The following is a 55168-nucleotide window of genomic DNA, read 5'->3' as shown; positions in this document are numbered from 1 at the left end:
CAATAATTATCTCCGCACGCGGCACAATTGGCGCGGCCAAAATCCCGAGGTTCGAGAGATTTGTCAGCACACAGACAACGATAGCCGCAACTCCAGCAACCGAATTGGACACCAAGTATGTTGCCTTTCAATTGTCTTGCGTGGACTGGACCAAATACACTTCAACAACTGCGATCCCGATGCTGACCATATCGGCATTGTCCAAACTGCCAATTATTCTCGCCCCCATCAACGAACAGCGCCGCATCGTCGAGAAGATCGAGACGCTGTTCGCCCGGCTGGACAAGGGCGAAGAGGCTCTGCGCGACGTGCAGAAACTTCTCGCCCGCTATCGCCAGTCCGTCCTGAAGGCCGCCGTCACCGGCCAGCTCACCGCCGACTGGCGCGCCGAGAACGCCCACCGCCTGGAGCACGGACGCGACCTGCTCGCCCGCATCCTGCAAACCCGCCGCGAAACTTGGGACGGCCGGGGCAAATACCAGGAACCCGCCGCCCCCGAGACCACGGAGCTGCCAGAACTGCCGAAAGGTTGGGTTTGGGCTTCGGTGGAGCAGTTAGCGAATGTCATGGGCGGCGTAACGAAGAACAAAAAACGGCAAGAAATGCCGCTTCGTAAGCCGATGCTTCGGGTCGCTAACGTCTATCAAAACCGGCTTGAACTCGAAGACATTCATCAAACTAGCATCACAGAAGCCGAAAGCGCTCGCGTCCTCTTGGAAGAATTGGACCTTCTGGTGGTTGAGGGCAACGGCAGCAAGGATCAAATCGGCCGCATGGCGGTCTGGAGAAATGAAATCCCCGACGCGGTCCATCAGAACCACTTAATCAAGGTTCGAATGATCGAAAAAGGGCTCGTCGAGTTTGCTCTGTGGTGGTTTCAATCTCCTAATGGTCGCCAGAACATCGAGAAAGTCGCTTCTTCAACCTCCGGTCTCTATACGTTGAGTATCAGCAAGATTGAGGCGTTGGTCGTCCCAGTGCCGAGTCTGTCTGAGATCGACGAGATCAATGAGTTGGTTGACGAGGCATTTTCAAAGATTTCTCATCTCGAAATCTGGTGCCAAACCGAACTTGCCCGCTCCACCGCCCTGCGCCAGTCCATCCTGAAGGACGCCTTCGCAGGCCGCCTCGTCCCTCAGGATCCCGCCGACGAACCCGCCGCCGCCCTACTCGCGCGGATCAAGGAAACCCACGCCGCCGCGGCGGGAAGAACAAGACGAAGGATCCGCACATGAGCAACGAACAGCTTGTCTCCAAGGTCTGGAACTATGCCCATGTTCTGCGTGACCAAGGGGTGTCCTATGGCGACTATATTGAGCAGATCACCTACCTCCTGTTCCTGAAGATGGACCAGGAGCGCGAAGACCTGCTAGGCGAGACATCGGCCATCCCGCCGCACTGGAGCTGGGCGCAGATCGCAAACCAGGACGGCGACGCGCTGGAGCTGCAGTATCGTCACACGCTGGAGGCGCTGGGCCGCGAAGGCGGGCTGATCGGCACGATCTTCCGCAAGGCACAGAACAAGCTGTCCGACCCGGCGAAGCTGAAGCGCGTCGTCAGCCTGATCGACAAGGAAGGCCCTTGGATCGGGCTGCAGGTCGATGTGAAGGGCGAGATCTACGAAGGACTTCTGGAGCGCAACGCCTCCGAGGTGAAGTCGGGTGCCGGGCAGTATTTCACCCCGCGCCCGGTGATCGAAGCCATCGTCAAATGCGTCGACCCCCAGATCGGCGAGACGGTCTGTGACCCGGCGTGCGGCACGGGGGGGTTCCTGCTCGCGGCCTATGACCACATGAAGACCCAGACCCAGGACCGCGAGAAGCTGCGCGCCCTGCGCCATACCTCATTCACGGGCGTGGATATCGTGGACGAGGTGGTCCGCCTTTGCGCGATGAACCTCTATCTTCACGGCATCGGCAACGGAGGAAGCCCCGTGGTGCAAGGCGACGCGCTGGCGAACGATGGCGGAGGCCGCTTCAAGGTCGTGCTGACGAACCCGCCGTTCGGCAAGAAGTCGAGTTACAAGGTGGTCGGCGAGGACGGCACGGTCTCGACCGAGCGCGAGAACTACGAGCGCGAGGACTACGAGCGCGAGGACTTCAAGTTCACCACCTCGAACAAGCAGTTCAACTTCCTCCAGCACATCATGACGATCCTGGAGGCGAACGGCCGCGCAGGCGTCGTGTTGCCCGATAACGTGCTGTTCGAGGCTGGGCGGGCCGGTGAGGGCATCCGCAAGCGGCTTTTGGAAGGGTTCAACTTCCACACCCTTCTGCGCCTGCCGACGGGCATCTGGTATAGCCCCGGCGTGAAGGCGAACGTCCTGTTCTTCGACAAGCGCCCCGCCTCGCGCGAGGCCCAGACGAAGGCGCTCTGGGTCTATGACTATCGGACGAACGTCCATAAGACGTTGAAGACGAAGCGGCTGACCAACACCGACTTCGACGACTTCGTCCGCTGCTATTATGAACGCAAGGAAACCGAACGCTTCCGGCGCTTCAGCTACGAAGAACTCGCCCAACGGGACAAACTGAACCTGGACATCTTCTGGCTGAAGGACGACAGCCTCGAGGACATCGACAGCCTGCCGGCACCGGATGTGCTTTCGGCGGAGATCGTCGAAAACCTGGAGGCAGCCCTAGAGCAGTTCCGAAGCGTGAGTCAGGAGCTGGCAGGCGAGCAGGATTGATCTCCGCATCGCGGGTTCTCTTGTCCGTCACCGAACACACCACCACTCTTCACCATCCGGCAAGGTCCGGGGCAAGACCTTTATCGATCAGCATCTGACTGGCGGTGGTGTTGCCGATATGGAAGCGTGCCAATGTCCGCCGGCGCGAGGGGTTGTCGTAGCCGGGGCGCTCGATCGTCCAGTTGTAGGTGTTGAGACTCTCCATCAGCCGATCGCTCGCCCGGTGCGCCAGCTCGACCTCGGCACGGCCGCCAAAGATACTGGTCTGCGGCTCTGGCGTGTCACTGCCCTTGAGGCGGATCATCTCTCCGTCGACCCACAACGTGTCTCCGTCGACGATGCAGGTCTCCATCGCGCTCCGCTTCTGCCCAGGCACGCACTTCTCGAGCACAGGTTGCTGGGCGACAGCTGTGCTCGCGGTCAGTGCCCAGAGCACGAGCGGAACGATGGCGGTCTTTATGGATTTTCCTGATCGCTGGCAGGGTTGTCGGCGAAACCCTTGGCAGCAAGTGACCAAGGATTTATATTGCTTTATGGAGTGGGGACCGGACTTTCGCCCGACCTCCTTTTCCTAGCTGTTGAATATGACCCGGAGGGTGAGGCGCCAACCGCCCCTCCGGGTAATTCTTCATGGCAAGGCGAACCTGGATTATCGTCGGAGAACGTTGGGCAACGTCTTAGGCGCCAGCCTCGTCATCGTGGTCCGACCCCCTGGTCCTAAAGCGATCTGAAAAAAGCTGGCGCAACCGTTGTGTGCGCCACAAGGTGGGCGCAGGGTCGGAGTATCCTGAGGACATCCTGATTACGTCGAGCCAGAACATCTCGTTGGGGCTCAGGAGAACAGGTCCCAATGTTCGCGACTGACGGCTCATTTTCCAAAGATCCCTAAAATGGCCGTGCGTCCCCGGCGCGTGAGCGGCGGGTCTAAATGATCAGACGCTACACGAATGGCCTCGATCCAACCCAGCTCATTGTGCGTGACGATGGGTCCGAAGACCTCAAGAAGTGCCCGAGCGGTCGTGTCACCGACTGCTTGCTCGAGGGCGAGTTGAAGCAGACGCGCGGGATCCACGTCTAGAGCCTTCGCAAGGGCCGGAACGCGATCCAGCGGGAGCTTGGCATCGCCGAGCTTGATCATCGCCAGCATATTGGGGCTGGTAAAGCCTGCAGCGGCAGCGATCTCCGCCTGGGTCTTTACAGGCTTTAACTCCAAAATGCGTCTCTCCAGAAACTGCGTAAGGGGCGTGTCGGCGAACTTCTTCACGGCCATCCGGGTCTCGCTTTCATCGATTTGTTGATCACGCTTGATCTATAGCGAGACGTAATTGGGGACACGTCGTGCATCCCCCCGGCGTCAACGTCTTCTGACGACCCCACCTCAGCACCACGGCACAGCGTTTGAGGGACGACCCTCCTGCAAGCGTTTGCGAGAGCGCTATAATAGAGACGCAGGAGAACTCGCACCTATGATCATCGAACTCATTCATGCCCTCCCGACTTCAGAACGCCGCGTATTGAACCGCAAGGAAGCCGCGAGCTACGTCGGCGTTAGCGTGGCGTATTTTAGCCAGCTGGTGCGCGATAAACAGCTACCAGCATCGCTACCCCTTGGAAGTGTTCAGCGCTGGGACCGTGCTGCGCTGGACGCCGCGATCGACCAGCTTAGTGGGTTAGATGTCAAAGAAGAGACTCCTCGGAGCGCATACGATATTTGGAGGCAGAAGCGCGGTGAGAACTAGACTTCGTGGGATCAATACAGTTCGCAAGACGCTAAGTGACGGCTCAACCGCCACCTACTATTATCACCGCGCAACCGGGCGGAGGATTCAGGGCGAGCCAGCAACTCCTGCATTTCTATTATCCTACGCAGAAGCAGAAAAGCTCTCGCGGGAACGCCTCAATGGGACCTTCAATGGTCTCATCCGGGCCTATACCCTTTCGCCGGAATTCGCCAAGCGTGCGTCCAGCACGCAGAAGGAATATCGTCGCATGTTGACCAAAGCCGAGGCGGCGTTCGGTGACATGCCTATCGCGGCACTCGAGGACCCCCGTGTCCGCCAAGATTTTTTGAGTTGGCGCGCCAAGGTTGCGCGAGACTCCGGCGAGCGTGAAGCGGATAACCGCCTGACGGTCATCTCGGCGATGCTCAGTTGGGCGATAGAAAACGGACGAATTTTCCGCAACAATGTCTCGGGCTTCAAGCGACTCCACAAGAGCAATCGATCGGACATGATTTGGCTGCCCGAGCACGTCGCTGCATTCATGAAAGTTGCGCCGATCGAGATGCAACGCGCTCTGATCCTGGCACTCCATACCGGTCAGCGCCAAGGAGATCTACTGCGCCTGACCTGGCCCAACTATGACGGCCAGTTTGTCACCCTGAAACAAGGGAAGGGAGGGCGGCAAGTCAGCATCCCCTGCACCGCGGCGCTACGAGGGATGCTCGACAACATGGATCGCTCCTCTGTGGTCATCTTGAGCACCAAAACCGGGCTCTCTTACAAGTCGGACTACTTCAAAGCGAGGTGGGCCGATGCCAGCAAGGCCGCAGGGATTGAGGGCCTCCATTTCCATGACCTTCGGGGCACCGCCGTTACCATGCTGGCTGAGGCTGGCTGCACACATATGGAGATCGCCTCCATCACCGGGCATTCGCTAAAATCGGTGGCAACCATTCTCGATCGCTACCTGGCTCGAACGAGAACACTGGCCACCGGGGCGATGACCAAATTCGAGAACGCAAAGAGCACAGAATTTGCAAACCGCCTGCAAACCGAAGACCGTCCGGCGCCACGTGCGAACAAAAAGGTCTAAAAATTTCAGTAAGTTGAATGGCGCGCCCGAAAGGATTCGAACCTCTGACCCCCAGATTCGTAGTCTGGTGCTCTATCCAGCTGAGCTACGGGCGCGCGGCCGGGTGGGACCCGGCGGGGCTTGCGGAGGGCCCGTGGGGCGCTCTCTGCAGGCGGGGGAAGCCATACATGGGCTTGCCGGCCATTGCAAGCGCCGACCGGCCTGCACCGCGCAAAAGATGATGGTTTTGTGAAGCTTGCAGCATGGGCTTCCTGCTTCACGCGGGCTGGGGCAGCGAGACCTCGAAACGCGTGCCCGGTTCGAGCGGGATATAGGCGAGTTTGCCGCCATGCCCCTCGGCGAGTTCACGGGCGATCGCGAGCCCGAGCCCCGTGCCGCCCGCTCGCGCCGACCCCTCGAACGCGACGAAAAGGTTCTCCCGCGCGCGCGGAGGCAGGCCGGGGCCGTTATCGACCACTCCGATCACCGCCATATTGCCTTCGAGCGCGAAATCGACGCTGACGCGCGGCGCTTCGACCCGGCCGGCTGCCGCCTCCATCGCCTCGCGCGCATTCTTGAGCAGGTTGAGGAAGATGCGCGCAGCCTGGTCCGGATCGGCGCTGATCGTCGTCGTGTCGGGCACGCCATTGGAAAACGCGATGCCCGGATGCCCCACGAGGCCGGCATCGAATGCGGCGTCCTCGATCAGGGTCCGCAGCGGCAGGGGCGCAAGCCGCGGGGGCGCCACGGACTGGCGGCCATAATCGAGCACGGACTGGGCAAAGCCGATCGCCTTGTCGATGGAGAGGACCAGCCTCGGCGCGAGCCGCTGCACCTTCGGATCGTCGAGCGTCGCCACCTGGTCCGAAAGCAGCTGCGCGGAGGTCAGCGTATTGCGCAGATCGTGGTTGATCTTGGCCACGGCGAGCCCGAGATCGGCAAGGTGGCGGCGCTGGCGCAGCATGGAAAAAAGATCGGTCTCCATCGCCGCCAGTTCCTGCTCCATCACCCCGATCTCGTCGCGGCGGCGCGCCTGCGGAGAAATGATCAGGCTTGCATTCTCGGGCGCCTGGCGAAAGGCGATCATGTTGTTGGTCAGCCGCCGTACCGGCGAGATGAAGATGACGCTGACGAAGACGTAGAGGACGATCGCTGTCATCAGGGCGACGATCAGCGAGAGAATCAGGATGTTGCGCGAATAGATGAGGAGCTCGGCGCGCAGGGGGGCCTCAGGCATCAGGACCTCGACCTGACTGACCTCGGCCCCCTCGACATTCTCGCCGACGATCCGCAGGGTCCGCTCGCCGCCGAACAGGAGGGTGTCGAGCGCGCCCCCGATCAGCGTCAGGGGATCACGCTGGCGCATGTCGGCGGTCACCGCCTCGCGCGGCACCGGTGCGTCAGCCAGTTCGATCAGCTGGCTCTGGCCTTCGCGCCGATAGACGATGGCGGTTGCGCCGGCGGAATTCAGCAGCCGGTCCGTGAGCGTGCGCGGAAGCGCCATCACGTCGGGCACCGCGTCGAGCACCCGCGCCGCGACCACGCCCACCCGCAGCCGGTCATCGAGCCAGGAGGCGCGGAAATTGGCGACGGAGGGGAGATAGATCGCGATTTCGACCAGAAGAATGACGACGACAATCGTCGTCATCAGTTTTGCCGACAGGCCCGAAAGGGGCCGGGCCGCGGGGCGATCGGTTTGCATGGTCATCGCCCATACCCTAGCGCAGTTCGCCGGGGATGCGCCACTGCTGCGCTGGAGGACGCCCTGTCGCAGCAATGCTCCCCGGAACGGGTGATCGACGCCGGCCCCATGCGGGCCGAAGGATTTCCTGCCGGCTCCGCGAGGAGCGGTCCAGCCCGGAGATCATCGTGAAGCTGCCCCCTGCCCTCCGCCCTCTCCTTGTGGCCTCTATCATCGCTATCGCCGGGCCGGCGGCGGCTGCGCCCGAAGATGACTACGTCACTTTCAAGACCGCGATGGCGATCGACGATGCGTGCGCCGCGCTCAAATATGTCGAGCGGTACGAAGTGCGCCGCGCCGCCTTCGAAGCGCTGGATGGCACGACGCAGCATCGGCTCAACGGCGATGGCCGCCTGCCTGACGACGAGTACGAAGCCTGGCTGGCAGGTCTCGATGCGCGCGCCGCTGCGCAGGCCCAGCAGGTGGGGTGCACCCAGGCCGCCCATCTTTTCATCGCCGCGGCCAAGGGGCGCGCCAATGAAAAGATCTTCCAGGGCCTGCTCTATGCCTTCCATTTCGCATCGCTTGATCCGAACGATCTCGACCATGTCGCGATGACGCCCGACCAGGTGGAGGCTGCGCAGCGCTACGATATCTACCTCCAGCAGCTTTATGGCGAGAATTTCCAGACCTTCGCCGCGCGGCAACGCGAATACGCCGCAAGCGAAATCCCCGATACCGGGCTTCTGGGCTCCGATTCCGATTTCGCGTTCGGATTTACCATGCTCGGATTGACGGAGCCCAACGTGATGAACGTCATCTTCGGGCTCCAGAGCACCGGGCGCTCCACCGTGAGCGCGGTGCAGTTCGAAGTGCTTGCGGAAACCCATGGCTATTTCGTGCGGCCCCTGGTGCTGCAGAACGACTGGCTGACGTCCCAGCTCACCCCGGCAAGCGGGGGTCCATCACTGCCAGTCATCGATGGACCCATCTGGCGTTCGCTGGAAGGACACGGCACCCTTCACTATGCCCTCGCCATTGGCCCCGAGGGCCGATTGCGGCTGATGACGTTTGGCCAGACTGCGCAGAGCGCGCTGGGCGATCCGACCGTGCGGCTCTACGTTCCCGATGCCCCCGCGGCCGAAGGCATGGCCTGGACCCGGTTCGACCAGCCCGACTGGCGCGACCAGACGACGGCTTTCGAGGCCACGCGCCTCTCCGAACCCTGCGTCGGCGGGCCCTGCTTCGAATTCCCCGCAGACGCGCTCTCGGCGTTCGTCGCATTGAGCGAAAACGAAGCGGCCGAGCTCTATATTTCAACGACGCCCAATAGCGAACCGCCCGCAATCGATGGCAGCTACCGGCCGCGCGTCATGAACAGCCTTGCATGGCAGCTTCTCAATGGTGGGCAATGACATGTCTTTCGCGCGGCGGGTTCTGGCGATCGGATTTGCGGGTCTCTGGACGTTGGCGGCGAGCAACGCGCCAACCCTCGCGCAGAGCGCGGTCGATGACTATGCGCGGCTCCGTGCGATCGAAGTCCATGACAATCATTGCCTCCTGATGCGCGCGACCGAACGCCGGGCGCTCGAGATCCTCGTCGACGATGCATACCGGCGCGCCGACGAGGAGGCCGGCTATTTCGAGGACGAAGCCGACATCATCGCCGATGGCGACGACGAGGACTGGGCCCTCGCCTATTTCGGCCATCTCGACGCGCTGCAGGCCCAGGCCGATGCGCTCGTGCCCGCCAGTTGCGAAGCCGATCCCTCCGGGCTCTACCAGAACGCGCAGATCGTTTCGGCCCGTCTCGCCTTCGGGCTCTTTCTCATCGCCAGCCATCGCGACGGCCTGCCGCCATCAGACCCTCTCTACAAACCTGTGCACGAAGAGGCACGGATCGCGATGGAAACCTATCTCGCCATTCTCCAACAGGTGTTCGGGCCCGAGAATTTCGCAATCCTGCAAAGGGAAGCGACCGAGCTTGCCGAGGGCGTGCTGCTCGATCATGCGACCGCCCAGCTCCCCCATGAGCGGTTCGAAAGCTGGCAGGAGAGCCTCGTCTCCGCAATTGCCCTCGAACGCGACATCGAGCTCGCGGGGTTCAGGGCCCGGGCGATCAACTATTATGGCGAAACCAAGCTCGTCCTGACCGACACGGCGGGCAAGATCCTCGGGCTCGGGCTCGAATGGCCGCGCCCCTATCTCATGGCTGACGGCAATGCGATCACCGGCTGGCTTGCGGCGACGCCCGACAAGCGCGTGATCCTGCATCTGCTCGATGCCGCGCTCCTCGACAACCCGCCCGTGCCGCATATCCTGCGGCAGGAAGAAAGGCTCCCCCCGGAGCTTCCGGCGGGCCTTGCGATGACGAGCGGACAATGGCGGGAAACGACACGCCTCTTCCCCGTGCGCCGGCTCGAGGTGACAGAATGCCTCATCGGCCCCTGCTTCGCGCTCGATCCGGAGATGATCGAGACGCTCGATCCCGCCGGAGCCTATGAGGTGGCGCTGGCTACCCCGGACGCCCCCGAGACGATCGGCGCGCCCGATCCGGCCAATCTGCGCTATCTCGGCATCATCCGCACGGCCCTAGAGACCATGCTGCCGCGCTATCAGTGATTGGCGAGCCGGTGAATTTCGGTCCGCAGCTGGTCGATGCCGGCGCCCGTTTCCGATGAGGTGACGAGAACCTCCGGATGCGCCGCCGGCCGCTTGGAAATGGCGGCTCGCGCCGCGGCAATCGCCTTTTCGAGGTCGCGCAGCGGCGGTTTGTCGGCCTTGGTGAGGACGATCTGGTAGCTGACCGCGGCGCCATCGAGCTCGTTCATAACAGTGAGGTCGTTCGCCTTCGGGCCATGCCGGGAATCAACGAGCACATAGACCCGGCGCAGCGTCGCGCGGCCGGTGAGGTAGGCATGAATGAGGCGCGTCCACGCCTCCACCTTGGGCTTTGGCGCCTGTGCGAAGCCGTAGCCGGGCATGTCGACGACCCTGAGCGGCGCGTCGGTCGCCTCAAAGATGTTGAGCTCCTGGGTGCGCCCGGGCGTGTTCGAGGTCCGGGCCAGGCGGGTCGCCCCGACCAGTGCGTTGATGAGCGAGGATTTCCCCACATTGGATCGGCCTGCAAAGGCGATTTCCACCCGGTCCATCGGGGGCAGATCGTCGATGCGCACGCAGCCCTTGATGAAGCTCCAGGGCCGCGCAAAGAGCAGCCGTGCCGCTTCGGGCAGTGCCGGGGTCTCGGGGGTGTTTTCGGTCTTGTCGCTCATCGGGCCTGCCCCACAAAGAAGAGGGGCCGGTTGCCCGGCCCCATGTCGCGTCCTATTCGGCTGCCTTGGGCTTGCGCTTGAAGCTCGAAAGGATGTTGCCGAAGAGGTTCACCTCCACCCCGTGCCGCTTCATGATCACCCATTGCTGGCAGATCGAGAGGAAGTTGTTCCACGCCCAGTAGATCACGAGGCCCGCCGGGAAAGTGCCGAGCATGAAGGTGAACAGCACCGGCATCAGCGAGAAGATCATCGCCTGGGTCGGATCGGGCGGCGGCGGGTTCAGCTTCATCTGCACCCACATGGTGATGCCCATGATGACCGGCCAGATGCCGATGGCGAGGAACGGCCCGATGACCGGCACCACGGTCGGATCGTAGGGCAGGAGCCCGAACAGGTTGAAGATATAGAGCGGATCGGGCGCCGCCAGATCCTGGATCCAACCGAAGAACGGCGCGTGCCGCATCTCGATGGTGACGAAGAGCACCTTGTAGAGCGCAAAGAAGACCGGGATCTGCACGAGGATGGGCCAGCACCCCGAGAGCGGATTGATCTTTTCCTTCTTGTAGAGCTCCATCATGGCCTGCTGCTGGGCCATGCGGTCGTCCTTGTGCCGCTCCTGGATCGCCTTCATCTCCGGGGCCACGCGCCGCATGGCGGCCATCGAAGCGTAGGAGCGATTGGCGAGCGGGAAGAACACGCCCTTGATGATCACGGTGACCGCAAGGATGGCGAGGCCGAAATTGCCCAGCACATCGTAGAGGATGCGGATCAGGTAGAACATCGGCTTGGTGATGAAGTGGAACCAGCCCCAGTCGATGAGCAGCTCCATGCGGTCAAAGCCGTAGCCCTGCTCGTAATTGTCGATGATCGCCTCGACCTTGGCGCCGGCGAAGACGTAGCTCAGATGCTCGCCCGTCGCGCCGGGGGCCACCACCACCGGATCGCGCCCGACGAAGCTCGACTGGTAGACCTCGAGACTGCCGGGGCGGGTATAGGAGAAGCGCGCGCTGATCGGCGCGCCGGGCTCGGGAAGGATCGCCGCGGCCCAGTATTTGTCGGTAAAGCCGAGCCAGCCGCCCGTGCTCTCGACATCGACCTGCTGGTCGTTGGCGAGGTCCGAATAGCTCATCTCGATGAGGTTGCGCGATCCGAGGACGCCGAGCGGCCCTTCATGGAGAATGAAGAAGTTCGCCACCGGCGGCGTGCCGTGGCGGGCAACGCGCGAATAGGGAAAGAGCGCGACGTCGCCCGTGCCCTGGTTCTCGACGGACTGGGTGACGGTGAAGAGATAGTTCTCGTCGATCGCGAAGGTGCGCCGGAAGACGAGGCCCTCGCCATTGTCGAAGGCAATGGTCACGGGCGTCGCTTCGGTCAGGGTCTGGTTGGCGCCCTCGACGGTCCACACCGACTGGGCATCGGGCACGCTCAGCTGCGTGCCTGCGGGCACCCAGCCCTGCTCGACGAAATAGGCGGCAGGCGCACCGGCCGGGGTCAGCAGCGAGATGATGGGGCTGCTGTCGTCGACCGTCTCGTGGTAGCGCTTCAGTTCGAGATCGTCGAGCCGGCCGCCGGTCAGGTTGATCGAGCCCAGAAGCCCGGTGCTGTCGATGCGCACCCGCGGGCCAGCGGCAATCGCCGCGTCGCGGTCGGCAAAGCTCGCCGCTGCACTCGGAACCTCGGGCGTCACCGCCCCGGGGGTCGTGCCGAGCGCCGGGGTCGGCAGACCGGCATCGGGCTGCTCCTCGAGCTGGCGGGCGATCTCGGCCTGCTGCTGGGCGCGCTCGATCTGTGGACCCGCAACGAAGAACTGCCACCCGAAGAGCACCGCGAGGCTCAGGACGATGGCCAGGATCATATTGCGGTTGTCGGTCATTGTGTCTCGTTCCGATTGCCCGGGGGCCGTTGCGATTGCGCCTTGCCGGCATGAACCCGGGCAATGGCGCCGGAGAGCCCCTCGACCAGTGCCTCGAAGGGCACCGTCAGCGCCTCTCGGCGCCCGATGAGCACGTAATCATGATGCGGCCGGAACTGGCTGGAGCAGGCCTCCGACGCGGCGCGCAGCCGGCGCTTGATGCGGCTGCGCTCGGGCGAGTTCCCCGTCTTTCTGGTGACGGTGAACCCCAGCCCCGGGACTTCGGCGGCGCCGGCGATCGCCTGCAGCGAAAAACCAGCGCGCCCGGCGCGACTGCCCCGGGCGGCTCTGAGAAACTCGCGGCGCTTCAGGAGCCGCCGCAACCGTTTCGGGGTGTCGCCCGTGGCCGTCACCGGCCTGCCTTTAGGCCGAGAGCTTCTTGCGGCCCTGGCGACGACGCGAGTTGATGATCGCGCGGCCGCTCTTGGTCGCCATGCGGGCACGGAAACCGTGGCGACGCGTGCGGACGAGCTTGCTCGGCTGATATGTACGTTTCATGGCATCAGACCACGCCGGGCGCGGTTCCTCTAATTCGGTGCTTGCGCTAGATAGGCGCCATCGCCCCCGGGCGCGCAACGAGACGCTTCCGGGATCGCGGCAGTTGGGCGGGCTTATAGGGAATTGACGGTGCCAAGTCAACGCGAAGCGGCCGCGACAGCTTGACCTTGGGGGCTGTCAACTTGCAGTGAGCCGGAGGAGACTTCGCCCCCGCGCCGGGCTAATCGAAACGGACCATGCAAGAACCGCCGGAAGACGACATCGGGGAGGACAAGGCGACCGTCCCGGGCTGGCGGCGCTGGCTGCCGATCGGCCTTCTGTTAGCTGCTCTTGCGCTTGCCATCATCTTCAGGGTCGACCGGCTGCTCGATTTCGATGCGCTGTCGCTGCGCTATGCCGGGCTCGAGCGCTTCGTCGCCGACGAGCCTATGCTCGCCATTGCGCTCGGGCTCGGGCTTTATGCACTGGTTACGGCCCTCTCCATACCGGGCGCCTGGATTCTTTCGGTCCTCATGGGGCTCGTTTTCGGCTGGCTGACGGCCAGCATCGTCGTCGTTATCGGCGCGACGCTCGGGGCGAGCGCACTCTTTTTTGCCGCGCGCTCCGCGCTCGCGGCGCATTTCAGGGCGCGTGCGGGCGGGTGGGTCAAGCGTTTTGCCGACGGTCTGAAGGGCGACGCGGCGAGCTACCTGCTCTTCCTGCGCCTCACCCCCGTCGTGCCCTTCACCCTGCTCAACATCCTCCCGGGCATCGTCGGCATACCCTACCGCGTGTTCGTCTGGACCACCGCGGTCGGCATTGCTCCTGCGACCATCGCCTACGCCTTTGCCGGGGAAGGGCTGCGCAGCATCATCACCGAGCGCGCCGAGGCTTGCGCGCAAGGGGTAGCGCCCTGCGGGACCGGGCTCGACGCGAGCCGGCTCGTCACGCCGCAAATCCTCATTGCGTTCTCTATTCTTGCCGTGGTCTCCTTATTGCCCGTACTCCTCAAGCGCCTTCGCGCCCATCGCTTGCTCAAAGCCTCACGTTCACGGGACCAAATTGGCTGAATATCTGACGCCCGACCTCTGCATCATCGGGGCCGGCTCCGGCGGCCTCAGCGTCGCGGCCGCCGCGCGTGCCTTCGGCGCCTCCGTCGTCATCGTCGAGAAGGGCGAGATGGGCGGGGATTGCCTCAATTTCGGCTGCGTACCTTCCAAGGCGCTGATCGCTGCGGGGCGGCATGCGCACGCCATGCGCTCGGGCGAGCCCTTCGGCATAACCGGTCAGGACCCGCAGATCAGCTTCCGGCGGGTGCAGGAGCATATCCAGGACGTCATCGCCGGGATCGCTCCCCATGATTCGGTGTCGCGCTTCGAGGGGCTCGGGGCGACCGTCATCAAGGCCGAGGGCAAGTTCGTCGATCCCAGAACCCTCTCGGCGGGAGACCAGCTCATCCGAGCCCGCCGCTTTGTCATTGCCACGGGCTCGGTCCCGAGCGTGCCGCAGATACCGGGGCTCGACCAGGTTCCCTATTTCACCAACGAGACGATCTTTTCCAACACGCGCAAGCTCACCCACCTCGCCATCATCGGCGGCGGGCCGATCGGCATCGAGCTTGCCCAGGCCTATCGCCGGCTCGGCAGTGCCGTCACGGTGATCGAGGCGACGACGCCGCTCCAGCGCAGCGATCCCGAGCTCGCCGAGATCGCCCTGCGGCGCGTCGCCGAGGATGGCGTCGATATCCGCTCCAATACGCGGGTCGTCGAAATCCAGCCGCGCAGCCAGGGCATCGGCGTGCTGATCGAGAGCGGCGAGGCGCGCGAGGTGCTCGACGTCTCCCACATTCTCGTTGCTGTCGGGCGCACGCCAAATCTTGAACCGCTCGATCTGGCCAAGGCGAAGGTGCGGCGCGACCGGAAGCCTCCCCACCGGCTGCGGATCGGCAAGAACCTCAAGACCAGCAACCGCCGCATCTATGTTTTGGGCGATGCGGCGGGCGGCCAGCAATTCACCCATTTCGCCAATTACCAGGCGGGGCTCGTCATCCGGAATGCCCTGTTCGGTCTGCCGGTCTCCGAAAAGCCCGAGCTCATCCCGCATGCGACCTATTGCGATCCCGAGATCGCCGAAATCGGGGTCACCGAGCCGGTGGCCCGGCGGCGTCACAAGGAGGGCTATCGGGTGGTGCGCTGGTCGTTTGCGGAAAACGACCGCGCACGCACCGAGCGCGAGACCTATGGGCTTGCCAAGATGATCGTCGACAGGCGCGGCAGGATCGTCGGCGCGGGCATTGTGGGGGCGGGTGCGGGCGAATTGATCGCGCTTTTTTCCTTCGCCATCGCCAACCGGCTGAAGGCCAGCCATCTGCTCAATTTCGTCGCGCCCTACCCGACCCTGAGCGAGATCGCCAAGCGTCTCGGCACTGAATATTTCCGAGAGCAGACGCACAATCCCTGGCTGCGCCGGATCATCGCGCTCAATCGCTTCCTGCCCTGATAAAGTGCCGGCGCGCAGGGCGCCGGCCCAGGTCTACGCTGCCTCGGCGGGCCGGAACTGAAGAGCGAGCCCGTTTATGCAATAGCGCAGGCCGGTCGGCTGCGGCCCGTCATTGAAGACGTGCCCCTGATGACCGCCGCAGCGGGCGCAATGGACTTCGGTGCGGACCATGCCGAAGCTGCGGTCTTCGCTTTCCCGGATGGCCCCTACCATGGGCTCCCAGAAGCTCGGCCATCCGGTGCGGCTGTCATATTTGACTGCGGCATCAAAGAGCGCGAGGTCGCACCCGGCGCAGTGGAAGATCCCGGCGCGCTTCTCGTCGTTGAGCGGGCTCGTATAAGCGCGCTCGGTGCCGTGTTCGCGCAGGATGTAGAACTGCTCGGGGCTAAGGCGCTCGCGCCACTCGGCTTCGGTCAGCTCAATCTCGAACGGCCCCGCGGCAGCCCGTGCGCTCGATCCGGGGCGCGTGGCCAACCCGCCAATGCCGAGCGCGACAAGCGCGGACGTGCCGAGCAGCAGAGTACGGCGTTTCATGTCTCTCTCCCGATGAAATGCGGCCCCGCACGCCGGACCATCGGAGGGAACGATGGGCGGGTGCGGGGCGCGGTCGACGGCAGGTTAGGCGCAAGCAGGCGCGGCCTGCACGTCAAAACCTCGTGTCCCGAGCGTCACGGGACACGAGATGATCAGCTCGCGGGCAGCAGGACGGCGTCGATCACGTGGATCACGCCATTGCTCTGCATCACGTCCGCGATGGTGACGTTGGCCGTGCCGCCATTGGCATCGGTGATCACGACGCCATCGCCTTCGAGCGAGAAGGTGAGCTCGCCGCCGGCAACGGTCGCGACGGAGTATTCGCCGCCATTGTCGTTGATGAGCTGGACGAGGTCGGTCGAGGTCACGGTGCCGGGCACGACGTGGTAGGTCAGCACGCCCTGGAGCTGGGCCTGGTTCTCAGGCTGCAGCAGCGTGTCGACGGTGCCTGCGGGAAGCGCGTCGAAGGCGGCGTTGACGGGCGCAAAGACGGTGAACGGGCCTTCGCCCGAGAGCGTCTCGACGAGCCCGGCTGCCTGTACGGCGGCGACGAGGGTCGTGTGGTCGGCCGAGTTCACGGCGTTTTCCACGATATTGCGTTCGGCGAGCATCTCGGCTCCACCGACCATCGGATTGTCCTGGGCGATGGCAGCGCCGGTAAAGGCGGCAGCGCCGAGCATGGTGGACAGGGCGAGTGCGCGAAGAGTGGTCTTCATGATCTGGATTCCTTCCTGATGATCCGCTGTCGTTGCAGCTGGACGAGCGAAGCAACGGGAGGCATCGAAGAAAGTTTCAGACGCTAAGCCCTTTTCTAAACACGATAATTTTAAAAAGTTGAAGTGATCCGAACCGCTCAGATCGGCGTAGCGGGGCCCGCTGCGACAACCGGCCCGGTGGGGTCGCCGGTGGGTGATCCGCCCTGGGGCTCGAGCGTAATGGCGAGAACCGTACCGGGCGTCAGACGCGCCCGGTCGGCAGGTCCGAGGGGGATTTCCGTGCGCGCATCGAGGGGAACAACGCCCATGGAGACCGGATCGCTCCCCGCCTCGATGTACCAGAGCTCGAAATCGCGGTCCGGCACCGGCTCGCCAGAAAGCGAGGTGATCCGCACATTGCCCGTCTCGGCATCGAAGAGCGCGACGAACTGCACCCCGCTCCCCTCCTGCGCATTGAGGGCGGCAACCAGTTGCACCGCGAACGCGTCCGGATCGACCGGCACCGGTCGGAGCATGTGCGCCCCGAGCGAGAGCACCGCCACGGCAACGCCCGCCGCCGCCAGCCCCCGCCAGAAGCCGAGGCTTTCCCAGAGACCGCCGCGCGCTTCTGCTGACCCGAAGAGCCGCTTCTCGATCGCGGGCAGCACGGCGGCCGGTGGCGAGACCTCCGCGAACTCTTCATCGAGATCTGACAGGCGCGATTGCCAGAACCGCAGTTCGGCCGCGAGCGCCGGCTCCTCGGCGATCTGCCGCGCCAGAGCCGCCGCCTCCTGGGCAGGCAGCAGGCCGAGCGCATATTCGCCGATGCGGATCGCATCGCCGTCTTCGCCCCCGGAGCCTATGGTCTCGGCACTCATGCGCTCAGGCACTCTCTCAGTTTCAAAAGGCTGCGGCGCAGCCAGGTTCGCATCGTGTTGAGCGGCACGCTATGGCGGCTTGCCAGCTCCTCGTAACTATAGCCATCGAGATAGGCCCCGCGCACAGCGTCGGCCCTGTCGGTGTCGAGCTGGTCGAGACACGCCTCGATGCGCGCCCGCTCGCCTGACCGGACCGTCGCCTGTTCGGGATTCGGGCCTGCGTCCGCAAGATCGAGTGCGGCGTCCAGATCGTCGGCGACCGGCTTGCGCGCCCGGAGCACGTCGAGCGCGTGATTGCGCGCTATGGCGACCAGCCAGGAGATCGGGCTGAAGCCGCCGGCCTGGTAGCGGTCGGCGCGCTGCCAGATCTTGACGTAAACCTCCTGGAGCGCCTCTTCGGCCTCTGAACGGTCCTTCAATATACGGAGCGCCACGCCGAAGAGTTTCGCGCTCGTGCGCGTGTAGAGCAGCTTGAACGCGGCGCGGTCGCGCATGGCCGTGCGCGCAAGCAGATCCGCGAGTTCACCAGCGCTCCCCTGCATGCCCCGACAGGCTCCCTTCCCAGCGACGCGATCGCCCCGCCGGGACGTCGAACCGCGATTAGACCAGAGCCGGGGCGCCTGCGGTATCCCCTTTTTGCATCAAGGGGCCGACGGAATGGCCCTACCGGCCCGAAACCGGTTCACAGCGCCGCCAATTGCGCTATAGGGTGCGCCCCGCAACGCCACTGGGAACGCCCTCATGCCCGATACCGAAGCCTTTTCCCGCGACGCCTCGATCCTCGCCCAGGCGCTGCCCTACATGCAGCGCTACGAGGGCAAGACGGTCGTCGTGAAATATGGCGGCCATGCCATGGGCGATCCGCGCCTGGGGCAGGCCTTCGCGCGCGACATCGCGCTGCTCAAGCAGTCCAAGGTCAATCCGATCGTCGTGCATGGCGGGGGGCCGCAGATCGCCTCCATGCTCAAGAATCTCGGCATCGAATCCAAGTTCGAGGGCGGGCTGCGCGTCACCGACCAGCGGACGATGGAAATCGTCGAGATGGTGCTGGCCGGCTCCATCAACAAGGAGATCGTCGCGCTGATCAATGCCGAGGGCGAGTGGGCGATCGGGCTCTGCGGCAAGGACGGCAACATGGTCTTTGCGCGCAAGGCCGAGAAGAAATGGCGCGATCCGGGCTCCAACATCGAGCGCGTGCTCGATCTCGGCTTCGTGGGCGAACCGGTCGAAGTCGATCGCACGCTTCTTGACCTGCTTGCGCGCTCGGAGATGATCCCGGTGATCGCGCCCGTGGCGCCGGGCCGCGACGGGGCGACCTACAACATCAACGCCGACACTTTCGCGGGCGCCATCGCCGGGTCGCTCGGCGCCAAGCGCCTTCTGTTCCTCACCGACGTGCCGGGCGTGCTCGACAGGGATGGCAAGCTCATCCCCGAGCTCACCATGCGCGATGCGCGCGCGCTCATCGCCGATGGCACGATCTCGGGCGGCATGATCCCGAAGGTCGAAACCTGCCTCGAGGCGCTCGACAACGGGGTCGAGGGCGTCGTCATCCTCAACGGCAAGACCGAGCACGTGGTGCTGGTCGAGCTCTTCACCGAGCATGGCGCAGGCACGCTGATCGTCCGGTGAATCAAGCTTTGGCGATGGTCATGGATTTTTGAGATGTCCATCGCCAATATGCTCTCATGAACGCCATGACCCCGCCCATCGCCGCTCGCAGCTTCGCCCATGTCACCGACTGGGTGTTCGATCTCGACAACACGCTCTATCCGCGTGAATGCAACCTCTTCGCGCAGATCGATACGCTCATCACCTCCTATGTGATGGACGTGACGCGGCTCGACCTCGAGGCGGCGCGGGCGCTGCAGAAGACCTATTACCGCGATTTCGGCACGACGCTGAACGGGCTGATGCACCGGCACGAGGTCAATCCCGACCATTATCTCGGGGTCGTGCACGCGATCGACTATTCCCCGGTCAGCGCCCATCCCGAGCTGGTCGCGGCGATCACGGCACTTCCCGGACGCAAGTTCATCCTCACCAATGGCGACGTCAATCACGCCCATGCGGTGCTGAACCGGCTCGGGGTCTCCGATTCGCTTTTCGAGGGCGTCTTCGACATCCGCGCCATGTCCTACAGGCCCAAGCCGCTGCGCGAGGCTTATGACGGCTTTCTCGCGCGCCACGGGATCGACGCGCGCTGCGCGGCCATGTTCGACGATCTCGAAAAGAACCTGCGCGTGCCCCATGAGATCGGCATGGCGACCGTGCAGGTCGTCGCCGGGCCGGGCTTTGCGCATGAGCAGGTCGATGACTGGGAGCTCGGGCGCACGCTCGAAGAGCACGTGCACCACGTCACCGACGATCTGGCGGGCTTCCTCACCCGCCTGCCCTGAGGCTCAGCCTTCGATGCCCGGATCGAGCGTGATCTCGGGCAAATTGTAGTGGCGACGAATGCAGTCCCAGCCCTCTTCGGCGCTGTCGACGACGGTGAAGAGCTTGATGTCGTCGGGTGAAATCGTGCCCGCATCGGCCAGCGCCTCGAAATCGATCACCTTGGTCCAGAACTCGTAGCCGAACAAAAGCAGCGGGATGCGCTCCATCCGCCCGGTCTGGATCAGCGTCAGCGTCTCGAAGAATTCGTCGAGCGTGCCGAAGCCGCCCGGGAAAATGGCGACGGCCCGGGCGCGCAGCAGGAAATGGATCTTGCGGGTCGCGAAATAGTGGAAGTTGAAGGCGAGCTCGGGCGTGACGAAGAGGTTCGGCGCCTGCTCGTGCGGCAGGACGATGTTGAGCCCGATCGACATGGCGCCCACATCGGCTGCCCCGCGATTACCCGCTTCCATCACGCCCGGTCCGCCGCCGGTCGTCACGACGAAATCGCGGTGGTCGAGCGCCTTGGAGGTCAGCGAGACATATTGGGCGAACCGCCGCGCTTCGGTGTAGTAGCGGGAGGCGGCTTCGAGATTGGTCTTCTGGGTCGCGTTGCGCGCTGCCCAGGCGGCTTTGCCCGGCTCGGGAATGCGCGCGCCCCCGAACAGCACCACCGTCGAATTGATGCCCATTTCGCGCAGGCGGAATTCGGGCTTCAGATATTCAAGCTGGAACCGGATGCCGCGCGTATCCTCGGAGGTCATGAACTCCTCGTCCGAGAAGGCGAGCCGATAGGCCGGGGAACGCGTCTGCGGCGTTTGCGGGGCGCGCTTGGAGGCGTCGATGTCCTCGCCCGAGGTACGGAGCGGCGTATGCCGGCGTTTGGCCATTCTGGCTCTCCTTGTGTACGCGAAGGGTACAGGGCCCCCGGTTAAGGATCGGTGCGGGCGGGGTCAACTCTCCCTTTGGTCGCGCCGCTCGCCGCTTGCACGGGGCGGGGTTTGGGGTAATGTCCGGCCGAAGTTTTCCAAGACGCGAGACAGCCCGACATGGCCCATACCGAACTTGCCGCCCGCATCGATGCCGCCTTCGAAGCCCGTTCCGAGATCAATACCGGCACGAAAGGCGAAGTGCGCGACGCCGTCGAGACCGCACTCGGCCTGCTCGACAGCGGCCAGGCGCGCGTCGCCGAGCGGACGGCGGACGGCGAATGGCAGGTCAATCAGTGGCTGAAGAAAGCGGTGCTGCTCTCCTTCCGCCTCAACGACAACATGCTGATCGAAGGCGGCCCGCAGGGTTCGTCCTGGTGGGACAAGGTGCCCGCCAAGTTCGCCGGCTGGGGCGAGGCGGAGTTCCGGGGCGCCGGCTTCCGCGCCGTGCCGGGCGCGATCGTCCGGCATTCGGCCCATATCGGCAAGGGCGTCATCCTGATGCCGAGCTTCGTCAATCTGGGGGCCTATGTCGATGAAGGGACCATGGTCGACACCTGGGTCACCGTCGGCTCGTGTGCGCAGATCGGCAAGAACGTGCATCTGTCGGGTGGTGTCGGCATTGGCGGCGTGCTCGAGCCGCTACAGGCCGGCCCCGTCATCATCGAGGACAATTGCTTCATCGGCGCACGCTCCGAGATCGTCGAGGGCGTGGTCGTCGGGGAAGGCGCGGTCGTCTCCATGGGCGTCTTCATCGGCGCTTCGACCAAGATCGTCGATCGGGCGACGGGCGAGGTCCATATCGGCAAGGTGCCGCCCTATTCGGTCGTCGTCTCGGGCAGCCTGCCCGGCAAGCCTCTCCCCGATGGCACGCCCGGCCCGAACCTCTATTGCGCGGTGATCGTCAAGAAGGTCGACGCCCAGACCCGCTCCAAGACTTCGATCAACGACCTGCTGCGCGACTGATGCAGCGGGGGGCGGGTCGGCCCCGCCCCCTCGCCTCGGCCAAGCGCTTGGCCTATGCTCGCCCGATCTTGTTGCGGGGAAGGGACCTCAGGATGAGCGGGATCGTCGACAGTTTCAGGTCCTTCGAGGGCAGAATCGCGCGCAAGGGCTTCTGGCTCGGCGTGCTGGTCCTTGCGCTTCTTGCCATCGTCCTGACGCTCCTGCTCGCGCCGCTGATGAGCGGGGACTTCCTGCAGCGGGCCATGATCCTCTTCGAGCAGCCCGATTATGACGGCGCCGAAGCAAGCGCGCTGATGCTGGAAGCGGCGCAGCGCGGGGCCTGGGCGAGCCTCGTGGTCAACCTGATCATCGGCTATCCGGCCCTTGCGCTCATGGTCAAGCGCCGGCACGACCGCAACAGCAGCGGGGCAGACGCCATCGTGCTCTATGCCCTCACGCTGCTGGGGCTTGCCCTGCAGTCGGTCGGCATCGGCAACGAGATCGTCGCCTTCGAGGACGGGCTCGTCGTCGCACCCACCCTGCCGCTGATCGCGCTCAACATCGTCACCGGCCTGCTCGGGCTCTACCTCTTCATCGTCATGGGCTTCCTCAAGGGGACTGCGGGCCCCAACCGCTACGGCCCCGACCCACTGGCGCCCACCCAACAGGATGCGCGATGACCGTTTCGACTGACGGGGTGGCCATCGGCCTCCTCCGCTCCATGCTCGCCTGCCGCTCCGTCACCCCCGAAGCGGATGGTGTGATGGACCTTCTCGCCAGCACGCTCATCGGGCTCGGCTTTTCGGTCGAACGCCTCGCCTTTTCCGGCGGCGGCTCCTACCCGGTCGACAATCTCTTTGCCAGCATCGGCAGCGGCGCGCCGCACCTGCTTTTTGCAGGCCATACCGACGTCGTCCCGCCCGGCGACCCCGCCGCCTGGTCCCATGATCCCTTCGGAGCGGTGGAGACCGAAGGCCGGCTTTTCGGGCGCGGCGCGGTCGACATGAAGAGCGGCATTGCCGCCTTTGTCGGCGCAGTCGCCCGGGCGCACGCCGAGGGCCGGCTCAGAGGCACGATCTCGCTGATGATCACAAATGACGAGGAAGCGGACGCCGTCAACGGCACCAAGCGCCTCGTCGAATGGGCCGTGGACAAGGGCCTCGCCTTTGACTTTGCGCTCGTGGGCGAACCCAGTTCGGTCGCCCGGCTCGGGGACGCCATCAAGATCGGCCGGCGCGGTTCCCTCTCGGGCCGCGTCACGGTGACCGGCATCCAGGGGCACGTCGCCTATCCCGAGCGGGCCCGCAATCCGCTCCCCGTCCTTGCCGCCATCGCCACCGCACTGACAAAGGATCCGCTCGATACCGGCACCGAGCGTTTCCAGCCCTCCAATCTCGAGATCGTCTCGATCGATACCGGCAATCGGGTGACCAATGTCATCCCAGAGAGCGGCACCCTCGTCTTCAACGTTCGCCACAATGATCTCTGGACCGCCGAAACGCTCACCGGCTGGATCGAGGAGCGCATCGGTTCGGTCGATGCGCAGTCCTGCACCATCCGGCACGAACGGATCGGCAATGTCTCGCGCTGCTTCCACTCGCCCGAAAGCGGCGCGGTGGCGCTGCTTTCGGACGTCATCGCCGCCCATACCGGATCGCGCCCGGCGCTCTCGACGGGCGGCGGCACGTCCGACGCGCGCTTCATCGCACCCATCTGCCCGGTCGTCGAATGCGGCCTTGTCGGCACCACCATGCACAAGGTGGACGAGAACGTGCCCATCGCCGAGGTCCTCACGCTCGAGGCGATCTATGCCGATTTCATCGCCGCCTTCGGCGCAACCGCATCCTGAAGGCCCGCCGCGACGCTATGGATCGCATTTGAGGCGGTTCGCCGCTTGTGGCCGGCGGCCACAGGCTCTACATGCAATCGGGCGTTGCGCCGGCTCCCCGCCGGCCCTGCCGCCCTTCGCCCCAAGGATGCTCCGCATCCGCCGAACACTGACGGACACGAGAGCTGTGGCCAACAACACGACGCTATTGGAAGAGCTGGTCGCGGCGGGTCGCGGCGTAGCTGCGCTCGCCATCGGCAACCGACGGGCGCCCGAGCATTTCGATTTCAGCCAGCGCGGCCTCGTGGGCAGCTTCATCGCGCTGCTCGTGATCACTGCCTTCAACGCCTATCTGCCCGCAATGCTCGGCATGGCGAGCGAAGGCTTTTCCGTTGCCCGCTCGCTCGTCATGGTGACGCTGCTCTATGCGTTCCAGCTCGCTTTCGCGGCGATCGTGCTGCGCCAGCTCAAACGGCTCGATGGGCTCGTCCCCTATATCGTCGCGGACAATTGGGCGACCTTCTTCATCACCGTGTTCTCGGCCATCCTCGCCTTTGCCGGAATGACCGGGGACGTCGCGCTCGTTTTCATCGGCATTCTCGTCATCGTGGTCGAGATCAACATCGCCCGGCTCGTGGTGACGCTCTCCCCGCTGCAGATCGCGATGTTCCTCGTTGCCCAGCTCGTCGGCGCAAGCGTCGGGCTCATCGTGGTGGGCAGCATGTTCCCGCTGCCTGAAATGCCCGCCGTCTAGTAGTCGACCCCGGTGAGGTAGAGCCCGGCTGAAGGCGCGAGCGGACCGCAGCGTGCGCGTTCTCGCGCATCGAGCGCCGCGCGGAAATCCTCAGGCCGCCACTTGCCCTCTCCCACGAGCTTGAGCGAGCCCACCATCGAGCGCACCTGGTGGTGGAGGAAGCTGCGCGCGCTCGCCTCGATCAGAATCGTCTCGCCCTCGCGCCGGACCGAGAAATGCTCGAGGGTCCTAAGCGGGGAATTGGCCTGGCATTCGGCCGCCCGGAAGGTCGTGAAATCGTGCCGCCCGAGAATCATCTGTGCCGCCTCGTCCATCGGCCCGGCTTCGAGCGGGATCGCGACGTGCCAGACGCGGTTGGCCTCGAGCGCCGGCCGCGCCCGCCTATTGAGGATGCGATAGAGATAGTGCCGCCGCACCGCCGAGAACCGCGCCTCGAAGGTGTCGGGCACCGCCTCGGCCGTCACCACCGCCACTGGCAGCGGCTTCAGGTGAAAATTGAGCGCCTCGCGGATGCGGAAGGGGTCCCAGGCCCGCGAAAGGTCGAACGAGACCACCTGCCCCGTCGCATGCACGCCGGTGTCGGTCCGGCCTGCCGCCTGCGTCACCGGCGTTTCGCCCGAAAACCGTCCGATCGCCTCCTCGAGCGCCTGCTGCACCGAAGGCAGGTCAGCCTGGCGCTGCCAGCCCCTGAAGGGCGTGCCGTCATATTCGAGGGTGAGGCGATAGCGGGGCATGGTCGCGCCTTATAGCCTGATCCGCCGCGCTGTCCATGGCGTGGGCAAGTGTCCATTGCCGCTTTCGGCCCGCCGCGAAACCAATTAGCGTCCGCGTCCATGTCCAAGCCGCTCCCCCACTGGTCCGATCCGCGTTTCGTCGCCCTCTTCGTTCTCGTCCTGACGGCGATCAGGCTCGTCGTCGCGGGCACGACCGGTCTCGTCCATGACGAGAATTACTACGCGCTCTGGTCGACCGCGCTGTCGCCCGGCTATCTCGACCATGCCCCAGGCGTCGCCTGGTTCGTTGCAGCCGGCACGGCGACTGCCGGCGAGTCCGCGCTCGGGGTCCGGCTCTTTGCGGTACTCTCCATGCTCGGCGTCTCGGCCGCGCTCTGGCGCATCGGCATGCTCCTCTTCGACCGGCGCGTCGCCGCCCTCGGGGTCATCTGGTACAATCTGACCCTTGCAGGGACGCTCGGCTTTCTCATCACCCCGGACACGCCTTCGCTCCTTTTCTGGGTGCTGGCGGTCTGGGCGCTCGCCGAGTTCATGGCCGGGCGCAATGCCAATTGGTGGCTCGCGGTCGGGCTCTTTGCCGGCCTCGGCCTCCTCGGCAAATACACCAACGCCTTCTTGGGGCTCGGCATCCTGCTGCTCATTGCCTCGGGCCGCACCCGCTGGGCCTGGCTCCGGCTCTGGCAGGTCTGGGCGGGCGGCGCCATCGCGATCCTGGTCTTTTCGCCCGTCCTCTTCTGGAATGCGGCCAATGGGTGGGCCTCCTTCGTCTTCCAGGGACGGCGTACGGTCGGCGGGGACGGCAGTTCGGGCAATCTGGGTGAGATGCTGCTCGGGCAGGCCCTCTTTAACGGCCCCACCCTCTTCATCCTCGCCATCCTTGCCGGGGTCTGGTTCGCCCGGCGCAGGGCCGACGAGGCGCGGGAGGGGCTGGCGCTCGTCCTCCTCACGGCGCTCCCCATGCTCGCCTATTTCCTCTGGCACGCGCTTCACGGGCGGGTCGAGGCAAACTGGCTGGTGCCGGCCTGGCCCGGGCTCTCGCTCGCCGCAGCCTGGGCCGCCCTTGCGCTCCGTCCCCGCGGCTGGCGCGCCGGGCTGCGCAAGGCGGGGCTCTGGCTACAGCCCCTGCTCGGCATCGCCTTTGCCATGCTCTTTTACGTCCAGGCGATCTGGACGCCCTTTGCCATCGGTTCGGGCGACCGCACGGCCGAAATGCGCGACTGGGACCTGCTCGAAGCCGGCGTCCAGCACATTCTTGCCCAGACCGATGCCGATTGGGTCGCAACGAGCCGCGACTATCCGCTGACGGGCGCGCTCGTCACCGCCGCGCGCTTTGCCGGTCGGTCGCTCGACGTTCATCAGATCGACGAACGGGCGCGCTACGGCTTTCAGGGGCCGCTCGCCCCCGAAGCGCTCTCCTGGCCCGCGCTTTACGTCGTCGCGCTCGGACGCGAGGGGGAAGATCGCGCGCCGCTCGACCGGTTCGGATCGGTCACGCCGCTCGGCACGATCACCCGCATGCCCGGCGAACCCCGCCCGCGCGCATATGGCGTCTACCGGGTGGCCGATCCGCTCCCGGCATTTTTCGAAGCCTGGACCGACGCCCCCTGATGCCGCTCAGGCCAGAACGATCCGATCGAGGCTCGTACCGCGCAGGAAGGTCTCGGCGTCCATCGCCGCTTTGCCCTCGCGCTGGAGCGTGACCACCCGGATCGCGCCGGTGCTGCAGGCAATGGTCAGCCCGTCCCCGAGCAGGGTTCCGGGCGCGCCCGTTCCGACAACGGGGCGCGAGCGCAGGAGCTTGATGCGGAAACGCTGGCCGCCGGCCTCTGCTTCGAACCATGCGCCGGGAAAGGGCGAGAGCCCGCGGATCTGGTTGTGGATGGCGTTCGCATCGCCCGTCCAGTCGATGCGGGCCTCGGCCTTGTCGATCTTTCTAGCATAAGTCACGCCCTCTACGGGCTGCGGCGAGAAATCGAGGCTGCCCCGCTCGAGCGCGGCCAGCGCCCGGCCCATGAGGTCGGCGCCGACACGCATCATCTGGTCGTGAAGCTCGCCCGCAGTCATCTCCGGGCCGATCGGCATTTCCTCGGCGAGGGCGACAGGGCCGGTGTCGAGGCCTTCGTCCATCTTCATGACCATGACGCCGGTGCGCGCATCGCCCGCCATGATGGCGCGCTGGATCGGGGCCGCACCACGCCAGCGCGGCAGCAGCGAGCCATGGAGGTTGAGGCACCCGAGCCGCGGCGCCTCGAGGACGGCCTTAGGGAGCAAGAGCCCATAGGCGACGACGACGGCCAGATCGGCATCATGGAGCGCAAAGACCGCCTGTTCGTCCGGACCGCGCAGGCTCTTCGGGCTCAGGACGGGAATGCCGAAGCCTTCGGCCGCCAGATGCACGGGCGATTTCCGCTCGGCCTGGCCGCGCCCCGCCGGCCGCGGGGGCTGGGTGTAGACCGCGACGACCTCGTGGCCGGCACTGACGATCTCGGTCAGGGTGGGCACGGAAAATTCGGGCGTGCCCATGAAGACGATGCGCATTGGGGTCCTCATGGGAAAAAGCGAGCCCGCCCCGGTCGGGCGGGCCAGGCGATCAGGCGGTGCGGCGCGCCGCCTTCTGGAACTTCTTGAGCACGCGGTCGCGCTTCAGGCGCGACAGATAGTCGATGTAAAGAACGCCATCGAGATGGTCGATCTCGTGCTGGATGCAGATCGCCAGTCGATCATCGGCCTCGAGCGTCACGTCCTTGCCCTCGAGATCGCGATAGCTCACCGTCACGGCGGCAGGGCGCTCGACGTCGTAGAAGAGCTCGGGGATCGAGAGGCAGCCCTCTTCGGTCACGACAGTATCGTCGGAAAAGGCGAGGATCTCGGGATTGATCATCACGATCGGCGTCGGGTCCTCGCCATCCTTGGCCAGATCCATGACCACGATGCGCTTCATCTCGCCGATCTGCGGCCCCGCAAGGCCGATGCCGGGAGCGGCATACATGGTGTCGAGCATGTCCTGGGCCAGGCTGCGCACACCCTCGTCGATCTCGGCGATCGGGTCGGCGACCGCACGCAGGCGCGGATCGGGCAGCGTCAGTATGGGGCGAGTGGCCATTGCAATGCGTCCTTTGGGAAGATGGGGCTGAATATGGTATTTCCCCGCCCCGGGTCAACAGGCGGGCCGGCTGGCGTGGTGGGGAACAAAGCATAAACCGAATCGGGTAGAGATGGAGCAAGGAGACCCGCCATGCCCCCGACCGATGCCCTGCTGCTCTTTGAGAACCCGCTGCTGATCGTCGCCGGCGTGCTCTGCGGGCTCGTCCTGCTGCTGGTCGCCTCGACAATTTCGGCCAACCGGCAGCGCCGGGCCGAGGCCGAGGATGCGGCGCTCCGCAGCGCCGAAGCCGAACGCCGGCTCGCCGACCTTATGCGCATCCAGTCCGAAATGACCGGGCGCATGCAGACCATGTCGGAAATCTTCGGGGAGCGGACCTCGCACCTTGCCCGTCTCGTCAATGAGCGGCTCGACAGCCAGGGGCAGCGGCTCGGGCAGGCCATGCTCGACACCCGCTCGAAAACCGAGGAGAGCCTTTCGAAACTCCATGAGCGGCTCGCCGTCATCGACCGGGCGCAGACCAACATCACCGCGCTTTCGAGCGAGATCGTCTCGCTGCAGTCGATCCTTGCCAACAAGCAGACCCGCGGCGCCTTCGGCCAGGGGCGAATGGAGGCGATCATCGCCGACGGCCTCGCCCTGCAGAGCTACAGCTTTCAGCCCACCCTCTCCAATGGCAGCCGCCCGGACTGCGTCGTCAGCATGCCCAACGGCCAGCCCGCCCTCGTCATCGATGCGAAATTCCCGCTCGAAAGCTGGCAGCGCCTCGGTGCCGCCGAGACGCCCGAAGCGCTGCGGCTGGCAAATGCGGATTTCGCTCGCGACATGGGGGTCCATATCAGGGCGATCGCCGAAAAATATCTGATCGCAGGGGAGACCCAGGACACGGCCTTCCTCTTCGTGCCCTCCGAATCCATCTTCGCGGACATTCACGAGCGCTTCCCCGAGATCGTGCAGCGCGCGGCGCGCGCCCGGGTCGTCATAGTGTCCCCGTCCCTCCTCATGCTTTCTGTCCAGGTCATCCAGGCCCTCCTCCGCGACGTGCGCATGCGTGAGCAGGCGCATCTGATCCAGAAGGAAGTCCGCGAACTGCTGGCCGATATCGGCCGCCTCGACGAGCGCGTCGGCAAGCTCCAGACCCATTTCCAGCAGACGAGCCGGGACCTCTCGGAGATCCTGATCTCCACGGGCAAGGTCACGCGGCGCGGCGAGAAAATCGATGCGATGGAATTCGAGGAGAACCCCCGGATCGCGGCGGACTGATCAGGCCCGGCTGAGTTCGCTCCGGCTCTTTAAAACCTTCGTGCCATCCTCCTGCTCGATGAGGTAGGCCGGCTCCTTGGTGCTCGCATCACGGGTCACTTCGGCACCTTTCAGGGTGCGGGTGACCTTCTTTGTGAACCTTTCGGTGATCTTGCCGGTCGCCGTGCTCTTGCCCCAGCTCCACTTCACTTTCGTGCCCTTGCGCAGCGTCTCGGCCATTTTCGCCTCCCTTTCGTCCGCCCCAAACGACAGGCGCTCCTCCTGCGTTCCCGCGCCGGCCCCATCTTGGCCGCGAACCGGGAGCACCCTCGGCGCGTTGTGGGTGAAACGAGAACAGAAAAGGGAGGACGCGGGATGAGCCGCCTCAACCACCAGGGTACCGTATTGCCGCAGAACACCGGGCTCGACGACGACGCCTTTCCCCCCGGCATCGCGCAACCGGTGAGCCAGACCGAGATCGACGAATTCCTCTATAGCGACGAGCGCCCCGCCGAGGAACGCGTGGCCCGCCTGCGCGAGATGCGTGAGGAAGTCGCCGCGCGCGAAACCGCCGATCTCGGCACGGATGATCCCGGCGCGCTACTGCGCGAGCTCGATGATGCCATCGAGCGGCTCGAGGAAAGCTGGGCGTCCGGCGAACCGACGAGCTTCGATCACGACCCGGCCGATCACCGCGAGACCCTTGCCCCGGATTCGGACGAACTCGAAGCCATCGAGCAAGAGGACCGCGACTGAGTGCTCAGCCCGGATCCATTGCGGTCCGGGCGCGCAGCGCCTGGCTCAGCGTGCCCTCGTCGAGGTAATCGAGCTCTCCACCCACCGGCACGCCATGGGCAAGACGGGTGATCCTCACCCCCGAGCCCGCAAGGCGATCGGTAATGTAGTGCGCCGTCGTCTGGCCTTCGACCGTGGCATTCACCGCCAGGACGATCTCGGAAAATCCCGCGGCCCGGCCAAGCAGCTGTTCGATCGTCAGATCCTCGGGCCCGATCCCGTCGAGCGGCGAGAGCACGCCACCGAGCACATGATAGCGGACCGCGCCGACGCCCGCCCGCTCCAGCGCCCAGAGATCGGCCACGTCCTCGACCACAATGAGGAGCCCGGACTGTTCGCGCCGCGGATCGGTGCAGATATGGCAGGGCGAGACGGTGTCGACATTGCCGCAGGTTTCGCAGACCCGCACCGCGGCTACCGCCCGGTCGAGCGCGGCCGAGAGCGGCACCATCAGCGCGTCCTTGCGCTTGATCAGGTGCAGCACGGCCCGCCGCGCCGAGCGCGGGCCGAGCCCGGGTAGGCGCGCCAGGAGCTGAATCAGCTGTTCGATTTCCGGGCCGCCATTGGCCATGTCGCCGCTCCGGGCCGCGTCAGAGGATAGGGAACGCACCCCAGGCCGCCCGTCTCCTGAACGGAGAGGGCGACTCGGGTGCGGACGGGAAGGAAGAAGGGGTAGCGTTCACAGTAGTGACCCTGCGACCCACCCGCCGGACCGCCTGTCGACCCGGAGGCCGGCAGGGACGCTGGAAGGACAATACCGGCAAACCGGATTGACTAGAACGGGAATTTCATGCCCGGAGGCAGGGGAAGACCGGCAGTCATCTCCTGCATCTTCTGGCTCATCTCCGCCTCGGCGCGAGCCTTGGCGTCGGCATGGGCGGCGATGATCAAATCCTCGAGCACTTCGACATCGTCTTCTTTGAAGAGAGATGGGTCGATTTTAAGGCCGCGCAGATCACTCTTGCCCGAAAGCGTCACGGTCACAAGCCCGCCGCCGGCGCTTCCCTCCACCGTCATGTTCGCGAGGTTTTCCTGCATCTCGCCCATACGGGCCTGAAGTTCCTGGGCTTTCTTCATCATGCCCATAATGTCTTTCATTCGTCGTCCTCTTCGAGTTCTGGAGCGGATGGCATCTGGGCCGGAAGCGCGTCATCGCGCACGTTCACATTGACCAGCCTGGCGCCGGGAAAAGTCGAAAGAATGGCCTGCACCAGCGGATCCTCATGGGCCTCCGCGGTGCTCGCGGCCTCGCGCGCGGCGCGCATCTCGCGAATGGTCGGCGCGGCCGCCTCGGGCTTGTTGGAAACCGTCACGAGCCAGCTGCGGCCGGTCCAGAGCTTGAGGCGCGCCGAAAGCGTCTGGACGATCCCCGGATCGGCGCCTTCGACGAGCCCCACTTCGAGCCGTCCATCGGTAAGGCTGATCGGGCGCAGCGCCGATTCGAGCGCGTGCTTGACGATGAGGTCGCGCTTTGCCCCGGCAAGTGCGATCAGTTCCTGATAGCTCTGGGGGCCTGCAAGCGGCGCGGGAGAAGGGGCTGGGGTCGGCAACGGCTCGGCCGTCCGCGTCTCGATGCGCAGCGCCTGCGCACCACCGCCGCCACCGCCCGGTCGCATCGAGGGGCCGGACTGGCCCGAAGGCGCGGGCTGGTTGGCGAATTTCGCGATGATCTCGTCGGGGCTCGGCAGGTCGAGCGCGTGCGTCAGCCGGATCAGCACCATTTCGGCAGCCTGCATGGCATTGCCCGCGCGCGAGACTTCCTCATAGCCCTTGAAGAGGATCTGCCAGGCCCGCGTCAGGGCGCGCATGGAAAGCCGGCCGGCAAGATCGGCCCCGCGCGTGCGTTCGTCGGGGGTGAGAGACGCATCCTCGGCAGCCGACGGCACGAGCTTGATGCGCGTTACGAGATGGGTCAGCGTCGCGAGATCCGAAAGGATCGTCTGGGGGTCGGCGCCGGCATCGTAAAGCCCGCCCAGCTGCCCGAGCGCCGTCGCGATGTCCCCTTGCATCAGCGTCTCGAACAGATCGATCGTCATCGCCCGGTCCGCGAGCCCCAGCATCGCCTTCACCGTCTCGGCGGTCACCCGCCCGTCGCCATGGGAGATCGCCTGGTCGAGCAGGGACTGGTTGTCGCGCACAGAACCCTCGCCCGCGCGCACGATCATCGCCAGCGCCTCGGGCTCATAAGGGATCGCCTCGCGCTCGAGCAGGTCGATCAGATGGGCGGTCATCACCTCGGGCGTGACGCGCCGCAGGTCGAACCGCATGCAGCGGCTCAGAATGGTGACGGGCACCTTTCTGATCTCGGTCGTCGCGAAGATGAACTTGACGTAGGGCGGCGGCTCCTCGAGCGTCTTCAGCAGCCCGTTGAAGGCCGCCGTCGAGAGCATGTGCACCTCGTCGATGATGTAGACCTTGTAGGGCGCCGAGACCGGCCCGTATTTGACCGAATCGATGATCTCGCGGATGTCGCCGATGCCGGTATTGGAGGCGGCATCCATCTCCACCACGTCGACATGCCGCCCCTCGATGATGGCGCGGCAGTGCACGCCCTCCTCGGAAAGATCGAGGGTCGGGCGCCGCCCCTCTTCATCCTCGTAGTTGAAGGCCCGGGCCAGAATGCGGGCGGTCGTCGTCTTGCCCACCCCGCGCACGCCGGTCAGGATGAAGGCATGATGGATGCGGCCCGACTTGAACGCGTTCGACAGGGTCTGGACCATCGCGTCCTGCCCGATCAGCCCCGAAAAGCTCAGCGGGCGGTATTTGCGCGCGAGCACGAGATAGGGGGAATGGGCTGTGTCGGAGGTCGCCATGGCCGCTCCTTATAGCGCAGGATAGCGCGAGGCCTCCACCGCCATGGGGTGCCTCATTTCGGTCTTCCACAGATGGGGATGAAGCAGGAGGTTGGCAACGACCCGTGAAGGTCTCGTTGGGGCTGCTTCCTTCCGGACCTGACCCGGTTGGCGAGGAACACGTCCGCGCCAACCTCCCGCGCCCTATATGGGCGAGGACGATCCGCTTGGCAAGACCGGCCGCTCAGTGCCCCTCGCCGATATCCCCGGCGGCATAAACGCCCAGAATGCGGAAGTAATCGGTGAAAAAGCCCAGCTCCTCGAAGGCAAGCGCCACGTTGCGGTCCGTGGGATGCCCCTCGACATCGGCATAGAACTGGGTGGCGGTGAACGAGCCGTCGAGCATGTAGCTCTCGAGCTTGGTCATGTTGACCCCGTTGGTCGCGAACCCACCCATGGCCTTGTAGAGCGCGGCGGGCACGTTGCGAACACGGAAGACGAACGTCGTCTTGACCCGTCCATTGCCCGCCGCGGCCTCCTGCTTGTCCCGTGCGATGACGAGGAAGCGGGTCGTGTTGTGCGCAGCATCCTCGATATTGGCGGCAAGCACGTCGAGGCCGTAGACCTCGGCGGCAAAGCGCGAGGCGATCGCCGCCGCGCTCGGGTCGCCGCGCTCGGCGATCTCGCGGGCCGAGCCCGCGGTATCGACGCCATTGACGGTCTTGAGCCCGTGCTCCTGGATGAACTTGCGGCACTGGCCCAGCGCCACCGAAAGGCTCTGGACGGTCTTCACCTCCTCGAGCCGCGCGCCCGGCACGCCGAGGAGATTCATCTCCACACGGAGAAAATGCTCGCCCACGATATAGAGCCCGCTCGAGGGCAGCAGATGATAGATGTCGGTGATACGCCCATAGAGAGAGTTCTCGACCGGCACCACGCCGAAATCGGCATCGCCCCGCTGCACGGCGGCGATGGTGTCCTCGAAAGTGGTGCAGGGCAGCACCTCGTCATCGGGGAATACGGCATGGGTGGCGGCGTGGCTGAACGCGCCCGGTTCGCCCTGGAACGCGATTTTTCTGGCCATGGGACTGCTCTTGGGTTGAACTGCGCGCCACTAATGGCGAGCGCAGGCGCTCAAGTCAATTCGCCCGGCCATGGCCATGGCCGGGCTGAACATTGGGCGGGGGAATTGTCGCACCCGGCGCCAAACCCGTTGCGTGCCGCGGGGGGAGCGACTATCTTCCGCGCGCGCCGGACCCTTGCCCCAGGGCATTGCATTCCGGCAGGGACGGATCGCATCACAGTGCCGGAAGGCAGAAAGACCGCTTATGGATTCCTTCGAGCTCAACAAGATCATCGGCGCCGTGCTGGGGACATTGCTGTTCGTGATGGGTGCAGGCTTTCTGGCCGAGGCCATCTATCATCCGATCGAGGATCGCGCGCAGGGCTACATGCTGCCCGAGCCCGTCGAGGCCGTGGCCGAGGCCGATGGTGAAGCCGAGCCCGAGATTCCCCTTGCCGTGATGCTCGCCAATGCAAGCGTCGAGGCAGGCGCAGCAGCGGTCCGCAAGTGCCAGTCGTGCCACAATTTCGGCGAGGGCGAGCCGCACAAGGCCGGCCCCGTGCTCTGGGATACCGTCGAGCACCCGATCGGCGGCCATGCCGGCTATGACTATTCGGACACGTTCGATCAGCTGCGCGAAGCCGGCGAGATCTGGACTTATGAGAACCTCAACGCTTTCCTGATCTCCCCGCGTGATTTCGCGCCCGGCACCCGCATGAACTTCGCAGGCATCCGGACCGCCGAGGAACGCGCCGACATCATGGCGTATCTGCAGACCCTGTCGAACTCGCCCGTGCCGTTCCCGGAAGTCGAGGAAGCCCTCGAAGAGGCTCCGACCGCCGAGGAAGAGGCCGCGATCCCCGAGGCGTCCGAAGGCGCCGAGCCGGTCGAGCTCGTCGATCCGTCGGTCGTCGAGACCCCGACCACCACGCAGCCCGAGACTTCGGTGCAGGGCACGCCCGCCGAGCAGGGTCAGCCCGCTGGTGGTGTCGTCGTCGCGCCGGGCACGCCTGAGGCCACCCCGCAGGTCGATGCGCCCGCCGAGGCCGCACCGGCCGCGGCTCCTGCAGCAGAGGCCGCTCCTGCCGAGGAGGCCGCGCCCGCGGAGGAGGTCCCTGCCGAAGCTGCACCGGCCGCAGAGCCCGCAGGCACTCCGGTCGACACGCTGCGTCGCCGGACCGTGACGACGCCCTGATCGTCGAACCGCAATAATCGCTCTTTGATGGCCCGATCCACTTGAGGTGGATCGGGCCATCGTCTTTAAGGGCATCAGATCTGATCATACCAGACTGGAGGACATCGACTTGGCGCTGCTGCTGCACCTCAACGAACGCGACGAGACCCAATGGGCCGAGGCCTTTGCGGTCGAGCTCGGAGATTATCCCATCCTGCGCCGGGGCGACGCCTTTGATCCCGCGGAGGTCGAGTACATCTTCGTCTGGAAGCCCACGCCCGACGCCTTCGAAGGCCTGAGTGGGCTCAAGGCGGTGCTCTCGCTCGGCGCGGGGGTCGACGGGCTGCTGCGTCATCCCACCCTCCCCGACGCGCCGGTCGTGCGGTTCGTCGACGAGGAGCTCAGCGAGTGCATGAGCGACTATGTCGTCGCCCATGTCGCCATGCACCAGCGCCTGCATACCCGCTTCATGGCCGACCAGAAGGCGCGGGCGTGGAACCAGCTCTACCCCGCTTCGGCCCGCACGCTCACCGTCGGCGTCATGGGTCTCGGGGTCATCGGCCAGCACGCGCTCGGGCGCCTCGCCCCGCTGGGGTACACGCTGCGCGGCTGGGCACGGAGCCAGAAGTCGATCCCCGGCGTCACCTGCTTTGCCGGGCCCGAGACGTTCGATGACTTCCTCTCGGGCGCCGACATCCTCGTCAATCTGCTGCCGCTGACGGGCGAGACCGAAGGCATTCTCAACTACGAGACCTTCGGCAAGCTCCGCCGCGGCGTGCTCGAAGGCGGGCCGGTGGTGATCAACGCGGCCCGCGGCGGCCACCAGCGCGAAGCGGACCTCGTCAAAGCCCTCGGCGACGGCACGCTTGCTGCCGCCAGCCTCGATGTCTTCGAGATCGAACCGCTCCCGCAGGAGAGCCCGCTCTGGGGGCTCGAGAACTGCTACATCACGCCCCACATCGCGGCGATCTCCAACGAGCGCACCGGTGTCGCCTATTTCAGCCGCATCATTGCCGAGCATCGCGCCGGCAAGCCGCTGCCCCATGTGGTGGATCGCGACCGGGGCTATTGAGCCCCGGCCCGGACTTCGGGCTCAGGCGGGAAAGCGCGCCTTCAGCATGAAATAGAGCGCGCGGATCGCCTGGTCGGTGCCACCCTGCGGCCGGCCCGCGCGCGCTTCGGGCGCCCAGGCGAAGATGTCGAGATGCGCCCAGCTCCCGGCCTGGCGCACGAAGCGTTTGAGGAAAAGCGCCGCGGTGATCGAGCCGGCGAACCCGCCCGAGCTCACATGGTTGATATCGGCGATCCGCGAGCTCAGCATTTGCGCATAGGGCGCCCAGAGCGGCAGGCGCCAGACCGGATCGTCAGAGACGGCGCCCGCCGCCATGATGGCTTCGGCTAGCCCGTCGTCATCGGTATAGAGCGGAGGCAGTTCGGGCCCGAGTGCCACGCGCGCCGCGCCCGTCAGCGTTGCCATGTCGATGAGGAGTTCGGGGCTCTCCTCGTCCGCGAGCGCCAGCGCGTCGGCGAGGATCAACCTGCCCTCCGCGTCGGTATTGCCGATCTCCACGCTGATCCCCGCCCGCGACCGCAGCACGTCGCCGGGGCGGAAGCTGCTCGCCGAAATGGCGTTCTCGACGATCGGGATCAGCACGCGCAGCCGTACCCGGAGCCCTGCCGCCATCACCGCATGGGCGAGACCCAGGACGTTGGCGGCGCCGCCCATGTCCTTTTTCATCAGCAGCATCGAGGCGGCCGGCTTGATGTCGAGCCCGCCGGTGTCGAAGGTCACGCCCTTGCCCACGAGCGTCACGCGCGGATCGCCCTCGCGCCCCCAGGAGAGATCGAGCAGCCGCGGGGCCTCGGCCGCCGCCCGCCCCACCGCATGGATCATCGGGAAATTTTGCGCGAGCAGCTCATCCCCAACGATCGCGCGGACATCCATGCCGTGCCGCCCTGCAAAGGCGCGGATCTCGCGCTCGAAGGCCTCGGGCCCCAGATCGTTGGCGGGCGTGTTGATGAGATCGCGGGCGAGAACGGCCGCATCGACGAGCCGCTCGACTTCCGCCTCGTCTGCACCCTCGGGCGTATCGAGCAGGACGACGCCGCGCGCGGGCCGGTAGCGCTCGAAGCGATAGGCGCCGAGCCGGAAGCCGAGCGCGGCGAGATCCGGCGCGCCGAAGGCGCCCTCGAGCCGGTAGCGCCCGGGCTCCAGCGCCGCCGCTGCCAGGCCCAGCACGAGGCCGGGCCGGTCGCCCTCCCCGCCCATTCCGAACAGCACGCCCTCGCGCCCGCCCTCGGCATCGGGGATCGGAAGCAACCGCCCGCGCTGGCCGGCAAAGCCATTGGCCTCCGCCCAGCGCCGGGCGCGCTCGGGCAGAGCGGCCAGCGCGTCGGGCCCATCGGGCACGCAGATGAGGGGGATAGAGGCGGTAGCAATGGACATGATGACTTTCCGGGGGCGGGTTTGGTCTCTCCGGTTTACGCCCCTCCCCGAGGCCTCGCAACCACCCGCCGCCCCCCGGCGCCGCCCGCACCCGCACCTTAACCGCACGTTAGGGTTAATGATTTATTGCTCGGAGGATCGGGATCGGCGCCTCTCGCCGGTCCCGGCCGAACCGATGGAATGCCCGATGCCGCTCGCGCCCACACGCTTTGTTCCCCAGCTCCGGCTCTCGGCCGCGATCGCCCTCTCGGCCCTGCTGCTTGCCGGGTGCGCCGCCAATCGCGCGAGCACGCCGCTTCCGGACTACACCGCGCTCAGCGGTCCTGCCGCGCAGGCGAGCCTCGATGAACTTGCCGCGCGCTACCGCGCCCGTCCCCGGGACCGGCAGGTGATCATCCATTACGCCGCCGCCCTGCGCGCCGGTGGGCAGGCCGAACAGGCGATCGCCGTTCTCGAAGCGGGGCTTGCCGCCCATCCCGAGGATCGCGAGATCCGCGTCGCCTTCGCCAAGGCGCTGAGCGAGGCGGGCCGGTTTGAACAGGCCCTCACCGTCGTCGAACGCGCCATAGTTCCGCAGGCCCCCGACTGGAACGCGCTCCTCGTCAAGGGCGCGGTGCTCGACCAGATGGGTCGCCACGAGGACGCGCGGCGGCTCTACGCCCAGGGGCTGACTGTCGCCCCCAACGAGCCCTCGCTCCACGCCAATCTAGGGCTCTCGCACGCCATCACCAACGAGCTGGACGCGGCCGAAACCCATCTGCGGCGCGCCGTTGCCCTCCCCCGCGCCACGAGCCGGGTGCGCCAGAACCTTGCGCTCGTGCTCGGTCTGCAGGGGCGCTTTGCCGATGCCGAGCGGATCTACGCTGCCGAACTCCCGCCCGAAAAGGTCGAGGCCAACATGGCCTATATCCGCGCGCTCCTCACTCAGCAGAACCGCTGGGCGCTCATCGAAGGGGCCTGAGATCCGCGCGTCAGCCGCTGAAATTGGTCTCCATCACCCGGATGATCGCGGGCGAGATGATGACGATGAACAGCACCGGCAGGAAGAACAGGATGAGCGGCACCGTCAGCTTGGGCGGCAGGGCGGCGGCCTTCTTCTCGGCCTCCATCAGGCGCTGCTCGCGCCCCTCCTCGGCCATCACGCGCAGCGCCTGGCCGACCGACGTGCCGTAGCGATCGGACTGGATCAGCGCCGTCATCACCGAGCGCACCCCGTCGAGCCCCGTGCGGCGCCCCAGATTGTCATAGGCCCGCCCGCGATCCTCGAGAAAGGACAGTTCCGCCGTCGTCAGCACCAATTCCTCGGCGAGCGCCGGGCTCTGCTGGCCGATCTCGGCGGAGACGCGCCGGAAGGCGTGCTCGATCGACATGCCCGATTCGACGCAGAGCAGCATGAGGTCGAGACAGTCGGGCCACGCGCGGCGGATCGATTGCTGGCGCTTGATCGTCTGGTTCTTGAGCAGCAGCACCGGCAGGTAGGCGCCGAGGAGGCCCACGAGAAGCGCGAAGATCGCGTTCTGGAAAAGCGGCAGGTGCGGCAGGATGATGAAGGCGAAATAGAGGAAGCTGACGATCAGAAGGACGATCGGGGTCACGAAGCGCAGGAAGAGATAGGTCGTGAGCGGCCCCTGCCCGCGATAACCCGCCCGCGCCAGCGCATCGATCGTGCCCTCATCCGCCAGTGCCTTTTGCAGCGACAGCTTCTCGACCACGCTGCGCATGTAGCTGCGCGACGGCGCGCGCCGGATCGATTTGGTCTCGCCCGCCCGCAGCCGCGCCATCTGCTCGGCATGGAGCCGTTCGCGCTCCAGCGCCACCCGACGGATCCGGTCGCGCAGATCCGGTCCGCTCGGCACGAAGCTCGCCCCGATGCTGAACACAACGGCGGCGGCCGAGACGGCGGCGAGCGCGGCGATCAGAAAGTCCCGACTGGTAAAGAGCGCGATGATGTCCATGGCCGCGCCCCTACATCTCGAACTGGATCATGCGGTACATGACGAAGATGCCCGTCAGCATCATCAGCGTGCCGACCCCGACCCAGAAAAGCCCGAGCGGGGTCGTAAAGAGCGGCGCGAGATAGGTCGGCGTCGTCAGCGAGACGAGAATGCCCACGGCAAAGGGCAGCGAGCCGATGATCATCGCGGAGGCCTTGGCCTCAGACGACATGGCCTTCACCTTGTCCTTCATCTTCTTGCGGTTGCGCAGCACGCGCGCCAGATTGCCCAGCGCTTCGGAAAGATTGCCGCCGGCCTGCTGCTGGACCGTGATGACCACGACGAAGAAATTGACCTCGGGCAGCGGCACGCGATCGAGCAGGGTCTCCACCGCCTCCGCCATGCTCTTGCCGACCGATTGCTGGTCGAGCACGCGCTGGAACTCCGAACGCACCGGCTCCTTCACGTCTCGCGCGACGACCCGGATCGAATCATTGAGCGGCATGCCCGACTTCACGCCACGCACGATGGCCTCGACTGCATTGGGCAACTCGTCGAGGAACCTGTCCTGATAGCGGCGCCGACGCTGGGCCAGAACCAACCTCGGGAGGAGATACCCGCCGGCAATGCCGAAGACCGCCGCAAATAGCACCGGCACCTGCAGGACCGCTGTCAGGAGGAAGAGGATCACCCCCAAGATCACCTGGTTGCGGATGAAGTCGAAGCGCGAAATCTTCATCCCGGCCTGGAAGATCAGGTCGGCCAGGGGCACGCGGCGGCGGCGCTTCTTTTCGAGGTCCGCCTGCGCCTTAAGAGCCTGCTGCACGGATTTCCGGCGCCCTTCGCGCTGGCGCTCGGCGTCGTTGATCCGGCGCTGAGGCGCCGGCCGCGTCTCCCCGCGCAGCGCATCGAGGCGCTGCTCGGCCCGCGAGGCGCCGAGCATCTGCGGCAGCAGCGCAAAGCCGGCGGCGGCGATGCAGACGGTGGCGAGTATGGCGAGCACGATGGGGGTCATGGCGCGCTACCGGATCAGCATGTCGCGCTGCTCGAGATTGGAGCGCTCGAGCGCCTCGACCAGATTGGCTTCCTCGTTGAAATAGCGCGCCCGCTCGGTGAACTGGGGCTTGGTGATGCCCGTCGAGCGGTGCTGGCCGAGGAGATTACCCTGGGAATCCTCGCCGGTGATGTCATAGACGAAGACGTCCTGGGTGACGATCACCTCGCCCTCCATGCCGAGCACCTCCGAGATATGGGTGATCCGGCGCGAGCCGTCGCGCAGGCGCGCCGCCTGCACGATGACGTCGATCGAGGAGACGATCATCTCTCGAATGGTGCGGCTCGGCAGCGAATAGCCGCCCATGGTGATCATGGATTCAAGGCGGCTCAGCGCCTCGCGCGGCGAGTTGGCGTGCAGCGTTCCCATCGAGCCGTCATGGCCGGTGTTCATCGCCTGCAAGAGGTCGAAGGCCTCGGGTCCGCGCACCTCGCCCACGATTATGCGTTCGGGCCGCATGCGCAGGCAGTTGCGCACGAGGTCGCGCATGGTGATCTCGCCCTCGCCTTCGAGATTGGGCGGACGCGTCTCGAGCCGCACCACATGGGGCTGCTGGAGCTGAAGTTCGGCCGAATCCTCGCAGGTGATGACCCGCTCGTCCTTCTCGATGAAACCGGTGAGGCAGTTGAGCAGCGTCGTCTTGCCCGAGCCCGTGCCGCCCGAAATCAGGATGTTGGCACGCACCCGTCCGAGAATGCGCAGAACCTCGGCGCCCTCGGGCGAGATCGAGCCATATTTGACGAGCTGGGGAAGGGTCAGCTTGTCCTTCTTGAACTTGCGGATGGTGAGCGCGGCGCCATCGATCGAGAGCGGTGGGGCGATCACGTTGACGCGGCTGCCATCGGGCAGGCGCGCATCGCAGATCGGGGAGCTTTCATCGACCCGGCGGCCGACCTGGGAGACGATGCGCTGGCAGACATTCATCAGGTGCGCATCGTCGCGGAAGCGCACATTGGTCAGCTTCACCTTGCCACCGACCTCGATGTAGCATTTCTGGCTGCCGTTCACCATGATGTCGGCGATGTCGTCCCGCGCCAGCAGCGGCTCGAGCGGGCCATAGCCCAGCACGTCGTTGCAGATGTCCTCGAGCAGGTCTTCCTGCTCGGAGATCGACATGACGATCGATTTGAGCGCGATGATCTCTGCGACGATGTCGCGGATTTCCTCGCGCGCGGCATCCTGGTCCATGGTGGCGAGCTGGCTGAGATCGATGGAATCGATCAGCGCGTTGAAGATCGCCGACTTGGTCTGGAAATACTGCTTGTCGCGCGCGATCGCCTCGGCACTGCGCACGTCCACCACCTCGTTGCCGCGCGATCCGTCGGGAATGGTCTTGGTGACCTGTTCCACCCGTTCGGGGCGCACGGGGCTGGGCTGGGGACGCGGCGCTTCCGCGACCCCTGGTGTATTGCCTCCGAATGATTGCCGCCTGCCGAACATGGGTTCTGCCTCTTGGGTGGACTTCAGGCCCGCTTGCGCCTGAAGAGCGTCGAGAGCCGTCCGCCCTGGCTGCGCGCCGCCGTTTCAGGCGCGCTCCGGCCTGTGACATGCATGCCGATCGCGTGGAACTGCTCGTTGATCTTGTGGCTAGACGCGACCTCGGCGATCATCTGCCCGTTATTGGCCGCTGCCCCGAACACCGCGGCATCGAAGGGAAGCTGCGCGAGCAGCCGGCAGGCGATCGAGCTCGAGAATTCGGCGGGTGAGATTTCGGGGCGCTTGGGCACGCCCACGCGGTTCAGCACCAGTTCGGGCGCCGCTTCGCCGGGGCGCAGGCTCTTGAGTGTATCGACGATGTTCTTGGCGTTGCGCAGATTGGCGAGGTCCGGCTCGGCAACCAGCACCACCTCGTCCACCGTCGCAAGCGTGTGGCGCACCCAGGCGCCCCAGTAATGGGGAATGTCGAGAATGACGACCGGCGTCGTCTTCTGGGCGAGCTCCACCACCTCCTCGAATTCGCGTTCCTCGAAATCATAGGTCCGCTCGAGCGTTGCGGGCGCGGTCAGCAGGTTCACATGGCTCGCTGCCCGCGACATCAGCCGGTCGAGCAGCACCCCATCCATCTTCTGGCTGGCGCTGATGGCGTCGGCGAGCCCGTGCGGAGGATCCTGGTTGAAGTCGAGCCCCGCCGTGCCGAAGGCGAAATCCATGTCGAGGATCAAGACGTCCTGGCGCAGGTATTGGGAAATCGCCCAGGCGACGTTATGGGCAACCGTCGAGCCGCCCGCGCCGCCCTTGGCCGAAACGAAGCCGATGGTGCGTCCGACAGGCGCCGCACCCTCGGCCGCAAAGAGGTCCGAGATCGCTTCCACGAGGACCTGTGGGGTCGAGGGGAGCACGAGATATTCCGACACGCCCGAGCGGATGAGCTCCCGATAGAGTACGACATCGTTGACGTGCCCAAGCACGATGAGCCGGGTCGCCGCATCGCACACCTCGGCGAGCCGCTCCAGCGCCCGCGTGATCTCGCCGGGGGGCAGCGTCGTCTCGATGATGATGAGGTTGGGCGTGGGGTTGGAGCGATAGGTCTCGATCGCCCCTTCGATCCCGCCATTGTGGGTCGTCAACGCCACCTTGGACATGCGCCGGTCGGTCAGCCCGCTCTCGACCATGCTCGCGGTCTGGGAGTGCTCGCAGAAGGCCTGGATGGTAATGCGCGGGATCATCCGCGCGCCCGAAGCCACGTCGAGCGGCGGCTCGCCCGCGGGCCGCGTCTCGGTGCTGCTGAGGAAACTCGTCACGTGCTACTCCTTGTCACCCGGTGCCGCTGCTCAGTCGAGCATGAAGCCGACCGAGCCCGAATATCCGCCGCGCATGCCGTGGGGGCCGACGCCATAGGTCTTCTCGATATGCCCCAGGAACACCGCCTCGGCATCGCCCGCCGGCACCATCAGGTCGGTCGGCAGCACCACCGCTTCATGGGTGGGGCGCGCGAGATAGGGGGTGACGAGGATGACGAGCTCGGTCTGGTTGCGCTGGTATTCGCGGCTGCGGAAGAGCGCGCCGAGGATCGGGATGTTGGCAAGCCCGGGCAGCGCGTTGATGTCGTGGACGAGCCGGTCCTGGATGATCCCGCCGATCGAGAGCGTCGCGCCCGCGGGCAGCTCGACAGAGGTCTTGGCGCCGCGCTTGGTCAGCGCATTGCCCACCGCGATCTCCGACACCGAGGTCTCGATGTCGATCGAGATCATCCCGTTGGGCCGGATGGTGGGGGTGAAATAGAGCTCGACGCCATAGGGCTTGAAGTCCGTCACCGTCTCCCCGTCGCGCACGACGAGGATGGGCAGCTCGCCGCCGGCGAGGAATTCGGCCCGCTGGCCCGATAACGCGGTCAGTGTCGGTTCGGCAAGATAGCGCAGCGCCCCGCGCTGCTCGAGCGCGCGCAACTGCGCATCGATCCGCAGGTTGCCGTTGTTGAAGACCCCGCCATAGCCATTGGTGTTGGCGACCGGGGTCTGCTGGCTGTTGAACGCGAAATCGACCTGCCCGACGCTCAGCGAACCCGAAAGGTTGATGCCGAGGTCCTTGGTCACCTCGCGCCGCACCTCGGCAATGGTGACGCGCAGCATGACCTGCTCGGAGCCCTTCACCGTCACGAGATTGGCGACGTTCTCGGGATTGCCGACGAACTGGCTCGCAACCGCCAGCACGCGCTCGGCCTCGCCGGAGGTCTCGACCGTCCCCGAAATCACTACGCGATCCCCGAAGGACTGCACCGAGACGTCCGAACCCGGCACCACGCGCCTGATCGTCGCCGCGAGCGTGCTCGAAGCGCCGGTCACCGAGACCTCGATCACCGAGATCGGCTGGCCGGCCCCGTCGAGAAAGAAGATGTTGGTGTCTCCCGGCTGCGACCCCTGGATGATCGCGCGCCGTGCCGAGCGCATGATGGCCCCCGCGACACCGGGCTGGGAGACGATCACCTCGCGCGCGTCGGCGGGCAGGTCGACGATCAGCGATTTGTCGACGCCCACCGAGACGTACTGGGTCGCCCCGTAGGCGGTCTGCCCGACGCGCAGATGGGTGGGGCTATATTGGGCATGGGCCGCCGCCGTCCCGCCCAGCGTGGCGAGCGTTCCGAGCGCGACCGCCGCAAATGTGCGCCGCAGCTTTTGAGAACCGGAAAGCCTTCTGGTATCGGGCATGGGTGGCCTCTATTGGGCTGGTGCTGCGGCGGGCACCGCAATGGCATTGGCGGGGTCGGAGAGCGCGGGCGCATCGGCTGCCGGCACGGCCAGCGGCTCCTGCGGCGGCAGCACGCGGGCATTGGCGCGCACGTTCGTATCCTGCCCGTAGCGGATCACGCGGATGGACTGGCTGGTCTGGCGCTGCGCGACGGCGCCCTGCGTCTCCTCGCGAAAATCGATGATCGAGCGCAGCACCAGCGAGAGCTGGCCGATGGCCGCCGCGTTGATCACCGCCTCGCTCTGGCGCGGATCGAGTTCGAGCGTCGCGATGGTCGCGCCGGCAAACATCTCGGCGCGCGGATTGTTGGGGTCGGCCGGCGCACCGGTCGTGCCGGTTTCCCCCAGCCGGGCGCCCAGCGCCAGCACCTTGACGTTCTGAAGAATGGTCTCGGAAATCTCCCCCGCCGGGGTCGAGCGCGTCAGCACCACGTCCACCCGGTCGTTGGGAACGATGAAGCCGCCCGAGCCCGAGGCCGGCGTCACCCCGATCGAAACGCCGCGCTTGCCCTGCTCGAGCACCGCGGAGAGATAGCCCTGATCCGAGCGCACGAGCTTCTGTTCGCGGATCGGCTCGCCGATGAAGATCTCGAAACGCGCAACGGTATTGGTCAGCTCCTCGCGCGCCTCGGGGTTCGCCGAAACCGTCACATATTCGGGCCGCACCGCGCCTTCGGGCCAGTCCTGCCAGGAGAGCATTTCGGGGCGCAGCCGCTCGCCCACCCCGATGGCGCGGCTCGCCACGAGGATCTGCGTGCGCGGCTCCTCGCGCACTTCGGTGACGATGGTGGTTTCCGGTTCCGGCCGGTCGCCGCGCGTCGCGAGCCAGGCGGCAAGTCCACCCGCCGCGATGGCGATCAGCAAGAGCAGGATACGCGCAGGTTTCATCAACCGAACTCCGACCGGCTATGGGCGCGATGGCCCGAGCCTCAACGTCCCGATAATGGGGCGCAAACGGTCAAGGTTTGGTTAATCGGAGCTTTGCAGAAAGGGTTAAGGCTTGGTGAGCCTCAGGCCGAAAGCCCGGCGAAGATCGCCGTCTGGGAATAGACCATCATCGCCGCGATCGCGAGCGCGATGCCATAGGGCACGCCGGTCGCCCTGTCGTGAAGACGCGCGATCCAGTCATGCCGGGCAATGAAGGGGGTGAGCGGTAGCGTGCGCAGACGCAACAGGATGAGGGTCAGTACTCCCCCGAAGACCGCAGCATAGAGGAGATAGGCCGCCGTGCCCGAAAAGCCGAGCCAGAGCGCGGTAGCCGCGGCCAGCTTGGCGTCCCCGCCCCCGATCCAGCCCATCGAGAAAAGCCCGAAGGTGAGCGCCAGCACGGCAAGTCCGGCAAGCACATGCAGCCCGATCTCGCCGAACGGCATGCCGACAACGAGCGCCACGGGGAAGAAACCGACGACGAGCAGCAGCACGAGCCGGTTGGAGATCCGCATGGTGAGAAGATCGGACGAGGCGGCGAACGCCATCACCAGGGGAAAAAAAAGGAGAAGCGCAGCGGACACCATCGGGGTCACTGCCCGGGCGCGGGCGTGACCGCCACGACTTCGTCACGCACCATTTCATAGGTGCCGGCAAGCCCGTTGCCGAGCACGAACACTGCGCCGAGGATGACGATCGAGAGCAGCGAAGCGATCAGCGCGTACTCGATTGCGGTGGCGCCAGACTGGTCCTGCACCAGGGATCTAGACTTGCCGTCGATCATCCTGGTTCACCTTGCTCAAAATGCGTTCACGCGGGGAACGCGCACCAATAGCCAACTTCATCTTGGTAGGTCGAAGGAAGGGCCCTGAGTGCTCAGGGCCCTTCCGCTGTTTGATAGATTACTCGCCTACCGGAGGCGTGTCCGCTTCGAAGCCGAGCTCGGTATTGATGCTCTCAAAGGTCTCGCGGAGACCACCGCCAAGGATGGATACCGCTGCAATGATCGCCACGGCGATCAGGGCGGCGATCAGGCCATATTCGATGGCGGTCGCGCCGGACTCGTCCTTCAGAAACTTGGTGAACTTGGTCATTCTAGGCTCCTTGCACAATCACTCTGGTGACACATCGTTCGATCCGTCACTCATCGAACTTGGGGCCAAACTACGGCGCACATCTTGAATAAGCGTTAAAGGAACTGGCCCCTCGAGGCCGAAAAACGCTTCACTTTCATATGCTTACCGGATCTCTAAGCCGTTCGTTGCAAGTTTAACTTGTTGGGCGAGCGTACCAATTCGGACAATCTGGTTGACGCAAAGTATAGGCCGCTCCCGCCCCTGCAGGCCCGTTTGCCAATTGTTCACCATTCGCGGTCAGGATGATGAGCAGATTCAAGCCCCCGGGACGTCCATGCCGCTCAAGCGCCACGCCCTTGCCCTCGCCATCCTCCTCCCGCTCGGCCTGCCGCTTTTCGAGGCGCCGGCGGCGATGGCGCAGTCCATGCCGATCTCGGTCAAGGTCAACATGGCCCGTGTGCTCAGGGTCGATGCGCCGGCCTCGACCGTGATCATCGGCAATCCGGGGGTCGCCGACGTCACCATCCAGGACCCCCAGACGCTGGTGCTGACCGGCAAGAGTTACGGCCAGACCAATCTCATCGTCCTCAACGATGCGGGCGATCCCATCGCAGACACCACAATTCAGGTGATCCAGGCCCAGACCGATATCGTCACCGTCTTCGAGGGTGCGAACCGCGTGAGCCTCTCCTGCGCCCCCTCCTGCGCGCCTATGATCATGCTGGGCGACACCGTGCCCTTCACCACCGATCAGGTCACCTCGCGCACGCTCGTCGAAAGCATCGCGCCGCGCTGAGCACGGGCCGGGCTTGCCGCGGCGCGGACCGCATGCGATAGCCGGGCACCCGCACCCAGCCCCGGAAGCCGCGTCATGTCCGAACCGCTCGTTCCCGTTTTCGATCTCGGCGGCGTCTTCGTCGACTGGAACCCCCAATATCTCTTCCGCAAGCTCTTCGAGACCGAGGAGGAGGCGCAATGGTTCGGCGAGCAGATCTGCACGCTCGACTGGAACCTCGAATTCGACGCCGGGGACATCTATGCCGAAGGTGTTGCGCGGCTCATCACCCGCCATCCGCGCTATTGGCGCGAGATTTCGGCCTATGACACGCGCTGGCGCGAGACCATTGGCGGGTTCATCGACGGCACCGTCGCCATTCACGACGAGCTGGTGGCCGCCGAAATCCCCACTTTCGCCATCACCAATTTCTCATGGGAGAAATGGGTTTCGGTGCTTCCGGACTGGCCCTTCCTCGAAAAATTCGACGGCGTCGTCGTCTCGGGGCTCGAAAAGATGGTGAAGCCCGATCCGCGCATCTTCCGGCTCTTTTGCGAGCGCTATGGCCTCGCCCCCGAATCCTGCGTCTTCATCGACGACAACGAAGCCAATGTGGTTTCCGCCCGTGCCGTAGGCATGAGCGCGATCCATTTCTCCGATCCCGCAGCCCTCAGGGCCGAGCTCATCAGCTACGGCCTACCGCTCGAAGGCTGATCAGGGGGCGCCCCGTTCGGCAATGGCGGTTCCGGCTGCCCAGCCGGACGACCAGGCCCATTGGAAATTGTAGCCGCCGAGCCAGCCGGTGACATCGACCACCTCCCCGATGAAATAGAGGCCCGGCACGTTCCGGGCTTCCATGGTCCGCGCATCGAGCCCTGCCGTGCCGACCCCGCCCAGCGTCACCTCCGCAGTCCGGTAGCCTTCGGTGCCGGTGGGCTGCAGCCTCCACTGGCCGAGCCGGGCCGCAATGGCCCGCAGCCCCTTGTCCGTTGCCTCGCCGATCGGGCCGGTCCAGCCATGGGCCTCCGCCAGATGGCTGGCGAGCCGGCGCGGCAGCAATTCGGCAAGGACCGTGCCGATTGCCTTGCGCGATTGCTCGTGCTTGGCGCGCAGCAATCTGTCGGCGAGGTCCCCTTGGGGAAGAAGCGCGATCGAAATCGGCTGGCGCTCGCGCCAATAGGAGGAGATCTGGAGGATTGCCGGCCCCGAAAGCCCGCGATGGGTGAAGAGCAGCGCCTCCTCGAAGCCGGTCTTGCCGCAGGAGACGCGCGCATCCACCGCGACCCCGGCGAGATCGCGGAACCCCGCCATCACGTCGTCCCCGAAGGTGAGCGGCACGAGCCCCGGACGCGTTTCGGTCACGGCGAGCCCGAAGCGCTCGGCGAGCTGATAGCCGATCCCGCTCGCCCCCATTTTCGGAATGGATTTGCCGCCGCTCGCAACGACGAAGTGCGAAGCCCGGACCGGTCCCGCACCCTCCCCTTCGAGCCCGATCTGAAAGCCCGCCTCGGTGCGCGCGATCGTTTCGAGCCGCGTGCCGAGCCGCAGCTCGACCCCGACCGCCGCCATCTCGTCGAGCAGCATGGCGATGATGTCCTTGGCCGAGCGGTCGCAGAAGAGCTGGCCGAGCGTCTTTTCGTGATAGGGAATGGTGTGCCGCTCCACCATCCGCACGAAATCGGCAGCGCCATAGCGCCCGAGCGCCGATTTGGCGAAATGCGGGTTCCCGGAGAGGAAGCTCTTGGCACTCGTGCCGGTATTGGTGAAATTGCACCGCCCGCCGCCCGAAATGCGGATCTTCTCACCCGGCGCTCGGGCATGGTCGATGACGAGCACGCGCCCGCCGCGCCCCGCAGCATGGATCGCGCACATCATCCCCGCCGCGCCGGCGCCCAGCACGATCGTATCGAAGCTTGCGGGCGCCATCGCAGCGGCCGCTACTTCGTCCCGTACATGCGGTCGCCCGCATCCCCAAGGCCGGGAATGATGTAGCCCTTCTCGTTGAGGTGCTCATCGATCGCGGCGGTGAAGATCGGCACGTCGGGATGGGCGCGGCTGAACTTCTCGACGCCCTCGGGCGCGGCGAGCAGGCAGAGGAAGCGCAGCTTGTCCGCCCCGCGTTCCTTGAGCTTCTCGACAGCAGCGATCGCCGAATTGGCCGTCGCCAGCATCGGATCAACGACGATGATCAGCCGGTCCTCGAGGTTCGACGGCGCCTTGAAATAGTATTCGATGGGCTGGAGCGTGTCGTGGTCCCGATAGAGCCCGATATGGGCGACGCGCGCGGCCGGCACGAGGTCGAGCATGCCCTCGAGCAGCCCGTTGCCGGCCCTCAGGATCGAGGCGAAGACGAGCTTCTTGCCCTTCAGCGTCGGGGACTGCATCGGCTGCATCGGGGTCTCGATCGGGATCATCTCGAGCTCGAGATCCCGCGTGACCTCGTAGCAGAGCAGATGCGCGATCTCGCGCAAGAGCCGCCGGAAGCCGGCGATCGAGGTTTCCCTGTCGCGCATCAGGGTCAGCTTGTGCTGGATCAGCGGGTGGTCGACGACGGTGACGTTCTGCATTGATGCCCCATTTTGCCCGTTATGCCGCCCGGCCGTCGGGGCAGCGAATGCCTGTCTTAGAGGACGCTGCGGCCATGCCGCCCTGCCGCGAGCCCGAGCCAGTGCGCGACGGTCTCGCCAATATCCGACAAGCCGGTGCGGATGCCAATCTCGCCCCGGCTCAGGGCTGGGGAAAACATCAGGATCGGCACCTGCTCGCGGGTATGATCGGTTCCGGTCCAGGTCGGATCGTTGCCATGATCGGCGGTGAATACGACGAGGTCGTCCTCGGCCATCGCCGCGATCAGTTCGGGAACCCGGCGGTCGAACGCCTCAAGTGCGGCCGCATAACCGGGCACGTCGCGGCGATGGCCGAACTCGCTGTCGAAGTCGACAAAGTTCGTTACAATTAGTGTACCTTTTGGTGAAATTTGCATCGCCTCGAGGGTCCGGTCGAAGAGGCTCATCAGCCCCGTCGCCTTCATCTTGTGGGTCACTCCGGAACCCGCGAAAATGTCCGAGATCTTGCCGATCGCATAGACCTGCCGCCCCGCTTCCGCGGCGCGGTCGAGCAGCGTCGGCTCGGGCGGCGAAATCGCGAAATCCCGCCGGTTTCCGGTCCTTTTGAAGCTCCCCGAGGCCTCTCCGACAAAGGGTCTGGCGATCACCCGGCCGATATTCAGAGGCGCCGTAAGCTCAAAGGCGATCTCGCAGATCTCGTAGAGCCGGTCGAGCCCGAAATGCTCCTCATGGGCCGCGATCTGGAAGACGGAATCGACAGAGGTGTAGCAGATCGGCTTGCCCGTCCTGATGTGCTCTGCGCCCAATTCATCAATGATTTCAGTGCCTGACGCGTGCTTGTCCCCCAGTATCCCCGGCAGGCCGGCCTGCTCGACGAAGGCCGTGACGAGCGCGTCCGGAAAGCTCGGCTCGGTCCTGGGGAAATAGCCCCACTCGAACGGCACCGGCACTCCTGCGATCTCCCAATGGCCCGATGGGGTGTCCTTGCCCTTGGAAATCTCGCGCCCCACCCCGAACCGGCCGCCACGCGCCGCATCCGAGAGCCCGGGGGGCACGTGTCCGCTCGAAAGCCCTGCCGCCGCACCCAAGCCCAGCGCATCGAGATTGGGCAGCTGGAGCGGCCCGCGCCTCAGCCCTTCACGGTCCCCGCGCCCCTCCGCGCAGGCTTCGGCGATATGGCCCAGCGTATCGGCGCCCGCATCGCCATAGGCCGCGGCATCTGGCGCCCCGCCTATGCCGACACTGTCGAGAATGCAGAGAATGGCGCGGGGCATCAGGGCTTTTCCTCGGCGTCGACGATGCTCGGGCCGATCATCCCGGCAATGAGGGGATGGGGGTCGGGCGGCGTCTCCCCTAGACGATAGGCCGCCCGCAGCCGGCGTTCCGCTTCCTCGGCGCTCGCCTCGTCCCGGGCATGGATGCGCGCCAGTGGCATGCCAGGCTCGAGCGTCTGGCCAAGGCCTGCAAGCCTGTCGAACCCGACCGCGTGGTCGATCCTGTCGGTCGGTAGCCGCCGCCCCCCGCCAAGCGCGACGACCGCCATGCCAACACCCCGGGTGTCGATCGCGACCACATGACCATGCCTCTCCGCCGCAATATCCCGGACGATCGGCGAGGCTGCGAGGTATGTTCCTGATCTCTCGACGAAATCGGCCGGCCCGCCGAGGGCCGCGACCATTGCCGAAAAGCGCTCGATCGCCTGTCCGCTCGCAAGGGCGCGTTCGGCCATGGTACGGGCGGCGGAGGGGTCTTCTGCAATTCCGGTCATCTCGAGCGTCATGGCGGCCAGGGCCAGCGTCACCTCCGCGAGCCGCAGGTCGCGATGTGCGCCGGTCAGGAAATCGACTGCATTCTGCATTTCGATGGCGTTGCCGGCGGCGCTTGCGAGGGGTTCATTCATGTCGGTGAGCAGCGCGCGCGTCGGCAGGCCCGCCCCGTTCGCCACGCTCACGAGGCTCTCGGCGAGGGCTCGGGATTGCTCGAGCGTCGCCATGAAGGCACCCGATCCGGACTTGACGTCGAGCACGAGCGCCCCGAGGCCCGCGGCAAGCTTCTTGGAGAGGATCGAGGCGGTGATGAGCGGGATGGATTCGACCGTTCCGGTCACGTCGCGGATCGCGTAGAGGGCCTTGTCCGCCGGGGCGAGATCGGCAGTCTGGCCGATGATCGCGCAGCCCACTTCGCGCACGACGCGCGAAAAGAGGGCATTGTCCGGGCTCGTCTGATAGCCCGGAATGGCATCGAACTTGTCGAGCGTACCGCCGGTATGGCCAAGGCCCCGCCCAGAGATCATGGGGACGTAGACCCCGCACGCCGCGAGGATGGGGGCCAGCATGAGCGAGACATTGTCTCCAACGCCGCCGGTGGAGTGCTTGTCGGCGACGGGTCCGTCGAGGCTCGACCAGTCGAGCACGCTGCCGCTGTCGCGCATGGCGAGGGTGAGGGCCACCCGCTCGTCCATCTCCATGCCGTTGAAGAAGACCGCCATGGCAAAGGCCGCCGCCTGCGCGTCTGAGACCGTGCCCTTGGCGAAGCCGTCGATGAAGGCTGCGATCTCGGAGGCAGCGAGGACGTGGCCGTCGCGCTTCCTTGCGATGATTTCCTGCGGGAGAAAGGCCATTATCATGCTCCGTATGGGATCCAGATATTTTTGATCTGGGTTGCCTTTTGGAGGAGGTATTGGGTTTCGAAGCGGGCGGGGTCGGAGAGGTCGGCCTGGGGTGCGGTCCAGGTCTGTTTGAGGTTGCCGGTCGAGGCGCGTTCGAGGGGGGCGACGCCGGCTTGGGGGCCGCAATACCAGAGGGCTTCGACCCCGTCATGCTCGGCGAGCGTGCGCCCCAGCGCAATCGGATCGCCGGTGAGGATGTTGAGCACGCCGCCGGGCACGTCGGAGGTCTCGAGCAGCTGGTAGAAATCGGTCATCGAGAGTGGTGCGGTGTCGGAGGGCACGAGCACCGCCGCATTGCCCATGGCGAGCGCCGGGGCGAGGAGCGCCACTGCGCCGAGGAGCGGCTGGCGGCGCGGCGCGACGATGCCGATCACCCCCAGGGGCTCCACCATGGCCGCCGCGACGGCGCGCATGGGCGGGTTGTGCACCACCCCCTCATACTTGTCGGCCCAGCCGGCGAACACGAAGAGCCGGTCGATCGCGGCGGTCACTTCGGCCTCCGCCGCCCCGGCATCCGCCCCGGTCTGCGCGGTGAGGCGCCGGGCGAACTCCTCGCGCCGGTAGTCGAGGTTCTCGGCAAGGAAGTAGAGGATCTGCGCGCGCGCATGCCCGCTCGCCGCGCCCCAGGCGGCAGCGGCGGGACGCGCCTTTTCCACCGCATTGCGCACATCCTTGCGATTGGCCTCCCCGACCTCGCCCACAAGGGCGCCGTCCGGGCCGAGCACCGGGCGGGAATAGCCCCCGTCCGGCCGCACCTGCCTGCCCCCGATATAGAGCTTGGCCGTACGGTCGAGCCCGGACGCGGCCGGAGCCGGCACGTTATGGGCCAGAGGATCGGCAGGCTCTGCCGCCGGGCCCCCGGCATCGTCTGCAGTATCGGGTCCGGCCCGCAGCGCCGCTTCCCAGCGCGGGCGCAGATAGGCGGTCATGCCCTCCTGCCCGCCCTCGCGGCCATAGCCGCTCTCCCGATAGCCCCCGAACCCCACCCCGGCATCGAAGAAATTGGTGCCGTTGATCCACACCACCCCGGCCTTGAGCCGGGGCGCGATGTCGAGCGCAAGGTTGACGTTCTCGGTCCACACCGTCGCGNGCAGTATCGGGTCCGGCCCGCAGCGCCGCTTCCCAGCGCGGGCGCAGATAGGCGGTCATGCCCTCCTGCCCGCCCTCGCGGCCATAGCCGCTCTCCCGATAGCCCCCGAACCCCACCCCGGCATCGAAGAAATTGGTGCCGTTGATCCACACCACCCCGGCCTTGAGCCGGGGCGCGATGTCGAGCGCAAGGTTGACGTTCTCGGTCCACACCGTCGCGGCCAGCCCGTAGCGGGTGTTGTTGGCCAGCGCCACCGCCTCTTCGGGGGTGCGGAAGCTCATCGCCACCAGCACCGGCCCGAACACCTCCTCGGCCACCAGGCTGTTGGCCGGGGACACGTCGGTGACCAGCACCGGGCGCATGAAGCAGCCGCCCTCGGGGAGCGCGCAGTCCGGCTCGTGCAGCGTCGCGCCTTCGGCCGCGCCCCGGGCGAGCAGATCCCGGACCCGCGCCACCTGCACCGGCGCCACCAGCGCCCCGATGTCGATCGACTTGTCGAGCGGATCCCCCACCCGCAGGCTCGCCATGCGCGCCCGCAGCCGGTCGAGGAAAGCCGCCTCGATGCTCTCCTGCACCAGAAGCCGTGAGCCGGCGCAGCACACCTGCCCCTGGTTGNGCGCAGTCCGGCTCGTGCAGCGTCGCGCCTTCGGCCGCGCCCCGGGCGAGCAGATCCCGGACCCGCGCCACCTGCACCGGCGCCACCAGCGCCCCGATGTCGATCGACTTGTCGAGCGGATCCCCCACCCGCAGGCTCGCCATGCGCGCCCGCAGCCGGTCGAGGAAAGCCGCCTCGATGCTCTCCTGCACCAGAAGCCGTGAGCCGGCGCAGCACACCTGCCCCTGGTTGAACCAGATCGCATCCACGAGCCCCTCGACGGCGCTGTCGAGATCAGCATCCTCGAAGACGAGATAGGGGCTCTTGCCCCCGAGCTCGAGTGTCAGCGCCTTGCCCGTCCCCGCGGTCGCCTCGCGGATGGCCTTGCCCACTTCGGTCGAACCGGTAAAGGCGATCTTGTCGACGCCCCGATGGCCGACGAGCGCCTCGCCGGTCTCCCCCGCGCCCGTCACGAGGTTGAAGACGCCCTTGGGCAGGCCCGCCTTCACCGTCAGCTCGGCAAACAGCAGCGCGCTCAGCGAGGTGAACTCGGCGGGCTTGAGCACCACGCAATTGCCCGCCGCAAGCGCCGGGGCCACTTTCCAGGCCAGCATCAGCAGCGGGAAGTTCCACGGGATGATCTGCCCGCACACCCCATGGGGCTCGTGATCGGGAAAGCGCGTCTCG

Annotated in this window: 57 protein-coding genes, 1 tRNA gene, 1 other RNA gene and 3 pseudogenes (1 of these 62 cut by a window edge); 22 read left to right on the top strand and 40 right to left on the bottom strand. The window is 65.8% G+C overall.

Going from position 1 to position 55168, the window contains the following annotated elements; all coding sequences use genetic code 11:
* Positions 1–1235: the 3' portion of a restriction endonuclease subunit S gene (locus tag EMQ25_RS17755; RefSeq protein WP_127189951.1), read on the top strand. It extends 184 nt beyond the left edge of the window; only the last 1235 of its 1419 coding nucleotides appear in the window; its start codon lies off the left edge, out of view; its stop codon occupies positions 1233–1235.
* Entirely contained in the window at positions 1232–2689 is a 1458-nt protein-coding gene (locus EMQ25_RS17750; RefSeq protein WP_127189950.1) for a type I restriction-modification system subunit M, read from the top strand. Before EMQ25_RS17755 ends, EMQ25_RS17750 begins: the two co-directional genes overlap by 4 nt.
* 49 nt (positions 2690–2738) lie before the next feature.
* Here the strand turns inward: EMQ25_RS17750 and EMQ25_RS17745 are convergent, their stop codons facing one another.
* Positions 2739–3041, bottom strand: coding sequence for a thermonuclease family protein (locus EMQ25_RS17745; RefSeq protein WP_127189949.1), 303 nt, complete (start codon positions 3039–3041; stop codon positions 2739–2741).
* Between the two features lie 516 nt (positions 3042–3557).
* On the bottom strand, positions 3558–3959 hold the full coding sequence (locus EMQ25_RS17735) for a helix-turn-helix domain-containing protein (protein WP_127189947.1): 402 nt from the start codon (positions 3957–3959) through the stop codon (positions 3558–3560).
* A 196-nt stretch (positions 3960–4155) separates the two neighbouring features.
* Between EMQ25_RS17735 and EMQ25_RS18145 the strand changes: the two genes are divergently transcribed.
* Positions 4156–4428, top strand: coding sequence for a MerR family transcriptional regulator (locus tag EMQ25_RS18145; protein WP_158626139.1), 273 nt, complete (start codon positions 4156–4158; stop codon positions 4426–4428).
* Positions 4418–5503, top strand: coding sequence for a tyrosine-type recombinase/integrase (locus EMQ25_RS17730; RefSeq protein ID WP_244606643.1), 1086 nt, complete (start codon positions 4418–4420; stop codon positions 5501–5503). The genes EMQ25_RS18145 and EMQ25_RS17730 overlap by 11 nt, the downstream gene beginning before the upstream one ends.
* Before the next feature lie 18 nt (positions 5504–5521).
* Here EMQ25_RS17730 and EMQ25_RS17725 read toward each other — a convergent pair.
* Positions 5522–5598: transfer RNA gene (locus tag EMQ25_RS17725), tRNA-Arg, on the bottom strand.
* Between the two features lie 161 nt (positions 5599–5759).
* Positions 5760–7190, bottom strand: coding sequence for a sensor histidine kinase (locus EMQ25_RS17720; RefSeq protein WP_127189945.1), 1431 nt, complete (start codon positions 7188–7190; stop codon positions 5760–5762).
* 161 nt (positions 7191–7351) lie between these two features.
* Between EMQ25_RS17720 and EMQ25_RS17715 the strand changes: the two genes are divergently transcribed.
* Positions 7352–8578, top strand: a complete 1227-nt coding sequence (locus tag EMQ25_RS17715; protein ID WP_127189944.1) for a hypothetical protein — start codon at positions 7352–7354, stop codon at positions 8576–8578.
* A 1-nt stretch (position 8579) separates the two neighbouring features.
* On the top strand, positions 8580–9785 hold the full coding sequence (locus EMQ25_RS17710) for a hypothetical protein (protein WP_127189943.1): 1206 nt from the start codon (positions 8580–8582) through the stop codon (positions 9783–9785).
* On the opposite strand, the gene yihA is transcribed toward EMQ25_RS17710, so the two are convergent.
* The 4 genes from yihA to rpmH are packed head-to-tail and all read right to left on the bottom strand — an operon-like array spanning position 9779 to position 12845.
* Positions 9779–10435, bottom strand: coding sequence for a ribosome biogenesis GTP-binding protein YihA/YsxC (gene yihA, locus EMQ25_RS17705; protein ID WP_127189942.1), 657 nt, complete (start codon positions 10433–10435; stop codon positions 9779–9781). The genes EMQ25_RS17710 and yihA overlap by 7 nt on opposite strands.
* Positions 10436–10487: 52 nt before the next feature.
* Positions 10488–12308, bottom strand: a complete 1821-nt coding sequence (gene yidC / locus EMQ25_RS17700) for a membrane protein insertase YidC (protein WP_127189941.1) — start codon at positions 12306–12308, stop codon at positions 10488–10490.
* A complete protein-coding gene (locus EMQ25_RS17695) occupies positions 12305–12700 on the bottom strand; it encodes a ribonuclease P protein component (protein ID WP_244606642.1) in 396 nt (131 codons plus the stop codon). Before EMQ25_RS17695 ends, yidC begins: the two co-directional genes overlap by 4 nt.
* 10 nt (positions 12701–12710) lie before the next feature.
* Positions 12711–12845 (bottom strand): 50S ribosomal protein L34, encoded by a 135-nt coding sequence (rpmH, locus tag EMQ25_RS17690; protein WP_127189940.1) that lies wholly within the window; start codon positions 12843–12845, stop codon positions 12711–12713.
* Positions 12846–13081: 236 nt separating this feature from the next.
* Here rpmH and EMQ25_RS17685 point away from each other — a divergent pair, with 236 nt between their 5' ends.
* A complete protein-coding gene (locus EMQ25_RS17685; RefSeq protein WP_127189939.1) occupies positions 13082–13894 on the top strand; it encodes a TVP38/TMEM64 family protein in 813 nt (270 codons plus the stop codon).
* Positions 13887–15323, top strand: a complete 1437-nt coding sequence (locus tag EMQ25_RS17680; protein ID WP_127189938.1) for a dihydrolipoyl dehydrogenase family protein — start codon at positions 13887–13889, stop codon at positions 15321–15323. The genes EMQ25_RS17685 and EMQ25_RS17680 overlap by 8 nt, the downstream gene beginning before the upstream one ends.
* A gap of 33 nt (positions 15324–15356) precedes the next feature.
* Here the strand turns inward: EMQ25_RS17680 and msrB are convergent, their stop codons facing one another.
* The 4 genes from msrB to EMQ25_RS17660 all read right to left on the bottom strand — a co-directional run bounded on the left by msrB (position 15357) and on the right by EMQ25_RS17660 (position 17972).
* Positions 15357–15857 carry a peptide-methionine (R)-S-oxide reductase MsrB gene (gene msrB / locus EMQ25_RS17675; protein ID WP_127189937.1) on the bottom strand — a complete coding sequence of 167 codons (501 nt, stop codon included), beginning with the start codon at positions 15855–15857 and terminating at the stop codon, positions 15357–15359.
* 152 nt (positions 15858–16009) lie between these two features.
* A complete protein-coding gene (locus EMQ25_RS17670; protein WP_127189936.1) occupies positions 16010–16573 on the bottom strand; it encodes a fasciclin domain-containing protein in 564 nt (187 codons plus the stop codon).
* A 137-nt stretch (positions 16574–16710) separates the two neighbouring features.
* Positions 16711–17430: an anti-sigma factor gene (locus tag EMQ25_RS17665; protein WP_127189935.1), complete on the bottom strand. Its 720-nt coding sequence runs from the start codon at positions 17428–17430 to the stop codon at positions 16711–16713.
* Positions 17427–17972: a sigma-70 family RNA polymerase sigma factor gene (locus EMQ25_RS17660; protein ID WP_127189934.1), complete on the bottom strand. Its 546-nt coding sequence runs from the start codon at positions 17970–17972 to the stop codon at positions 17427–17429. The genes EMQ25_RS17665 and EMQ25_RS17660 overlap by 4 nt, the downstream gene beginning before the upstream one ends.
* Positions 17973–18171: 199 nt before the next feature.
* On the opposite strand from EMQ25_RS17660, the gene argB reads away from it, so the two are divergent.
* Positions 18172–19062, top strand: a complete 891-nt coding sequence (gene argB / locus EMQ25_RS17655; protein ID WP_127189933.1) for an acetylglutamate kinase — start codon at positions 18172–18174, stop codon at positions 19060–19062.
* Positions 19063–19118: 56 nt separating this feature from the next.
* The gene (locus tag EMQ25_RS17650; RefSeq protein ID WP_244606641.1) at positions 19119–19829 is read left to right on the top strand and encodes a pyrimidine 5'-nucleotidase; all 711 of its coding nucleotides are present in this window, start codon (positions 19119–19121) and stop codon (positions 19827–19829) included.
* A 3-nt stretch (positions 19830–19832) separates the two neighbouring features.
* On the opposite strand, the gene EMQ25_RS17645 is transcribed toward EMQ25_RS17650, so the two are convergent.
* Positions 19833–20696 carry an LOG family protein gene (locus tag EMQ25_RS17645; protein WP_127189932.1) on the bottom strand — a complete coding sequence of 288 codons (864 nt, stop codon included), beginning with the start codon at positions 20694–20696 and terminating at the stop codon, positions 19833–19835.
* 159 nt (positions 20697–20855) lie between these two features.
* On the opposite strand from EMQ25_RS17645, the gene dapD reads away from it, so the two are divergent.
* The 4 genes from dapD to EMQ25_RS17625 all read left to right on the top strand — a co-directional run bounded on the left by dapD (position 20856) and on the right by EMQ25_RS17625 (position 24262).
* Complete coding sequence (gene dapD / locus EMQ25_RS17640; RefSeq protein WP_127189931.1) at positions 20856–21701, top strand: 2,3,4,5-tetrahydropyridine-2,6-dicarboxylate N-succinyltransferase; 846 nt, start codon at positions 20856–20858, stop codon at positions 21699–21701.
* Between the two features lie 92 nt (positions 21702–21793).
* A complete protein-coding gene (locus EMQ25_RS17635; RefSeq protein WP_158626138.1) occupies positions 21794–22360 on the top strand; it encodes a DUF805 domain-containing protein in 567 nt (188 codons plus the stop codon).
* Positions 22357–23529 carry a succinyl-diaminopimelate desuccinylase gene (dapE, locus tag EMQ25_RS17630; protein WP_127189929.1) on the top strand — a complete coding sequence of 391 codons (1173 nt, stop codon included), beginning with the start codon at positions 22357–22359 and terminating at the stop codon, positions 23527–23529. The genes EMQ25_RS17635 and dapE overlap by 4 nt, the downstream gene beginning before the upstream one ends.
* Positions 23530–23695: 166 nt before the next feature.
* Positions 23696–24262 carry a hypothetical protein gene (locus EMQ25_RS17625; protein WP_127189928.1) on the top strand — a complete coding sequence of 189 codons (567 nt, stop codon included), beginning with the start codon at positions 23696–23698 and terminating at the stop codon, positions 24260–24262.
* On the opposite strand, the gene truA is transcribed toward EMQ25_RS17625, so the two are convergent.
* Positions 24259–24996 carry a tRNA pseudouridine(38-40) synthase TruA gene (gene truA, locus EMQ25_RS17620; protein WP_127189927.1) on the bottom strand — a complete coding sequence of 246 codons (738 nt, stop codon included), beginning with the start codon at positions 24994–24996 and terminating at the stop codon, positions 24259–24261. The two genes, EMQ25_RS17625 and truA, sit on opposite strands and share 4 nt — an antisense overlap.
* A 99-nt stretch (positions 24997–25095) precedes the next feature.
* On the opposite strand from truA, the gene EMQ25_RS17615 reads away from it, so the two are divergent.
* Positions 25096–26604: a glycosyltransferase family 39 protein gene (locus tag EMQ25_RS17615; RefSeq protein ID WP_127189926.1), complete on the top strand. Its 1509-nt coding sequence runs from the start codon at positions 25096–25098 to the stop codon at positions 26602–26604.
* 6 nt (positions 26605–26610) lie between these two features.
* On the opposite strand, the gene fmt is transcribed toward EMQ25_RS17615, so the two are convergent.
* Together fmt and def are read right to left on the bottom strand one after the other, a co-directional pair.
* A complete protein-coding gene (gene fmt, locus EMQ25_RS17610) occupies positions 26611–27534 on the bottom strand; it encodes a methionyl-tRNA formyltransferase (protein WP_127189925.1) in 924 nt (307 codons plus the stop codon).
* 52 nt (positions 27535–27586) lie between these two features.
* Positions 27587–28099, bottom strand: a complete 513-nt coding sequence (gene def, locus EMQ25_RS17605; RefSeq protein WP_127189924.1) for a peptide deformylase — start codon at positions 28097–28099, stop codon at positions 27587–27589.
* A 132-nt stretch (positions 28100–28231) separates the two neighbouring features.
* On the opposite strand from def, the gene EMQ25_RS17600 reads away from it, so the two are divergent.
* Positions 28232–29362 (top strand): DNA recombination protein RmuC, encoded by a 1131-nt coding sequence (locus EMQ25_RS17600; protein ID WP_127189923.1) that lies wholly within the window; start codon positions 28232–28234, stop codon positions 29360–29362.
* Here EMQ25_RS17600 and EMQ25_RS17595 read toward each other — a convergent pair whose 3' ends face one another.
* Positions 29363–29581 (bottom strand): hypervirulence associated TUDOR domain-containing protein, encoded by a 219-nt coding sequence (locus EMQ25_RS17595; protein WP_127189922.1) that lies wholly within the window; start codon positions 29579–29581, stop codon positions 29363–29365.
* A gap of 135 nt (positions 29582–29716) precedes the next feature.
* On the opposite strand from EMQ25_RS17595, the gene EMQ25_RS17590 reads away from it, so the two are divergent.
* Positions 29717–30097, top strand: coding sequence for a hypothetical protein (locus EMQ25_RS17590; protein ID WP_127189921.1), 381 nt, complete (start codon positions 29717–29719; stop codon positions 30095–30097).
* A gap of 4 nt (positions 30098–30101) precedes the next feature.
* On the opposite strand, the gene recR is transcribed toward EMQ25_RS17590, so the two are convergent.
* From recR to EMQ25_RS17565, 5 genes are all read right to left on the bottom strand, one after another.
* On the bottom strand, positions 30102–30707 hold the full coding sequence (gene recR / locus EMQ25_RS17585) for a recombination mediator RecR (RefSeq protein WP_127189920.1): 606 nt from the start codon (positions 30705–30707) through the stop codon (positions 30102–30104).
* 203 nt (positions 30708–30910) lie between these two features.
* Positions 30911–31234 carry a YbaB/EbfC family nucleoid-associated protein gene (locus EMQ25_RS17580; RefSeq protein WP_127189919.1) on the bottom strand — a complete coding sequence of 108 codons (324 nt, stop codon included), beginning with the start codon at positions 31232–31234 and terminating at the stop codon, positions 30911–30913.
* Positions 31231–32949 (bottom strand): DNA polymerase III subunit gamma/tau, encoded by a 1719-nt coding sequence (locus tag EMQ25_RS17575; protein WP_127189918.1) that lies wholly within the window; start codon positions 32947–32949, stop codon positions 31231–31233. Before EMQ25_RS17575 ends, EMQ25_RS17580 begins: the two co-directional genes overlap by 4 nt.
* A gap of 82 nt (positions 32950–33031) precedes the next feature.
* Positions 33032–33127, bottom strand: an RNA gene (gene ffs / locus EMQ25_RS17570) — signal recognition particle sRNA small type.
* Between the two features lie 45 nt (positions 33128–33172).
* Positions 33173–34012 (bottom strand): prephenate dehydratase, encoded by an 840-nt coding sequence (locus EMQ25_RS17565; protein WP_127189917.1) that lies wholly within the window; start codon positions 34010–34012, stop codon positions 33173–33175.
* A gap of 244 nt (positions 34013–34256) precedes the next feature.
* Between EMQ25_RS17565 and EMQ25_RS17560 the strand changes: the two genes are divergently transcribed.
* Together EMQ25_RS17560 and EMQ25_RS17555 are read left to right on the top strand one after the other, a co-directional pair.
* On the top strand, positions 34257–35186 hold the full coding sequence (locus EMQ25_RS17560; RefSeq protein ID WP_158626137.1) for a c-type cytochrome: 930 nt from the start codon (positions 34257–34259) through the stop codon (positions 35184–35186).
* A 109-nt stretch (positions 35187–35295) separates the two neighbouring features.
* Positions 35296–36237: a 2-hydroxyacid dehydrogenase gene (locus EMQ25_RS17555; RefSeq protein WP_127189915.1), complete on the top strand. Its 942-nt coding sequence runs from the start codon at positions 35296–35298 to the stop codon at positions 36235–36237.
* A gap of 21 nt (positions 36238–36258) precedes the next feature.
* Here EMQ25_RS17555 and EMQ25_RS17550 read toward each other — a convergent pair whose 3' ends face one another.
* Positions 36259–37611, bottom strand: a complete 1353-nt coding sequence (locus tag EMQ25_RS17550) for a leucyl aminopeptidase family protein (RefSeq protein ID WP_127189914.1) — start codon at positions 37609–37611, stop codon at positions 36259–36261.
* Positions 37612–37798: 187 nt separating this feature from the next.
* Between EMQ25_RS17550 and EMQ25_RS17545 the strand changes: the two genes are divergently transcribed.
* The gene (locus EMQ25_RS17545; RefSeq protein ID WP_158626136.1) at positions 37799–38572 is read left to right on the top strand and encodes a tetratricopeptide repeat protein; all 774 of its coding nucleotides are present in this window, start codon (positions 37799–37801) and stop codon (positions 38570–38572) included.
* Between the two features lie 10 nt (positions 38573–38582).
* On the opposite strand, the gene EMQ25_RS17540 is transcribed toward EMQ25_RS17545, so the two are convergent.
* From EMQ25_RS17540 to EMQ25_RS17500, 9 genes are all read right to left on the bottom strand, one after another.
* Positions 38583–39566, bottom strand: coding sequence for a type II secretion system F family protein (locus tag EMQ25_RS17540; RefSeq protein ID WP_127189912.1), 984 nt, complete (start codon positions 39564–39566; stop codon positions 38583–38585).
* A gap of 10 nt (positions 39567–39576) precedes the next feature.
* Positions 39577–40560, bottom strand: a complete 984-nt coding sequence (locus EMQ25_RS17535; protein ID WP_127189911.1) for a type II secretion system F family protein — start codon at positions 40558–40560, stop codon at positions 39577–39579.
* A gap of 6 nt (positions 40561–40566) precedes the next feature.
* Complete coding sequence (locus EMQ25_RS17530; RefSeq protein ID WP_127189910.1) at positions 40567–42039, bottom strand: TadA family conjugal transfer-associated ATPase; 1473 nt, start codon at positions 42037–42039, stop codon at positions 40567–40569.
* A gap of 23 nt (positions 42040–42062) precedes the next feature.
* Entirely contained in the window at positions 42063–43340 is a 1278-nt protein-coding gene (locus EMQ25_RS17525) for a CpaE/TadZ family protein (RefSeq protein WP_244606640.1), read from the bottom strand.
* 30 nt (positions 43341–43370) lie between these two features.
* Positions 43371–44744, bottom strand: coding sequence for a type II and III secretion system protein family protein (locus EMQ25_RS17520; RefSeq protein WP_127189909.1), 1374 nt, complete (start codon positions 44742–44744; stop codon positions 43371–43373).
* Positions 44745–44753: 9 nt separating this feature from the next.
* Complete coding sequence (gene cpaB / locus EMQ25_RS17515) at positions 44754–45671, bottom strand: Flp pilus assembly protein CpaB (RefSeq protein ID WP_127189908.1); 918 nt, start codon at positions 45669–45671, stop codon at positions 44754–44756.
* 122 nt (positions 45672–45793) lie between these two features.
* Positions 45794–46297: an A24 family peptidase gene (locus tag EMQ25_RS17510; protein WP_127189907.1), complete on the bottom strand. Its 504-nt coding sequence runs from the start codon at positions 46295–46297 to the stop codon at positions 45794–45796.
* Between the two features lie 5 nt (positions 46298–46302).
* Positions 46303–46494, bottom strand: a complete 192-nt coding sequence (locus EMQ25_RS17505) for a Flp family type IVb pilin (protein WP_127189906.1) — start codon at positions 46492–46494, stop codon at positions 46303–46305.
* 118 nt (positions 46495–46612) lie between these two features.
* The gene (locus EMQ25_RS17500) at positions 46613–46804 is read right to left on the bottom strand and encodes a Flp family type IVb pilin (protein WP_127189905.1); all 192 of its coding nucleotides are present in this window, start codon (positions 46802–46804) and stop codon (positions 46613–46615) included.
* Between the two features lie 316 nt (positions 46805–47120).
* On the opposite strand from EMQ25_RS17500, the gene EMQ25_RS17495 reads away from it, so the two are divergent.
* Positions 47121–47582 carry a pilus assembly protein N-terminal domain-containing protein gene (locus tag EMQ25_RS17495; protein ID WP_127189904.1) on the top strand — a complete coding sequence of 154 codons (462 nt, stop codon included), beginning with the start codon at positions 47121–47123 and terminating at the stop codon, positions 47580–47582.
* Between the two features lie 75 nt (positions 47583–47657).
* Positions 47658–48275: an HAD family hydrolase gene (locus tag EMQ25_RS17490; protein WP_127189903.1), complete on the top strand. Its 618-nt coding sequence runs from the start codon at positions 47658–47660 to the stop codon at positions 48273–48275.
* Here EMQ25_RS17490 and EMQ25_RS17485 read toward each other — a convergent pair whose 3' ends face one another.
* The 8 genes and pseudogenes from EMQ25_RS17485 to EMQ25_RS17455 form a co-directional block, all read right to left on the bottom strand.
* Positions 48276–49487 carry a BaiN/RdsA family NAD(P)/FAD-dependent oxidoreductase gene (locus EMQ25_RS17485; RefSeq protein WP_127189902.1) on the bottom strand — a complete coding sequence of 404 codons (1212 nt, stop codon included), beginning with the start codon at positions 49485–49487 and terminating at the stop codon, positions 48276–48278. It lies immediately after the preceding gene.
* 11 nt (positions 49488–49498) lie between these two features.
* Complete coding sequence (gene upp, locus EMQ25_RS17480; RefSeq protein WP_127189901.1) at positions 49499–50128, bottom strand: uracil phosphoribosyltransferase; 630 nt, start codon at positions 50126–50128, stop codon at positions 49499–49501.
* 56 nt (positions 50129–50184) lie between these two features.
* Positions 50185–51402 carry a phosphopentomutase gene (locus tag EMQ25_RS17475; protein WP_127189900.1) on the bottom strand — a complete coding sequence of 406 codons (1218 nt, stop codon included), beginning with the start codon at positions 51400–51402 and terminating at the stop codon, positions 50185–50187.
* The gene (gene deoA, locus EMQ25_RS17470) at positions 51402–52748 is read right to left on the bottom strand and encodes a thymidine phosphorylase (RefSeq protein ID WP_127189899.1); all 1347 of its coding nucleotides are present in this window, start codon (positions 52746–52748) and stop codon (positions 51402–51404) included. The genes EMQ25_RS17475 and deoA overlap by 1 nt, the downstream gene beginning before the upstream one ends.
* Before the next feature lie 2 nt (positions 52749–52750).
* The gene (locus tag EMQ25_RS17465) at positions 52751–53725 is read right to left on the bottom strand and encodes an aldehyde dehydrogenase family protein (protein WP_244606645.1); all 975 of its coding nucleotides are present in this window, start codon (positions 53723–53725) and stop codon (positions 52751–52753) included.
* Positions 53726–53761: 36 nt separating this feature from the next.
* Positions 53762–53878 (bottom strand): annotated as a pseudogene (locus EMQ25_RS18445) (aldehyde dehydrogenase family protein); the annotation flags it as partial.
* Between the two features lie 295 nt (positions 53879–54173).
* A pseudogene (locus EMQ25_RS18570) lies at positions 54174–54488 on the bottom strand (aldehyde dehydrogenase family protein); the annotation flags it as partial.
* Positions 54487–55168, bottom strand: a pseudogene (locus tag EMQ25_RS17455) (aldehyde dehydrogenase family protein); the annotation flags it as partial. The pseudogenes EMQ25_RS17455 and EMQ25_RS18570, both read right to left, overlap by 2 nt.

The sequence above is a fragment of the Arsenicitalea aurantiaca genome (assembly GCF_003994485.1).
Classification (GTDB): Bacteria; Pseudomonadota; Alphaproteobacteria; order Rhizobiales; family Devosiaceae; genus Arsenicitalea; species Arsenicitalea aurantiaca.
Note: the sequence above shows the minus strand (reverse complement) of the source record. Positions and strands in the feature narration are given on the sequence as shown.

Bases quoted from the DNA above. Each gene is read 5' to 3' on its own strand.
- EMQ25_RS17750 (WP_127189950.1), top strand. From the start codon at position 1,232: ATGAGCAACGAACAGCTTGTCTCCAAGGTCTGGAACTATGCCCATGTT.
- EMQ25_RS17745 (WP_127189949.1), bottom strand. From the start codon at position 3,041: ATGGAGACCTGCATCGTCGACGGAGACACGTTGTGGGTCGACGGAGAG.
- EMQ25_RS17735 (WP_127189947.1), bottom strand. From the start codon at position 3,959: ATGGCCGTGAAGAAGTTCGCCGACACGCCCCTTACGCAGTTTCTGGAG.
- EMQ25_RS18145 (WP_158626139.1), top strand. From the start codon at position 4,156: ATGATCATCGAACTCATTCATGCCCTCCCGACTTCAGAACGCCGCGTA.
- EMQ25_RS17720 (WP_127189945.1), bottom strand. From the start codon at position 7,190: ATGACCATGCAAACCGATCGCCCCGCGGCCCGGCCCCTTTCGGGCCTG.
- EMQ25_RS17710 (WP_127189943.1), top strand. From the start codon at position 8,580: ATGTCTTTCGCGCGGCGGGTTCTGGCGATCGGATTTGCGGGTCTCTGG.
- yihA (WP_127189942.1), bottom strand. From the start codon at position 10,435: ATGAGCGACAAGACCGAAAACACCCCCGAGACCCCGGCACTGCCCGAA.
- yidC (WP_127189941.1), bottom strand. From the start codon at position 12,308: ATGACCGACAACCGCAATATGATCCTGGCCATCGTCCTGAGCCTCGCG.
- rpmH (WP_127189940.1), bottom strand. From the start codon at position 12,845: ATGAAACGTACATATCAGCCGAGCAAGCTCGTCCGCACGCGTCGCCAC.
- EMQ25_RS17685 (WP_127189939.1), top strand. From the start codon at position 13,082: ATGCAAGAACCGCCGGAAGACGACATCGGGGAGGACAAGGCGACCGTC.
- msrB (WP_127189937.1), bottom strand. From the start codon at position 15,857: ATGAAACGCCGTACTCTGCTGCTCGGCACGTCCGCGCTTGTCGCGCTC.
- EMQ25_RS17670 (WP_127189936.1), bottom strand. From the start codon at position 16,573: ATGAAGACCACTCTTCGCGCACTCGCCCTGTCCACCATGCTCGGCGCT.
- EMQ25_RS17665 (WP_127189935.1), bottom strand. From the start codon at position 17,430: ATGAGTGCCGAGACCATAGGCTCCGGGGGCGAAGACGGCGATGCGATC.
- EMQ25_RS17660 (WP_127189934.1), bottom strand. From the start codon at position 17,972: ATGCAGGGGAGCGCTGGTGAACTCGCGGATCTGCTTGCGCGCACGGCC.
- argB (WP_127189933.1), top strand. From the start codon at position 18,172: ATGCCCGATACCGAAGCCTTTTCCCGCGACGCCTCGATCCTCGCCCAG.
- EMQ25_RS17650 (WP_244606641.1), top strand. From the start codon at position 19,119: ATGAACGCCATGACCCCGCCCATCGCCGCTCGCAGCTTCGCCCATGTC.
- EMQ25_RS17645 (WP_127189932.1), bottom strand. From the start codon at position 20,696: ATGGCCAAACGCCGGCATACGCCGCTCCGTACCTCGGGCGAGGACATC.
- dapD (WP_127189931.1), top strand. From the start codon at position 20,856: ATGGCCCATACCGAACTTGCCGCCCGCATCGATGCCGCCTTCGAAGCC.
- EMQ25_RS17635 (WP_158626138.1), top strand. From the start codon at position 21,794: ATGAGCGGGATCGTCGACAGTTTCAGGTCCTTCGAGGGCAGAATCGCG.
- dapE (WP_127189929.1), top strand. From the start codon at position 22,357: ATGACCGTTTCGACTGACGGGGTGGCCATCGGCCTCCTCCGCTCCATG.
- truA (WP_127189927.1), bottom strand. From the start codon at position 24,996: ATGCCCCGCTATCGCCTCACCCTCGAATATGACGGCACGCCCTTCAGG.
- EMQ25_RS17615 (WP_127189926.1), top strand. From the start codon at position 25,096: ATGTCCAAGCCGCTCCCCCACTGGTCCGATCCGCGTTTCGTCGCCCTC.
- fmt (WP_127189925.1), bottom strand. From the start codon at position 27,534: ATGCGCATCGTCTTCATGGGCACGCCCGAATTTTCCGTGCCCACCCTG.
- def (WP_127189924.1), bottom strand. From the start codon at position 28,099: ATGGCCACTCGCCCCATACTGACGCTGCCCGATCCGCGCCTGCGTGCG.
- EMQ25_RS17600 (WP_127189923.1), top strand. From the start codon at position 28,232: ATGCCCCCGACCGATGCCCTGCTGCTCTTTGAGAACCCGCTGCTGATC.
- EMQ25_RS17595 (WP_127189922.1), bottom strand. From the start codon at position 29,581: ATGGCCGAGACGCTGCGCAAGGGCACGAAAGTGAAGTGGAGCTGGGGC.
- EMQ25_RS17590 (WP_127189921.1), top strand. From the start codon at position 29,717: ATGAGCCGCCTCAACCACCAGGGTACCGTATTGCCGCAGAACACCGGG.
- recR (WP_127189920.1), bottom strand. From the start codon at position 30,707: ATGGCCAATGGCGGCCCGGAAATCGAACAGCTGATTCAGCTCCTGGCG.
- EMQ25_RS17580 (WP_127189919.1), bottom strand. From the start codon at position 31,234: ATGAAAGACATTATGGGCATGATGAAGAAAGCCCAGGAACTTCAGGCC.
- EMQ25_RS17575 (WP_127189918.1), bottom strand. From the start codon at position 32,949: ATGGCGACCTCCGACACAGCCCATTCCCCCTATCTCGTGCTCGCGCGC.
- EMQ25_RS17565 (WP_127189917.1), bottom strand. From the start codon at position 34,012: ATGGCCAGAAAAATCGCGTTCCAGGGCGAACCGGGCGCGTTCAGCCAC.
- EMQ25_RS17560 (WP_158626137.1), top strand. From the start codon at position 34,257: ATGGATTCCTTCGAGCTCAACAAGATCATCGGCGCCGTGCTGGGGACA.
- EMQ25_RS17550 (WP_127189914.1), bottom strand. From the start codon at position 37,611: ATGTCCATTGCTACCGCCTCTATCCCCCTCATCTGCGTGCCCGATGGG.
- EMQ25_RS17545 (WP_158626136.1), top strand. From the start codon at position 37,799: ATGCCGCTCGCGCCCACACGCTTTGTTCCCCAGCTCCGGCTCTCGGCC.
- EMQ25_RS17540 (WP_127189912.1), bottom strand. From the start codon at position 39,566: ATGGACATCATCGCGCTCTTTACCAGTCGGGACTTTCTGATCGCCGCG.
- EMQ25_RS17535 (WP_127189911.1), bottom strand. From the start codon at position 40,560: ATGACCCCCATCGTGCTCGCCATACTCGCCACCGTCTGCATCGCCGCC.
- EMQ25_RS17530 (WP_127189910.1), bottom strand. From the start codon at position 42,039: ATGTTCGGCAGGCGGCAATCATTCGGAGGCAATACACCAGGGGTCGCG.
- EMQ25_RS17520 (WP_127189909.1), bottom strand. From the start codon at position 44,744: ATGCCCGATACCAGAAGGCTTTCCGGTTCTCAAAAGCTGCGGCGCACA.
- cpaB (WP_127189908.1), bottom strand. From the start codon at position 45,671: ATGAAACCTGCGCGTATCCTGCTCTTGCTGATCGCCATCGCGGCGGGT.
- EMQ25_RS17510 (WP_127189907.1), bottom strand. From the start codon at position 46,297: ATGGTGTCCGCTGCGCTTCTCCTTTTTTTTCCCCTGGTGATGGCGTTC.
- EMQ25_RS17505 (WP_127189906.1), bottom strand. From the start codon at position 46,494: ATGATCGACGGCAAGTCTAGATCCCTGGTGCAGGACCAGTCTGGCGCC.
- EMQ25_RS17500 (WP_127189905.1), bottom strand. From the start codon at position 46,804: ATGACCAAGTTCACCAAGTTTCTGAAGGACGAGTCCGGCGCGACCGCC.
- EMQ25_RS17495 (WP_127189904.1), top strand. From the start codon at position 47,121: ATGCCGCTCAAGCGCCACGCCCTTGCCCTCGCCATCCTCCTCCCGCTC.
- EMQ25_RS17490 (WP_127189903.1), top strand. From the start codon at position 47,658: ATGTCCGAACCGCTCGTTCCCGTTTTCGATCTCGGCGGCGTCTTCGTC.
- EMQ25_RS17485 (WP_127189902.1), bottom strand. From the start codon at position 49,487: ATGGCGCCCGCAAGCTTCGATACGATCGTGCTGGGCGCCGGCGCGGCG.
- upp (WP_127189901.1), bottom strand. From the start codon at position 50,128: ATGCAGAACGTCACCGTCGTCGACCACCCGCTGATCCAGCACAAGCTG.
- EMQ25_RS17475 (WP_127189900.1), bottom strand. From the start codon at position 51,402: ATGCCCCGCGCCATTCTCTGCATTCTCGACAGTGTCGGCATAGGCGGG.
- deoA (WP_127189899.1), bottom strand. From the start codon at position 52,748: ATGGCCTTTCTCCCGCAGGAAATCATCGCAAGGAAGCGCGACGGCCAC.
- EMQ25_RS17465 (WP_244606645.1), bottom strand. From the start codon at position 53,725: ATGACCGCCTATCTGCGCCCGCGCTGGGAAGCGGCGCTGCGGGCCGGA.